Annotated in this window: 57 protein-coding genes and 3 pseudogenes (1 of these 60 cut by a window edge); 45 read left to right on the plus strand and 15 right to left on the minus strand. The window is 62.0% G+C overall.

Going from position 1 to position 57,094, the window contains the following annotated elements:
* On the minus strand, positions 1–351 hold a 351-nt coding region (locus tag DC522_RS19385; RefSeq protein ID WP_165820220.1), incomplete at its 3' end, for a leucine zipper domain-containing protein.
* A 476-nt stretch (positions 352–827) separates the two neighbouring features.
* Positions 828–1,334: a hypothetical protein gene (locus DC522_RS19390; RefSeq protein WP_133239318.1), complete on the minus strand. Its 507-nt coding sequence runs from the start codon at positions 1,332–1,334 to the stop codon at positions 828–830.
* A 63-nt stretch (positions 1,335–1,397) separates the two neighbouring features.
* Here DC522_RS19390 and DC522_RS19395 point away from each other — a divergent pair, with 63 nt between their 5' ends.
* Both DC522_RS19395 and DC522_RS19405 read left to right on the plus strand, forming a co-directional pair.
* Positions 1,398–1,715 (plus strand): hypothetical protein, encoded by a 318-nt coding sequence (locus tag DC522_RS19395; protein WP_116530310.1) that lies wholly within the window; start codon positions 1,398–1,400, stop codon positions 1,713–1,715.
* A gap of 1,180 nt (positions 1,716–2,895) precedes the next feature.
* Positions 2,896–3,246 (plus strand): hypothetical protein, encoded by a 351-nt coding sequence (locus DC522_RS19405; RefSeq protein WP_116530312.1) that lies wholly within the window; start codon positions 2,896–2,898, stop codon positions 3,244–3,246.
* 18 nt (positions 3,247–3,264) lie between these two features.
* Here DC522_RS19405 and DC522_RS19410 read toward each other — a convergent pair.
* The 5 genes from DC522_RS19410 to DC522_RS34310 all read right to left on the minus strand — a co-directional run bounded on the left by DC522_RS19410 (position 3,265) and on the right by DC522_RS34310 (position 9,798).
* Positions 3,265–4,429 (minus strand): IS3 family transposase gene (locus DC522_RS19410; protein WP_116530313.1). Its coding sequence is split into 2 segments (ribosomal slippage): positions 3,265–4,174 and positions 4,173–4,429, totalling 1,167 coding nucleotides; the frame shifts between segments, so codons are not numbered across the junction.
* A 513-nt stretch (positions 4,430–4,942) separates the two neighbouring features.
* Positions 4,943–5,830 (minus strand): hypothetical protein, encoded by an 888-nt coding sequence (locus DC522_RS19415; protein ID WP_116530314.1) that lies wholly within the window; start codon positions 5,828–5,830, stop codon positions 4,943–4,945.
* Between the two features lie 308 nt (positions 5,831–6,138).
* A complete protein-coding gene (locus tag DC522_RS19420; protein WP_116530315.1) occupies positions 6,139–7,215 on the minus strand; it encodes a UvrD-helicase domain-containing protein in 1,077 nt (358 codons plus the stop codon).
* Positions 7,202–8,797 (minus strand): ATP-dependent endonuclease, encoded by a 1,596-nt coding sequence (locus DC522_RS19425; RefSeq protein ID WP_116530316.1) that lies wholly within the window; start codon positions 8,795–8,797, stop codon positions 7,202–7,204. Before DC522_RS19425 ends, DC522_RS19420 begins: the two co-directional genes overlap by 14 nt.
* Before the next feature lie 821 nt (positions 8,798–9,618).
* Positions 9,619–9,798 carry a hypothetical protein gene (locus DC522_RS34310; RefSeq protein WP_133239319.1) on the minus strand — a complete coding sequence of 60 codons (180 nt, stop codon included), beginning with the start codon at positions 9,796–9,798 and terminating at the stop codon, positions 9,619–9,621.
* A 307-nt stretch (positions 9,799–10,105) separates the two neighbouring features.
* Here DC522_RS34310 and DC522_RS19435 point away from each other — a divergent pair, with 307 nt between their 5' ends.
* Positions 10,106–11,449, plus strand: coding sequence for a MobA/MobL family protein (locus DC522_RS19435; RefSeq protein ID WP_165820217.1), 1,344 nt, complete (start codon positions 10,106–10,108; stop codon positions 11,447–11,449).
* 120 nt (positions 11,450–11,569) lie between these two features.
* Here the strand turns inward: DC522_RS19435 and DC522_RS19440 are convergent, their stop codons facing one another.
* Positions 11,570–12,187, minus strand: a complete 618-nt coding sequence (locus DC522_RS19440) for a hypothetical protein (protein ID WP_245444324.1) — start codon at positions 12,185–12,187, stop codon at positions 11,570–11,572.
* A gap of 96 nt (positions 12,188–12,283) precedes the next feature.
* On the opposite strand from DC522_RS19440, the gene DC522_RS19445 reads away from it, so the two are divergent.
* Both DC522_RS19445 and DC522_RS37315 read left to right on the plus strand, forming a co-directional pair.
* Positions 12,284–13,879 carry an adenylosuccinate synthetase gene (locus DC522_RS19445; RefSeq protein ID WP_116530319.1) on the plus strand — a complete coding sequence of 532 codons (1,596 nt, stop codon included), beginning with the start codon at positions 12,284–12,286 and terminating at the stop codon, positions 13,877–13,879.
* The gene (locus DC522_RS37315; RefSeq protein ID WP_371680004.1) at positions 13,876–14,577 is read left to right on the plus strand and encodes a hypothetical protein; all 702 of its coding nucleotides are present in this window, start codon (positions 13,876–13,878) and stop codon (positions 14,575–14,577) included. Before DC522_RS19445 ends, DC522_RS37315 begins: the two co-directional genes overlap by 4 nt.
* A 21-nt stretch (positions 14,578–14,598) precedes the next feature.
* Here the strand turns inward: DC522_RS37315 and DC522_RS19455 are convergent, their stop codons facing one another.
* The 3 genes from DC522_RS19455 to DC522_RS19465 all read right to left on the minus strand — a co-directional run bounded on the left by DC522_RS19455 (position 14,599) and on the right by DC522_RS19465 (position 17,695).
* Positions 14,599–15,966 carry a hypothetical protein gene (locus DC522_RS19455; RefSeq protein WP_116530320.1) on the minus strand — a complete coding sequence of 456 codons (1,368 nt, stop codon included), beginning with the start codon at positions 15,964–15,966 and terminating at the stop codon, positions 14,599–14,601.
* Between the two features lie 702 nt (positions 15,967–16,668).
* A complete protein-coding gene (locus DC522_RS19460; protein WP_133239320.1) occupies positions 16,669–16,944 on the minus strand; it encodes a hypothetical protein in 276 nt (91 codons plus the stop codon).
* Between the two features lie 148 nt (positions 16,945–17,092).
* The gene (locus tag DC522_RS19465; RefSeq protein WP_116530322.1) at positions 17,093–17,695 is read right to left on the minus strand and encodes an IS630 family transposase; all 603 of its coding nucleotides are present in this window, start codon (positions 17,693–17,695) and stop codon (positions 17,093–17,095) included.
* A 321-nt stretch (positions 17,696–18,016) separates the two neighbouring features.
* Here DC522_RS19465 and DC522_RS36915 point away from each other — a divergent pair.
* From DC522_RS36915 to DC522_RS19515, 12 genes and pseudogenes are all read left to right on the plus strand, one after another.
* Positions 18,017–18,211 (plus strand): annotated as a pseudogene (locus DC522_RS36915) (leucine zipper domain-containing protein); the annotation flags it as partial.
* 426 nt (positions 18,212–18,637) lie between these two features.
* A pseudogene (locus tag DC522_RS36055) lies at positions 18,638–19,525 on the plus strand (IS701 family transposase); the annotation flags it as partial.
* A gap of 798 nt (positions 19,526–20,323) precedes the next feature.
* Complete coding sequence (locus DC522_RS19480; RefSeq protein WP_116530325.1) at positions 20,324–20,551, plus strand: hypothetical protein; 228 nt, start codon at positions 20,324–20,326, stop codon at positions 20,549–20,551.
* 187 nt (positions 20,552–20,738) lie between these two features.
* Positions 20,739–21,333, plus strand: a pseudogene (locus DC522_RS19485) (hemolysin III family protein).
* Positions 21,334–21,750: 417 nt separating this feature from the next.
* Positions 21,751–22,581, plus strand: a complete 831-nt coding sequence (locus DC522_RS19490; RefSeq protein ID WP_116530326.1) for a hypothetical protein — start codon at positions 21,751–21,753, stop codon at positions 22,579–22,581.
* Complete coding sequence (locus tag DC522_RS35440) at positions 22,575–22,970, plus strand: hypothetical protein (protein ID WP_205769693.1); 396 nt, start codon at positions 22,575–22,577, stop codon at positions 22,968–22,970. The genes DC522_RS19490 and DC522_RS35440 overlap by 7 nt, the downstream gene beginning before the upstream one ends.
* A gap of 49 nt (positions 22,971–23,019) precedes the next feature.
* Positions 23,020–23,376, plus strand: coding sequence for a hypothetical protein (locus DC522_RS35445; protein ID WP_205769695.1), 357 nt, complete (start codon positions 23,020–23,022; stop codon positions 23,374–23,376).
* A 190-nt stretch (positions 23,377–23,566) separates the two neighbouring features.
* Positions 23,567–24,526, plus strand: a complete 960-nt coding sequence (locus DC522_RS19500) for an ArdC family protein (protein WP_116530327.1) — start codon at positions 23,567–23,569, stop codon at positions 24,524–24,526.
* Positions 24,523–24,894, plus strand: a complete 372-nt coding sequence (locus DC522_RS19505; RefSeq protein ID WP_116530328.1) for a DUF2958 domain-containing protein — start codon at positions 24,523–24,525, stop codon at positions 24,892–24,894. Before DC522_RS19500 ends, DC522_RS19505 begins: the two co-directional genes overlap by 4 nt.
* Complete coding sequence (locus DC522_RS36920; protein ID WP_256369877.1) at positions 24,891–25,022, plus strand: hypothetical protein; 132 nt, start codon at positions 24,891–24,893, stop codon at positions 25,020–25,022. Before DC522_RS19505 ends, DC522_RS36920 begins: the two co-directional genes overlap by 4 nt.
* Complete coding sequence (locus DC522_RS19510) at positions 25,022–26,056, plus strand: toprim domain-containing protein (protein WP_116530329.1); 1,035 nt, start codon at positions 25,022–25,024, stop codon at positions 26,054–26,056. The genes DC522_RS36920 and DC522_RS19510 overlap by 1 nt, the downstream gene beginning before the upstream one ends.
* 346 nt (positions 26,057–26,402) lie before the next feature.
* A complete protein-coding gene (locus tag DC522_RS19515; protein WP_116530356.1) occupies positions 26,403–27,326 on the plus strand; it encodes a DUF2493 domain-containing protein in 924 nt (307 codons plus the stop codon).
* 13 nt (positions 27,327–27,339) lie between these two features.
* Here the strand turns inward: DC522_RS19515 and DC522_RS19520 are convergent, their stop codons facing one another.
* Positions 27,340–28,098: a hypothetical protein gene (locus DC522_RS19520; RefSeq protein ID WP_205769697.1), complete on the minus strand. Its 759-nt coding sequence runs from the start codon at positions 28,096–28,098 to the stop codon at positions 27,340–27,342.
* A 571-nt stretch (positions 28,099–28,669) separates the two neighbouring features.
* Here DC522_RS19520 and DC522_RS19525 point away from each other — a divergent pair.
* The 28 genes from DC522_RS19525 (at position 28,670) to DC522_RS19660 (ending at position 50,777) form a co-directional block, all read left to right on the plus strand.
* Positions 28,670–29,104, plus strand: coding sequence for a hypothetical protein (locus DC522_RS19525; RefSeq protein ID WP_116530330.1), 435 nt, complete (start codon positions 28,670–28,672; stop codon positions 29,102–29,104).
* 565 nt (positions 29,105–29,669) lie between these two features.
* Positions 29,670–29,996, plus strand: coding sequence for a DUF736 domain-containing protein (locus DC522_RS19535; protein WP_116530331.1), 327 nt, complete (start codon positions 29,670–29,672; stop codon positions 29,994–29,996).
* Between the two features lie 182 nt (positions 29,997–30,178).
* A complete protein-coding gene (locus DC522_RS19540) occupies positions 30,179–30,427 on the plus strand; it encodes a helix-turn-helix transcriptional regulator (RefSeq protein ID WP_116530332.1) in 249 nt (82 codons plus the stop codon).
* A gap of 120 nt (positions 30,428–30,547) precedes the next feature.
* Complete coding sequence (locus DC522_RS19545) at positions 30,548–30,808, plus strand: DNA -binding domain-containing protein (protein WP_116530333.1); 261 nt, start codon at positions 30,548–30,550, stop codon at positions 30,806–30,808.
* 124 nt (positions 30,809–30,932) lie between these two features.
* Positions 30,933–31,277 (plus strand): transcriptional regulator domain-containing protein, encoded by a 345-nt coding sequence (locus DC522_RS36065; RefSeq protein WP_245444326.1) that lies wholly within the window; start codon positions 30,933–30,935, stop codon positions 31,275–31,277.
* Positions 31,207–31,698: a DUF2285 domain-containing protein gene (locus tag DC522_RS19550; protein ID WP_371680012.1), complete on the plus strand. Its 492-nt coding sequence runs from the start codon at positions 31,207–31,209 to the stop codon at positions 31,696–31,698. Before DC522_RS36065 ends, DC522_RS19550 begins: the two co-directional genes overlap by 71 nt.
* Positions 31,699–31,839: 141 nt before the next feature.
* Entirely contained in the window at positions 31,840–32,121 is a 282-nt protein-coding gene (locus tag DC522_RS19555; protein WP_116530334.1) for an AlpA family transcriptional regulator, read from the plus strand.
* An 18-nt stretch (positions 32,122–32,139) separates the two neighbouring features.
* Positions 32,140–33,294 (plus strand): replication initiator protein A, encoded by a 1,155-nt coding sequence (locus DC522_RS19560; protein ID WP_116530335.1) that lies wholly within the window; start codon positions 32,140–32,142, stop codon positions 33,292–33,294.
* Positions 33,291–33,941, plus strand: a complete 651-nt coding sequence (gene parA, locus DC522_RS19565; RefSeq protein ID WP_116530336.1) for a ParA family partition ATPase — start codon at positions 33,291–33,293, stop codon at positions 33,939–33,941. Before DC522_RS19560 ends, parA begins: the two co-directional genes overlap by 4 nt.
* Positions 33,941–34,192 (plus strand): hypothetical protein, encoded by a 252-nt coding sequence (locus DC522_RS19570; RefSeq protein ID WP_116530337.1) that lies wholly within the window; start codon positions 33,941–33,943, stop codon positions 34,190–34,192. The genes parA and DC522_RS19570 overlap by 1 nt, the downstream gene beginning before the upstream one ends.
* Positions 34,189–34,710, plus strand: coding sequence for a DUF2840 domain-containing protein (locus tag DC522_RS19575; RefSeq protein ID WP_047190322.1), 522 nt, complete (start codon positions 34,189–34,191; stop codon positions 34,708–34,710). The genes DC522_RS19570 and DC522_RS19575 overlap by 4 nt, the downstream gene beginning before the upstream one ends.
* Positions 34,707–35,252: a conjugative transfer signal peptidase TraF gene (gene traF, locus DC522_RS19580; RefSeq protein WP_116530338.1), complete on the plus strand. Its 546-nt coding sequence runs from the start codon at positions 34,707–34,709 to the stop codon at positions 35,250–35,252. The genes DC522_RS19575 and traF overlap by 4 nt, the downstream gene beginning before the upstream one ends.
* Positions 35,253–35,297: 45 nt before the next feature.
* Positions 35,298–35,633, plus strand: a complete 336-nt coding sequence (locus tag DC522_RS19585) for a DUF736 domain-containing protein (protein WP_116530339.1) — start codon at positions 35,298–35,300, stop codon at positions 35,631–35,633.
* 4 nt (positions 35,634–35,637) lie between these two features.
* Positions 35,638–36,354: a lytic transglycosylase domain-containing protein gene (locus DC522_RS19590; RefSeq protein ID WP_116530340.1), complete on the plus strand. Its 717-nt coding sequence runs from the start codon at positions 35,638–35,640 to the stop codon at positions 36,352–36,354.
* Between the two features lie 243 nt (positions 36,355–36,597).
* Positions 36,598–38,337 (plus strand): VirD2 family relaxase/mobilization nuclease, encoded by a 1,740-nt coding sequence (locus DC522_RS19595; protein WP_116530341.1) that lies wholly within the window; start codon positions 36,598–36,600, stop codon positions 38,335–38,337.
* Positions 38,338–38,362: 25 nt separating this feature from the next.
* Complete coding sequence (locus tag DC522_RS19600; protein ID WP_116530342.1) at positions 38,363–40,348, plus strand: conjugal transfer protein TraG; 1,986 nt, start codon at positions 38,363–38,365, stop codon at positions 40,346–40,348.
* Between the two features lie 4 nt (positions 40,349–40,352).
* On the plus strand, positions 40,353–40,859 hold the full coding sequence (locus DC522_RS19605) for a CopG family transcriptional regulator (RefSeq protein ID WP_245444328.1): 507 nt from the start codon (positions 40,353–40,355) through the stop codon (positions 40,857–40,859).
* 334 nt (positions 40,860–41,193) lie between these two features.
* Positions 41,194–42,177, plus strand: coding sequence for a P-type conjugative transfer ATPase TrbB (gene trbB / locus DC522_RS19610; RefSeq protein ID WP_116530358.1), 984 nt, complete (start codon positions 41,194–41,196; stop codon positions 42,175–42,177).
* Positions 42,174–42,506, plus strand: a complete 333-nt coding sequence (locus DC522_RS19615; protein ID WP_047190328.1) for a TrbC/VirB2 family protein — start codon at positions 42,174–42,176, stop codon at positions 42,504–42,506. Before trbB ends, DC522_RS19615 begins: the two co-directional genes overlap by 4 nt.
* Complete coding sequence (locus DC522_RS19620; protein ID WP_116530343.1) at positions 42,506–42,787, plus strand: VirB3 family type IV secretion system protein; 282 nt, start codon at positions 42,506–42,508, stop codon at positions 42,785–42,787. Before DC522_RS19615 ends, DC522_RS19620 begins: the two co-directional genes overlap by 1 nt.
* 12 nt (positions 42,788–42,799) lie before the next feature.
* Complete coding sequence (gene trbE / locus DC522_RS19625; protein ID WP_116530344.1) at positions 42,800–45,256, plus strand: conjugal transfer protein TrbE; 2,457 nt, start codon at positions 42,800–42,802, stop codon at positions 45,254–45,256.
* Positions 45,253–46,017, plus strand: coding sequence for a P-type conjugative transfer protein TrbJ (gene trbJ, locus DC522_RS19630; RefSeq protein WP_116530345.1), 765 nt, complete (start codon positions 45,253–45,255; stop codon positions 46,015–46,017). The genes trbE and trbJ overlap by 4 nt, the downstream gene beginning before the upstream one ends.
* 11 nt (positions 46,018–46,028) lie before the next feature.
* Entirely contained in the window at positions 46,029–46,316 is a 288-nt protein-coding gene (gene trbK-alt / locus DC522_RS19635) for a putative entry exclusion protein TrbK-alt (RefSeq protein ID WP_047190332.1), read from the plus strand.
* 3 nt (positions 46,317–46,319) lie between these two features.
* Positions 46,320–47,687 (plus strand): P-type conjugative transfer protein TrbL, encoded by a 1,368-nt coding sequence (gene trbL, locus DC522_RS19640; protein WP_116530346.1) that lies wholly within the window; start codon positions 46,320–46,322, stop codon positions 47,685–47,687.
* Complete coding sequence (trbF, locus tag DC522_RS19645) at positions 47,684–48,373, plus strand: conjugal transfer protein TrbF (RefSeq protein ID WP_116530347.1); 690 nt, start codon at positions 47,684–47,686, stop codon at positions 48,371–48,373. The genes trbL and trbF overlap by 4 nt, the downstream gene beginning before the upstream one ends.
* The gene (gene trbG, locus DC522_RS19650; RefSeq protein WP_116530348.1) at positions 48,370–49,350 is read left to right on the plus strand and encodes a P-type conjugative transfer protein TrbG; all 981 of its coding nucleotides are present in this window, start codon (positions 48,370–48,372) and stop codon (positions 49,348–49,350) included. The genes trbF and trbG overlap by 4 nt, the downstream gene beginning before the upstream one ends.
* A 62-nt stretch (positions 49,351–49,412) precedes the next feature.
* A complete protein-coding gene (locus DC522_RS19655) occupies positions 49,413–50,525 on the plus strand; it encodes a TrbI/VirB10 family protein (protein WP_116530359.1) in 1,113 nt (370 codons plus the stop codon).
* A gap of 3 nt (positions 50,526–50,528) precedes the next feature.
* A complete protein-coding gene (locus DC522_RS19660) occupies positions 50,529–50,777 on the plus strand; it encodes a DUF2274 domain-containing protein (protein WP_047190337.1) in 249 nt (82 codons plus the stop codon).
* Here the strand turns inward: DC522_RS19660 and DC522_RS19665 are convergent.
* From DC522_RS19665 to DC522_RS19675, 3 genes are all read right to left on the minus strand, one after another.
* On the minus strand, positions 50,774–51,691 hold the full coding sequence (locus DC522_RS19665; RefSeq protein ID WP_116530349.1) for a LysR family transcriptional regulator: 918 nt from the start codon (positions 51,689–51,691) through the stop codon (positions 50,774–50,776). The two genes, DC522_RS19660 and DC522_RS19665, sit on opposite strands and share 4 nt — an antisense overlap.
* Positions 51,692–51,838: 147 nt before the next feature.
* A complete protein-coding gene (locus tag DC522_RS19670) occupies positions 51,839–53,056 on the minus strand; it encodes an MFS transporter (protein WP_205769699.1) in 1,218 nt (405 codons plus the stop codon).
* 339 nt (positions 53,057–53,395) lie between these two features.
* Positions 53,396–57,094, minus strand: partial view of an amino acid adenylation domain-containing protein gene (locus DC522_RS19675; RefSeq protein ID WP_245444333.1) — the 3' portion only. Its footprint extends 129 nt past the window's final position; only the last 3,699 of its 3,828 coding nucleotides appear in the window; its start codon lies off the right edge, out of view; its stop codon occupies positions 53,396–53,398.

A 57,094-nucleotide genomic window follows, 5' to 3' on the forward strand; every position in this document is an offset into this window, starting at 1 on the left:
TTCATCGACAACGGCGGCGACATGAAGATCTTTATGCGTGTCGACGCCGCCAACGACGGGACGTGGTGCAACCTCCTTAGCCGTGAGCCGGTACTCCCGCCGGAGCATCTCAATCACGCCAATCCAGTACTCGGCCGTGCGATTTGCAATGGCTTTCGGGCACGACGAGCGGTTGTCCAATCCGCTTGCACCTTCCGCCCTGTAGCGGGCCAGCCACTTGCGGGCGGTGCGCTCGCTGATGCCAAAGCCTCTGGCCACCTCGCGAACAGGCTGGTCGTCTTCGAGGATGCGGCGGATCATTTCCGCTCGACCCAGACGGGTCGTGCGGGCATTCTGATGCGGGTTGTTCATTCCTCAGGTCCATCAGGGGTTCGTGTCGCAACGACCACCTTCAGGCCCTCAGACGGGATGAACAACCTCCTCAGATCGCACAGCTACTCGGCGTCTCTTCGAGCGTCGCGCACGGTAGAGAGGATTCGACAGGCCATTGCCGCTGCCGAGGCAGAAGGGGAACCGATCACCAAGGCAGCCATCGCCCGGAGAACCGGGCTCGAGCGCAAGACCGTTATTCGGAACTGGACTGCGGCAACAGCCTCCTCGACCTGATACCCAAATCCCGGGAACAGCTCTTATGTCACTGGATCGGTCCCGCACTCCGGTGTGTCATTCAGTGTATAGATAAAAAGCAACCCGGCCCCCGGCCCGGGCAAGATAATTCCTGCACCGTACCGGAGAACCGCATTGGATTATCGGATAGTCCCGTTAGGAAAGAGGACCAGTCACTGACGAAAGAGGCTGGAGTGGTGGATGCTTGTAGCCCTTGGCCATCACGTCTCCGCCACCTCTTCATGCAGAACACCGGGAGTCGGATTGACCGATGCATCCAGGGCCGCCGTGAGCGCAATGGATTCGGTGCTCGTGGCGGACACGGCAACCCCACCCTCCCGATCGTTGTGGTGATCGTCAGCTTCTTCAGCGGAATCTCCGGTCTCGATCCCGGTGGCTCCGATCCCCAGACGATCCATCTCACGGACGAACGCAGGCGGGAGATCTTGGTCCTCCCCGTCCATGGCCGAGGTGCGTCCCAGCGCCCATTCCATTGCCGGAAGGACCTCCCCGCGCAACTCCTTCACCAGCTCCTCAACTTTGCGGGACTCGCAGTAGCTGAGTGTGTTCAGGGCATCGTCGACGTCCTTACAAGGGCCTTCCGGCCATTGCGGCCGCTCCGTCCACGGCTTGCCGATGTACTCGCCCGCTTTGTTCCAGTAGCCGTAGCCGGACATGCGTTCCAGCTCGCTCTGAAGCCAGCGCGCTTCCCAAGTGACCGCAGTCACGAAGTCTCCCTTCCTGAATCGCTTGCCCGCCTTCTCGTCTGGCATCGCAGCCACGACAGTTGAGTGGAGCGCAGTCAGGCGCTCCACCCATTCATCAACGCTCGCTCGCAGGCGACTAGAAAGCACGGTAACCAGTCCCTTTCGCCCTGGCGCCTGATCGGACCCAGCCTGTTGACTGCGCTCTTCCTTAGAAGGGCGGCCCTCACGGATGATCTGCTCGACGTCACGACCAATGAGAGCCTCTCCGGCTTCCAGTCGAGCGAAAACTTCGTCGACCACCTCATCCAGCGCGGTCGCAAGCCTGATCAGGGTCGTTGGTTTCACCCCGAGGTCGGCGATGGTGTCGCGCCGGGAACCGAACCGCTGGAAAACCCGGTGTAATTCCCGGCCGTCTTGGGTGTCATTTGACACTCCCGGGATACCCACTTCTCGAAGGCACGGGGTACCAGGCCCTTGGCCCGATTGAGGACTGCGCCAAGCTCCAGAATCTGAAGATTGGTCTTCCGGGCGATGACAGCGATAGCTGAGGCGCAGTCGCGCAAAGCCTCCTTCTCTGAAATGGAAACTTGCCCGTAGTCGAAGGACTTGGGATGGTGACGTCGTGAGGTCAAAGAGGACTCCTGTGGTCTTGACCCCCACATGAGGTCGAGATTTTCAGGAAAGTTCCCTGCGGATGAAGAAAATTTTACGAAGCCTTTCGGTGATGTGGCTTACCCTCCGCACCCTCTTCGTTTCGCTCATGCCAGGTGGAGGCAAGCACACTACCTGCGACTATATATCGATGCTCCGGCTTCTGGTCCGAAAAGCAGATCTCGATATCCGCGAGATCCGGGCAAGTCCGACAGGCATCCACCTCAAGCTCAAAGATTCAAGACAAGTTGCCCAAGTCGCGGAGATAGCTAATAGCAGATCTTGGATCGTAACGCGGCGGACGGATCAGGAACTCGCGATTGAGCCGCGGTACACACCTAGCGTTCTAATCGGAGCGGGAACGAAACTCTACCATGTGAGCGACAAACGAAATCGCGACAGCATTTGCGCGAATGGCCTAAGGCCTCTTGACGGCGGGAACACGACATTCAACCGAGAATACCCCCGCGCGTACATCTCTGCTACAGGCTTGGTGGCGCGCTGGCTTTCATACATCACCAGACTACCGCTCAAGCGTCACGAACTTTCGATTCTACTTCAGGAACCACAGCAGCGGCAGGGAAGGTGGAAGGGCCGCGGACGCTGGATGACATCGACGTCTATGCTATCGCCGATCCGCCCAGTGGCGAATTCTACCAAGACAGCCATTTCGCGGACGGTGGCATTTGGACAGAAATGCCCATTCCAAAGGAACGGCTCCGCCTCATGTCGCCAGAGGAATGGCAACCAACCTATTCGCAGCTCTATCCGGAGCCGCTGCCCCTTGAGGATGCGATCCGTCATTTAATAATCTCTGATGTCGCGCCAAGTCCCTCGTCTGCTCTATCTCCAGGACACAGCGCCAGCGACGATTTACAGAAAGGTCGCTGACAGGTAACCGAAATGCAAAGGCTTTGTCCGAGATGTTGATGTGACAGAAGAAGATCTTGCGATCATGAGGGCGGTGGAACGTTTCGCGGCAACCGTGACAATTCCAGTCTTGCACGAGCCAAAACGGGACTTGGTGGACCAAGTTGGGACGGGGACACTTTTCGATCATGGTGGCCGCCTGCTTCTGATCACTGCACGGCACATTTTCGACGAGATCAACCCTGAGGATTTGGTCATTCCAAGTACACAATCTAGGGAGCTTCATGGGATTGGACCCTATGAACTCCATCGCGCCGATAACAAAGATATAGACATCGCTATTGTCGAACTGCGGCATCCCCCCACCATTGAAAGGGCCCGCGCAGGCTGGCGTGTGCTGACACTGACGTGAGCCCTGAGTTTCCTCCGCTCAGAGCTGGAGTCCGCTGGTTGATTGATGCCCGTTGTTGGCGGTCAAAGCAACTGGAAGGGTCGCTCCTTCCGATTGCAGTCTTCTGGTGGTGTGCTTAGCAAAGTCGGTCGGGGTCATTCCTTTCAAGGCTGAGTGCGGTCGGATGGTGTTGTAATCCCTTCGCCACGCGTCAAGAACCTGCCGGGCGTGCCTCAACGAGGTGAACAGGGTCTCGTTGAGGCATTCATCACGCAGGCGGCCATTGAAACTCTCGATGAAGGCGTTCTGCTGCGGCTTTCCCGGCGCGATATACTGCCATTCCACGCCCGTGGCCTGACACCACCGCAGCACGGCCGAAGAGGTCAGTTCGGTGCCGTTGTCCGAAACACAGCTCATTGGCCGGCCACGGCAGGCCATGATGGCATCCAGCTCTCGCGTGACCCGCAGGCCTGAGAGCGAGGTATCGGCCACAAGCCCGAGGCACTCCCGGGTAAAGTCATCAACCACCGCCAGAACACGAAAGCGGCGCCCGTCGGCAAAGGCATCGCTGAGGAAATCCAGGCTCCAGCGCTGGTTGGGCCCGCCGGGCAGCAGGATGGGAGAGCGCGTACCCAGTGCCCGCTTGCGACCACCCCGGCGCCTCACCTGCAGTCGCTCCTCCCGATAGAGGCGCCGGAACTTCTTGTGGTTCATGGCCAGCCCCTCCCGGGCCAGCATGATCTGCAGGCGCCGATAGCCGAAGCGCCGGCGCACCGCCGCCACAGCTCGCATGCGTTCACGCACCACAGCATCGTCAGGTCGGGTGGAGCGATACCGGACCGACGAGCGGTCGATCGTCAGAATGGAGCATGCCCGCCGCTCGCTCACGCCATGGGCTTGCATGGCATGAGCCACGGCCCGGCGCTTGGCAGCGGGCGTTACCATTTTTTGACGCGAGATCCTTCAGGACAGCATTGTCCAGCATCTGCTCGGCCAGAAGCTTCTTGAGCTTGGCGTTCTCTTCCTCCAGGGCCTTCAGCCGCCGGGCGTCAGAGACCTCCAGGCCGCTGTACTTGGCCTTATAGTTGTAGAAGGTTGCCTCCGAAATCCCGTGCTTGCGGCAGATCTCCGCTGTCTTCGTCCCGGCCTCATGCTCCTTGAGCATGCCGATGATCTGCTCTTCCGTGAACCGTGAGCGCTTCATTCGTCCGGCTCCAGGTCGGACGGACTCTAACCTCATCTGGAGGAGTTCGCAGGGCTCACGTCAACACTCGCCAGCACAGACGAGCCATCGCAAGATGGGCACTTCATTTTGACGGGCTATCCGAGCAAACGTTCGGCTCGTGCGGGCGGCCTCCTAGGAGGAAGTCTGCTCACGCTCCACACCGAACGCATCCCTGCGACGCCCAAAGTGCCGCCGAGCCGATCGCGTCTGATCTGGACCTCTTCTTTCGGTACAAGCGCCAGGCCATGATGATTGATGGCTCTATGGGAGCGGTGCCTGAACCTCCTGGGTGCAGCGGCGCTTCGATATGGGAGTATCGAGAGCCAGCGGACATGCTGTTCTGGAATCCCGAGCAGTGCCTCCGGGTTGTGGGCGTTCAGTCCTCCTATCTTGCCTCGGGAGGCTATTTCCGCGCGAAACGATGGTCGTATGTGCGTGAGATGATCAGTCGCCTGTAGGCGGAACCGCCAAATCGCCGGCTAGGATTGGCTCTCAATCTGGGAAGAACGGGCGCCGAGGTGCTGGCCAGCCACCCGTCTCCATTTGCGAAGCGAGATCGCGATGACTGAACCGACGCACAGTGGATGCTGCGAGAAACTGGACGGCCACCGCAAGCCGCACCACCTGAAGACGCCTCAGACCGATGGGGGAATACCGACTTTGTACGTACGGCGGTAGCCGCAGTACGATTTCACGCGCCGCGGCATCGTCACGGTGCGGGATCTCCAACGCAAGCCGATCCATCAGCTTAAGGAGATTGTGGCCATCCTTGCCTTTGAAGCTGCTTGGATCGGCTCCATTGTGGATCAGCGCACCTTTCAACGACAACTCCGCCGTCATGCAGATAGGTTGGAGAACGGAATCCACGCTGAACCCCGTTGGCAGGATGTTCGCCACATCCTCAAGATTGGATACGGCCATCTTCCACAGCGTGAACTCCGGTCCAGCAGCCCCGCGAAGGTCATCCAAGCCATAAGTGAGATCGTACAGGTCAGCAAAGGCAAAACTGGTCCTTGCCGCGAAATCATGGTCCTCTCGGCACCACTTCCACCAAGCTTCCTTCGTTGGGAAGCCAAGGCCTCGCCAAACCTCTAACCTCTGTGGCCCACCCATAACAATGGGCACGATAACGCGCCGAACTTGGTCGACGACCGCAGCTAAGCCGATCCCGACGCCCGGCCAAGAGCTGCGCACCTCGGGGATCATCTCAGCATAGGCAGCCATGATCCGCTGGGCCTCAGGATTACCACCAACACCAATGGAGAAGCTGATCCCCAGAATGTCGAGGGCGGCACGGAAAGGGCGCTGATGAAGGTGTAGTCCTTCCTCGGCATATTTGATGTCGAGTGCGCGAAGCGTCTCGAAGGTCCAGGTCTGCATGGGAGCAAAATAAGTCGTAACCCGCGTATTGTCAGGCTAGCATATGTCCATCTTGTTAGCAGATCCGTCAGCGTAACGAAACTGGCAAGCGGTCCATGAAGCCGGTACGCCCAATGTTCGCCTCCAATGCGCTTTCCGGAGTGCAGGACTGGATTGGGCGCAAGAAGGGCTTGATCAGGATAAACTCTGAAGTCCACTCTTGGCATGCCTTAGACCTAAGACTAGGGCAGTAATCCTCACCTAACCAGAATCCCGAAAGGATCGGAGATGTCAGAGTTTTGCTGGGAAGGAGTGAGGGCAAACTCTTGCTACTGAGAATAGGCCTGTGCGCGTGGTATGGACGCGGCACCGTCGAATACGAAGGCGAGGCTGAACTTGGCGCGGGTCACTCCGACGTACATCTTGGCCAATAGTTTCTCAACGTGGGTCAGATCCCCCGTGCCAAGCCATTTCTTCCCTAGTCCGTGCGGGAAGATCAGCACACGGTCGAATGTCAGTCCTTTGGACTCTCCGAAATTCATCGCGGGAAAATCTTCGCATATCGTTCTCTTATCGAGCCGCAGAACCTGCGGCGCGAACCGAGTCACATATGCCGTGACCTGCGAGGACGACACAATGAACACGCCGTCGTGGCCTGTTACGGTGGTGTTTAACGATTTGGTGGGCGGCTCATTCGGAAAGAAGCTGTCTCCAAGATCCGCAATGTCTTGATGGCAGCGGTGGGTATGTTGCTCATAGGAGAGCACAGCAAGGCCTGCCCTGTGCCACTCGTCGAACTTTTTTATGATGTTGATTCCGGAATATGCCGAATTCTTCTTCGCGAAGTTGGTGCGAAGCGTCGCCTGACGATGATCGCCAACCAGCCTGAGCCTGATACCGGCCTTTAGGATCAGTTCCAGCACGTCCAGGTCGTAGCCCGCCATGTCCTGAACTTCATCCACGAATATATGATCGAAACGCCGAGCCAGCCGCCGCATTACGGCCCCGTCGGTCAGCCGGTCACATTCGCAAATGAATTTCGAGATTTTATCAGAGTAGATGAATTGACTGCCAGCGAAGTAATGCGCCGCCGTGTTGGATTCAGGGACATATGGGACTGATCGGCCTTCGGCCCAGTGGAAGCCGTCAATCCGCTCATTGTGCAGCACTCGTCGATATGGTCGAGCCAGCTCTCGTAGAAGAAAAGTGAACCATGTCATCACCTCAATGCGCGATGGGATTGCCGCCGCATGCCCGTAGAACTTCCGCTCGATCTCCTTCGCGTTGCTCTGAGTATAGGTCACCAGGGCGGCTCGCGATGTCGTCTCAGACATTGCCTGACTGACGATCCGGGTGGTCTTCCCGCCGCCCGCAGCGCATAGGACGATTTGGCTAGCTGATGGCATCTACGATATAGCCAGGAGCGGTCCAGGCTTCCTGTGTCGTGAAGAACTTAAGCGCGGCGTCCGCCTTGTTGGTCTGCATGTGCCTCAAGAGTTCGGCATCGCCTTCGAACGTCCTGCCCAAGATGCGCTCGATCGCAGGGCGTCCGTTTGCCTTCAGTAACTGAGGCTCGAGCGTCCGATAGTTTTCATCGGCATCGTAATGAATGCCGACTTTCGGATTACCGAAATAGTCCTGGTACTTGCGTTCGACGGCCGCGACGTCCCCATCGTTGTCCGTTACCACGGCAACGGTGAGATCGAGGAGCACGGCGATCTCAAGGAAACGCTTGAATGCAAGCGAATTTACCGAGATCACGTCGACTCCGGCCTCAAGCGGCATCTTTCCGTGCAGGTTCCTATAGGCAGCCTGAACAATCAGCTCGTCGGACGGACCTTCAACGAGAATGGCACGCTTTGCCAGGATTAGCCTAAGAGTATCGTGCCCGGGGAGACGCATGAAGTAGTCTTGGGTATCTTTCTTCAAATCCTTGAGCGTGATCGCCGAACCCCGATGGAACAGGATCACCGAATCCACTCCGAGCTTGTTGAGCACAAAGCTGCTGTGTGTGGTGATCACAAGTTGCCGTTCCCCGCGCCGCTCCGCGATATGGTTAATGAGTGCGTTAAGGTTTGAAAACGAGAGATGATTTTCAGCCTCCTCGATCAGGATAAGATGCGAATCCGCAGAGGACTCCAATGCAAGTTTGATCTTGATCGAGTTCTGCTCGCCCTTGCCGACGAGCATGAGTGGTACGTCATCCAAGTGAGGTATCACACCCACTTCCCAGCTCGCGCGGGATGTCGTGTCGAGAGAGACCGATAGCGCCTTCTCGGTGATCTCGCCCTTCTTCATGGCGAGGGCTTCGTTCACGGCTCTAACTTTTTCGTTATTAAGGAACTCATCCTTCATCATGCGGTAGGACAACGCCAGGTCGACCTTTTGCCCCTTGCTGAGGCTATCCTTCATGAGATCGACGACATAGCGGCTGGCAGCAGCGTTATTGCGGATCGTACTCGCGTCAATAAAGCTCGGCTTGATGGGGATGGTTCGAGAGCTTGTGATTGGGTTTTCCGCAAAGCTCCTCCACGAGACTTTGTAGTATTCGATGGGCAGGGTGCGGATGAGCGATGGGTTCGCGACATAGCTCGCGAGCTCATCGCCAAATTCCGGATTGAACTCAATCGAGAGCGCCACACCTGGCAGATCCACTTTCGCGGTGTTGTTGATGCCTTTGAGTTTCGTCAGCGCCGAATTATCCTCAAAATACAACTCGATGAGAATTGCCGGCGGTGCGACAGGGGTCTTTGCGATCAACGCATTGATGTAGGTGGCCACGGCCTCGGAGTTGAACAGGTGGGGATGTAGCTCGGTTTGAATCGGGCGCCCATTCAACTGTCCGGTTAATGCAAGATCAATCGCTTCCAGTAGGGTCGACTTACCGCACTCGTTGTTTCCGACAACGATGTTAAGCCCCGGGTTTAGCTCTATGTCGGCTGTCTTCAGGCAGCGATAATTGTTCACGATGACCCGTGAAATGTACAACAGGCGCCCCCATACCTTGCCCGTTGCTTGATTTAGCAGAATTATGCCCTAGCGCGACAGAACTGCGGGTGCCATCCACAGATAAAGCCAAGCTAGGTGCTGTGAGGTGTTCCTGCGTCTCCGATAAATCCAGTACAGGGCTTGGCGAGCTTGAATCGGTCTTGGTCATCTCCAACTCGGCAAGTAGGCTCCGCCCTCGATCAGCCCAGGCATCAGCCAGTGTCGCCACCTTTACCAGATATTCCCGATTAAGGTCTCTCTCGGATGGATCCGGGGTACGCACGCAGGACACATGTGTGCGCCGGATCTCATTGCGAAGGTCGCCCCAGCGGGAGCGATCATCAACTTCCCGAAAGTAGACTGCTAGGGGCAACGATACCTGTTCAACGACTTGCCATCGTCGATCTGCCACTGGCCCTTGGCTGCCTCTGTTCCGGATCAGGAAGTCGAGTGCCCGGGCAAGCTCCAGGTCACCCGTGGATAGCGGCGGCAGGTGGTCTCGCGGAGTTTGCTCGCGAGTAATTCCTGCCGTCTCATCCACTCCGGGAGAGCCATTGAAGCCTACGGGTCGGGGTGACTGCTCGCCGCCTTCGAACCCAATTCGAGGTGGCGACGGCCGCATGTTCAAGTCAAGAATGGTGAGAAAGACCGCTTTGGCGAGTAAGCCTGCAAGGACAGTTAGGAAGACGACCTCTGGCAAGCATGGAATCCGTGGTGCCCGCTCCTTCGCCCTACTAGCGCGACGCATGATTACCGGAATACAGGCACCAATCTGTCGTCGAGAAGATCGCAATCCATGACGGTTCTTCTGGCGGTTTGAGTCATGCCGCGTCATGGGCCGACCTCCGATGGCTTGGATCAAAGATCGTACCGACAAGGATCGCTCGATCTTGATCACGGGACAGGTACACATCGAGCCAGCGCCGGAAGGCGTCCACCATCGCATCGCCGCGACCGGATTCTGCAAGAGCGAGCATCGCGGCGCCGAGGGTGAATTTCACTTGATTCGCGGTCCGGCGATTGGAGCGATCGAGAGAGCGACGTAGGCGTGCAACTCGCGCCCGGGCATTCCCTTCCCTCACACGTGCCAGCTCCAGCCTTCGTTCGAGCGAGTCCATCATCCTGTCCCCCTTCGCCGTGTGCAACAGGAGTAAGAGTAACCGGCGCTTTGCCTGGCACGAGAGCGGGTTCAAGCTGGCCAACACGGGGAGAGGAAACCGAGCAGGCAGGTTCGCCTATACATTGCTGCCGCAACGTGGCTCGAAAAGATCTTTACGGCGGTCCCCGTTTCCGCCGGCGGAGATGATCATGACGGGGTTCTTTCGTGTTCAGCTCGGTGTTGTCAGCCGATCGGAAGGCCACTCCGCCGTGAAGCGGTCCGCGTACCAATCCTGCGGTCGCCTCGTTGACCATGAGGGCCGGCGGTTCGATTACTCTCGGAAGGGAGCGGAGCATGCCTTGACTGTCATGCTGTGCCCCGACGGGGCACCGGAATGGACGCGCGATCCTGGCGAACTCTGGAGGCGGGCTGCCGCGACGGAGAAGCGGGTAGACGCCCAAGAGGCGCGGATCATTGATCTGTCGATGCCGCGACAGGTTCCCCATTCGCTCTGGGAGGCTTGTATCCGGTATGTCTATGAGCCCTTCCGTGAACGAGGAATGGTCCTCCAGATCGATGTTCACGACAGCCCGGCCAGCGACGGTGGACGCAACGTTAACATCCATGGGCTTGCGACACTCCGCCGGATCGAGGGCGACGACTTCGCGAAACGGAAGGAGCGTTCATGGAATGACTGGCTTCGCGAACGGGATGGACGCACCATCCGGAAAATGGTGGCTGAACGCCTAACGGCCTTCTGCCGAGATCACAACATCGACTATGCTGCGGACGCCCGCTCAAATGCCGAACGAGACTGGCCTGGCCCGGAACCGGAGTTGCCCCGGTGGAACTGGGAGGCTGCGAAGCGCACCGGGGCTCCGACTGAAGCCTTGACTGCCCTCCATCACCATCGCCGCCTCCGTAAGGAGTGGGAGGATGCCAAGGCGGAGCTGGACGCCATCAACATCGAGGTCGCAGTGATCGAGCGCGCCCAGCGGAGCCGTCGGGCCCCGCGCTTGAACCCGGCCCGGGCAGCAGAGAAGGCTGCGGCTCGCCGAGACCGACGCGCAGCGGTGCTCCGAGCTTGGTATGGTGGGACTTGGATTGAGGCTGCGGAGGTCGCCGAGATCGCCAAGGCTCGTTACGATGAGGGCCGTGAATGTCTCTGGCTAAACCTCCGGGACGGCAGCTCGCTGATCGACACTGGCGAAGCCATTCATTTCCGAGGGCGGATTACCGCAACTGCCGCAATGGAGACAGCCGCCGCCGCGGAACGCCATGGTTGGCGGGAGGTCGAAGTTTGGGGCGATCGTGCCTACAAGGACGAGGTGACAATCGCCTGCCTGCTTCGCGGGATCACGGTGACGAACCACCACTTGTCACCACAGGCCCAAGCTCGGCCGATAAGCTGCTGTTGGAACGGGCAGCATCCTCAACAGGGACGCCTCTGGATAGAGGCTGTGCATCACCAGCGCCAGTATCAAGCTTGGATGTGTACCGACGTCTTCTTACCAATCGTAGAGAATATCTCAAAGAAGCAGAGTCGGAGGTAATGGGGAGTGACTTGGCCGAGCCAGCGCCTGCATATCGCCCTAGGCCTGACCCCGTGCAGGAACGAAACAGCTCAAACCGGAAATAATTTCTGGTTTGAGCAAATTTCGGATGGTGAAACTCTACCGATGCTGATGCCCCGGTCGGCAGACGAACGCAGGCGCGTACTGCGCGGTAGATGTCGGCGCATGAGCTCGCAGATCCATAAAGCGCCTCAGGAAAGCCTGTCGGGATTCGTCTGGGCTCAAATAAGATATCTTTATCGGCGCTGGTATAACCCTCGTCAGCACAGCCCAGTCATCTGTCCCGGGAGGCATCACTTGGGACTGTTCAGCGGCCAGCACGCGGAGGTCGGCAGCCTTAACTATCTCTTTTGATTCAGGATCAAGGCCGAACCGCTCATAAATAGCGGCTTCAACGTTCTTTTCGATCCGTTTGTAATCCGGGAGCAACTGCTTAAGAGGCCTTGTAATATCCCCAAGAAAAGCCTCAGCGGCGTCGTGAAGAAGCGCCTCAAGCTCATAAGACTCGACAGTGCAACTCACGTAGAGACTGTGTTCTGCTACCGAATAGAACCGCCTGCATTGGCCGGCATAACGACATATGTTGCCTAGGCCGTGCGCGATGTCCTCAATTGTGAACTCACTGTTCTGAGGATCCAGCAGGTCAAACCAGCGACCGCTGGCGAGCATGATCTGAGGTCCCTTCCCCATTCTGACAGCGACTGTCCGTTCTCGCATCGCACAATCCTCCCCTGTTCATATTGACTAACTGGGACTTTAACCTCCGCCAACCGAACATTATCTTTGCCGAGCCTTGTCCCCAGGAGTTTAATCATGCCGACAATTGTCGTCCTTTCCGGCCCTGTGGGCGCAGGAAAGTCTGCCTTCGCGGAAGCCCTAAAGAAACGCGGCTCAGTTCATAGTGTTTCAACGCGGCGCTTCCTAATAGCGAGAACCGGTGCTCCAGAGGAACGCGCTGCGCTCCAAGAAGCTGGAGACGCCTTGGATCGTGAGACTAGCGGGGCATGGGTCGCGGATGCTGCCGCCGAAGCCATGGAGGCGAATCCTGGGTCAGAGTTTCTCTTGATTGACTCCGCTAGGATTCCCGGACAGGTGGAAAGGCTTCGTGATCGCTTTGGCCGTGTACGCGTCCTCCACGTCCATTTAACAGCCCCGGATGAAGTCCTTGAACAGCGATATCTCGCCCGTCATAAGGAGGTGCAGGAATTTGAGACCTATGCAGAGGTCAAACTCAGCAAGACGGAGTCTCAGATAGAAAGGCTGGCCGCTATCGCTGATGTTCAGTTGGATACTACCAGCGGGGGCCCAGTTCATCTCGCCGCACGCGCATTGACGGGACGGTTTCCCACTGTTCCGGATCAGAAGCGCCTCGTCGACGTGATAATTGGCGGTCAGTACGGGAGCGAGGGAAAGGGCAATATCTGCGCGTACATTGCACGCGATTACGACGTTCTTGTACGGGTTGGTGGCCCGAACGCAGGCCACAAAGTCGCAGAGCCGCCATACAAGTTTATCCAGCTCCCATCCGGCACAGGGGCCAACAAAGAGGCTCAGATTCTCATCGCAGCCGGATCAACGATCTGGCTCCCACAAATGATGCTTGAAATTCTGGACCATCCGCATCTTGGTCCCGGACGCCTCATCATCGATAAGCAGGCCATGATCATTGATGATGAGGATCGCCGGATTGAGGCTGCCGCGCTTGAATCGATCTCCTCTACAAAACAAGGCGTAGGCTCCGCCAGCGCACGCAAAATCATGAACCGCGGTGATAAGCCAGGGTTTGGCCCGCCCGTGAGACTCGCCAAGGACGTCCCGGAACTCAAGCGATATGTTGGCGATACGAAGGCTGAACTCGACAAAGCGTACGCCGCCGGACATCGAGTTTTGGTCGAAGGAACCCAAGGCACAGGCTTGAGCATCCATCATGGAACTTATCCACATGTGACGTCCCGTGAGACATCGGCAGCAGGATGTTTGGCCGATGCAGGGATCGCACCAACGCGGGTTCGAAAAGTCATCATGGTGATGAGAACCTATCCCATTCGTGTCGGCGGGGATTCCGGTCCAATGGGTGTAGAGATTGATTGGGAGACGGTATCTGATCGTTCAGGGATTTCGCTGGAGACCCTGCTTGATACAGAGAAGGGAACAGTGTCCGGTCGCAAGCGCAGGGTAGCGGAATTTGATTTGGAGCAAGTCCGTCGATCCGCAGCGCTGAATGGCGCAACAGAGATCGCGCTCACCTTCGCGGATTATTTATCAGCCTCCAATGCGAGCGCCCGCGCCTATGATGAGCTTGATCCAAAAACTAGGTCATTCATAGAAGAGGTTGAGCAGGCAACCGGCATCTCGGTGACACTCGTGTCTTCCGGCTTTGGTCCAGCTCATATGACCGACAGAAGGTGATCCAATTGCAAGTAGATGAACTTGTTGAGCATTATCCGCGGCTCTGGCACATGGCCCATCAGGATAGTTGGGCGGCAATACGTGAGCATGGCCTTCAGAGCACATCCGCAATCCTTGACCAATATGGGGTCGAAGGCGAAGCAAGAAAGCGTCTTGAGGAAATGCGCAGGCCTGAATCCGTCCCGCTCCAAAGAGCTGGGCTCCCCGGAGCGGTAATTCGCGACCAAAAGCCGATAAAAGAGTCAGCTTTAGCGGGATGCCTACAAGATGGCCTTCAGCCTAGTGATTGGTATCGGATCCTCAATGCGCACTCATTCTTTTGGCTTCATCGAGATCGAGTTCGGGGCCTCCTAAAAGCCCGAGCGTACAGAAATTTGGAACAGACGGTACTCACAGTCGATACCGGAAGTCTTGTCGCCTCACATAAAGATCGAATCCTGCTCAGCCCAATTAATAGTGGAGCGACCATCTATACGCCCACACCTCGTGGTAAGAACACATTTCTGAGAATTGAAGACTTCCCATTTAAGGAGAGGCGCCGGACGCGCCCGCTCTCCGGTACGGTAGTAGAGTTGCTGGTTAAGTATTCCGTTCCAGATATTGCCGATCATGTTCTTGCAGTGCATCGCGTTCGAGGCAGCGACATCATCGAAACCATCTGGCGCAGCGATAGGGCCACTGATGACGACTGTCCATGATGAATACGTAGCCGGTTATTTCTAGTCGGCCAAGTTATGTTCCAACCGCGCAGGCCGACGTGCTTTTCGGAGCAGGTCGGCCACATGACTGGTAAGACCTACCTCTCCGACGACCGTCACACCAACACCGTTGTCAAGGCGGGAAAGTAAGTTGCGGAGGCTTTCAATTCCGGCCGAAACCTCAAAACGAACCCACTTATCCGCATCCCCGGGCACAATAACTTGCTCACTTGTACCCGTACCTCCCCGGTGCAATTGTACTATCCATGCCTGCTCACCATCATGCACCCACTCGAAACGGATAGCACCAAGTCGATCAGAGAGTTGGCTATGTAGCGTGCGAACACTCTCAAGGATTTCCGCGGGGAGCTTCTCTGGTGCGTCTAGCCCTAGCATGAATCGGTCGCCCTCCCCCTGACGCCCCTCGACGAGCAACCGCCCCTCTGCACCTACAACAGCAGCTCCAGAATAGCGTGCGCGAACAGCCGCCTGGCAGAGAACTGATGCAAGTACATTCCCCTCTGGATCTTCACGTGAAAGAAGGCGGTAGGGATCGACCCAGCCCTTTACTGTTGTGAAAAGTCCAGGCTGAGGCTCGGCGGGACACGTCCGCGTCCACACCTCGAGCGATCCTGTTTCCTGCCCGAATGAAAATGGCGCCACCCGACGCCCTATAACCAGTGTCTTCGGGACTGGAGCACCAAGCAGATGTGCCATAAGAAGGCCATAGGCCTTATCACCGAGATGGCGACTGAATCTATTTGGCCATGCCAACGTCGCGGCAGGCGGGATGGGCACGTTCAGCTCTCTTTCCCAGACCAGCGTATGTGTGCCCCGGTGTCCCCTCGGCCGGGGGTGTAGACTGAATTCCAGTCGAGCGCCGTCACCCGCACGGATTTGAGGTTCAAAGCCATAGACGATTTGGAACATCCGAAGTGCCATCTCAAGGGGCAGCGACGCGACGCCTGGCTTCTCGACGCACCGCGGGGTGTCATCTGGAGCGAACTCAACCGTCTCTCCTTGGACAACACCCGATACGCCGCCGTCGGCAACATCAATCGTCTCATTCACAATCAGATGGAGGCCTTCGCTGCTTAACCTTTCCAGTACCTCCATCACCCCGTCGACTGTTTCGATACCATAAACGAACTCCCTGCTACGCGGGCTTTCTGGGGCGTAGCTGCGGACGTTTACTTTACGGTCGGCTGCGGCAGCAAGGACTGCCGCTACGGCACCTTCCGGGGCATCGAACCTCATATTGGCAGGATAGCCAGAGATCCGGCAGAATCCTTGCTGAAGTCGCCCCTCTATTGGTCTGAAGCTCACGAACTGGGCGACATTCCCGATCTCCGCCAAAGCGTCGAGGGTTTCGTCCTTGTAATGTGCCATTCGTGCCTCGATAGTTATTAAATTGGGCTTACCACCCCGCGAGGGTTGAGTAGCGGATTGCGTGCCCGCCCGTAAGGCCTCAGAGCGGTCAAGAACAGCCCAAAAGCTACCGCGAGGTACCTGGGGCCATCCTACGACACAGATGTTCACACTTCTTGGCTAACAAAACCTCTACGGGGTTTCCATTCTTGAATGTTCGGGTCGTCGCCCTGAGACTCAATAAGCCTATATGAAATGACATATCAGTTTATGACCAATTGCTGCAAACATGTCCCGTTTCGCACCGAAGCCTTCCGTGCTTGAATCCACGTATCGGCTGAAGTACAGGGAAACGTATCGTTGGCCCTGTGCGCCGGGCCCGAATGCCTTGGATTCCTTGAGAAACGGCGGAAATTGGCGAAGAGTCTCCCCCTCTCCGCCATTTAACCCTTTGATCCACAAGGATCTCTGAGGTTCAGGCCGAGGACCGCCAGAGCGTCCGAACCAGCCCAACAGATCAGTCCGTCACACTGGTGTCACAACGACGGACAAAAGACTATGGCGACTATCCGCAAGCGCGGTTCTTCCTGGCAGGCTCAAGTGCGCCGTCAGGGCTTCCCTCTCCTCACAAAGACCTTCTCCTCAAAGGCCGATGCAGCCGCCTGGGCAAGAGAGCAGGAGCGTGCAGTGGATCGGGGCGAACTGCCCATCAACCACCGAGAACTAAAGAGCGTCACTGTTCGCGATCTCCTCAACCGATATGAGCGGGAGGTCACGATCAGAAAGCGCGGAGCCGACCGGGAGCAGTTCAAGCTCCGTGTGATCAGCGCCCACAGCATCGCCAAGGCAACTGTGGATGAAGTAACGGGAGCGATGGTTGCTCGATATCGGGATGATCGTCTCAAGATCGTCACCAGCGGAACTGTGCGGCGAGAGCTGGCAATTCTCCAGCACTGCTTCGAAGTAGCGCGCCGGGAATGGGATCTTCCGATCAGCCACAACCCTGTCCGTCAAATCACCCTACCTGAACCGAGCAGATCTCGTCAGCGCCGTTTGGCTCCAGAGGAGATTGAGAGCTTCTGGGCAGCGGCGGATCGCGCACGGGCTTGGTACGTCAAGCCACTGGTCCTCTTAGAGCCTCGGATATTTAATCGGACGCGTATCCTGCGTGCTTCAGATAGTTCCAGCATTCGCTCGGCTCAAAGAGATTGCAGATGTCACCCAAGACTCGCCACAGCGCGTCAAAGGTTCGGGCTTCCGCTTTACGTAGATGCGCTTTGATCTTGGCGAAGGCCTGCTCGATCGGGTTCGAATCGGGCGAATAAGCGGGCAGGAACAGGAACCAGGCCCCTCGTTGCTTCAGGCATTCGGCCGCCCTTTCACTTTTATGGACCGCCAGGTTGTCGAGGATCACCACGTCGCCTTTGCGCAGCGTTGGAGCCAACTGCGTCGCGATGTAGGTATCAAAGGCCGAGCGGGTGATGGGACCGTCGATGATCCAAGGGGCGCTCAGCTCATGACAGCGGAGCGCGGCCAGGAAAGTATGGGTCTTCCAAGGGCCAAACGGAGCGCTTGCGCGTAACCGCTGGCCCTTGCGGCTACGCCCGCGCAGGCGGGTCATCTTGGTGTTGACGTACGTTTCATCCAAGAACAGCAAGCGATCCGGTTGCTGGCGCATGCGCGGCTGACGCTGGCCGGTCCAGACGCGGCGGTCCTCACGAATGGCGGCGCGTGCGCATTCCGCGGCCATCTGCGATTTTTTTAGATGTGACCCCGGATCGGCACAGCAGGCGCGAGAGCATCGCGGGGGCGGCCACCACCCCGTGCTGCTCCAAGAGACGAGCCGCGAGTTCGGGCATAGTGATGGCGGGCTCGGCCTCCACCGTCTGCACCAGAAAGCTCTCGTAGGGCGCGAGCTTGCCTTGTCCTCGCGGCCGGCCCTGGCGAGCCGGCGCAGGGGACCCGGACTGCGCCTGGCGCCGGGCTAGCTGTGAGATCTGAAGAGGTTGTTCATCCCGTCTGAGGGCCTGAAGGTGGTCGTTGCGACACGAACCCCTGATGGACCTGAGGAATGAACAACCCGCATCAGAATGCCCGCACGACCCGTCTGGGTCGAGCGGAAATGATCCGCCGCATCCTCGAGGACGGCCAGCCTGTTCGAGAGGTGGCCAGAGGCTTCGGCATCAGCGAGCGTACCACTCGCAAGTGGTTGGCCCGCTATAGGGCGCAAGGCCTTGGCGGATTGGAGAACCGCTCCTCCTGCCCGAAGACCGTTGCAAACCGCACGGCGGAGTACTGGATTGGCGTGATCGAAATGCTCCGGCGGGAGTACCGGCTCACCGCCGAGGAGATCGCTGGCAAGCTGAAACTGGCTCGCTCGACGGTGGCGGCTTGGCTCACCCGGCGTGGCTTGGGTCGCTTGGCCGCCCTGGAGCCGAAAGAGCCGCCGCGGCGTTATCAGCGTCAGCATCCTGGCGAACTAATCCACCTGGACATCAAGAAGCTGGCTCGCTTCGAGCGAATAGGCCATCGCATCACGGGTGACCGGCGCAACCCCAGTACAGGGGTGGGCTACGACTGCTTTCATGTGGCCATCGATGACGCCACCCGGCTAGCACTACTTTGGCAGGTTTGGGGAACAGAGCGAGCGCTGCCGACGTCTCCACTGAAGGATTGTCCGCGGGAGGTCGTCATGAGCACCTCAGTGGCGTGGGAACATGAACTTCAGTCCTGGCTCGAACCCTTCCTCAAACCCCTTCGTCATCCGGCGCGTCGGCGCATGTGCCCGCTCTATGTGGCTGGGCTGATCGGCCCGGGCGCGCGCAAGAGCCTGCAGCCCATCGCTGCTCGGGTGGCACCTGCCGACTATGACCAGCTGCATCACTTTGTGGCGGTCAGCCCCTGGGACGATGCACCGCTCGCGGCTGAACTCCTCGCCCAAGCCAACCGGCTTGTCGGCGGACCTGACGCCATTCTGGTGATCGACGACACGGCCCTGCCCAAGAAAGGCACGCATTCGGTGGGTGTCGGCCCGCAATATGCCGGGGCTCTGGGCAAAAAGGCGAACTGCCAGAGCCTAGTCTCGCTGACGCTCGCCAAGGGCGAGGTGCCGATCCCGATCGTCTTGCGGCTGTTCCTGCCGGACACCTGGATCAACGATCCTGACCGCCTGCAGCACGCCGGTGTGCCTGAAGCGGTTCGGGTGGCCCGCTCAAAGCCGGAGATCGCACTGACCGAGCTCCAGCGGGTGATGCGCGCTGGCGTGAGTTTCGGGGCGGTGCTGGCCGATGCCGGCTACGGCATCAGCGCACCCTTCCGGCAGGCGCTCTCGGCTCTCGGGTTGCTCTGGGCGGTGGGCACGGTGCGCATTCAGAAAGTCTATCCGGCCGACGTGCGGATGGTCACCTCCACCACCACACGTGGACGACCCCGCAAGACGCTGGTTCCGGATGCGGAAGCGGTTTCGGCCGAGGCCATGCTGGCCAAGGCGTCATGGCGCCGGATCACGTGGCGGCGTGGCACCAAGGGGCCGTTGCAAGCGCGGTTTGCCGCCATGCGTGTACGGATAGCCGATGGGCCGGCGGTTCAGTTGCGTGGACTAGTCTGAAGTTGGACATGCCACCTCATGTCCGAGTCCTGATGTGGTATCTTGAGCAACTACCGGCAACCTAGAGCTAATTCAGTCGGGAAAATTACTGGGAGGGCGAAGGCTTCTATAGCATCCCTAAACTGCTGACGCAGTGGTCCCTCTGAATATCGTCCAATGGTCATCCCGGTGCGCTTATGACCAACCAAAGCCTCAATGAAGTGGACTGGCTGCCGTGCCTGCTCGGCCTTCGTGACAAACCAGCGACGGGAGCTGTGGAAGTTCACGTGGGGCTGCCTCGCACTTTCGGACCCTTACCCAGGGTTCGCCTGCACGTCTTAAACTTGAAGGGCGGCGCTGCCAGTACATCTGTGGTCAGCTCCGCTCTGATATTGCCCGCCGGTTTTCGACGGGGCAATCTTAGTGCTATGTCGCCGGCCGCGCAGATCCACAGAGAGTTGCCGCGGTCTCGAACATGAATGAGGTCGCTTCCTCGGGCCCGAAGCCTCGATGGAGCATGTCCTCAAACAGCCTGGTGATCTCCTCGGGCGTGGGTGGAGCGGGTTCAAAGACTTCGCCGTCGATAATTGGGAGTAATGGTTCCGCCACTTCGCTCAAGCCTGTCTCCACGACCTGTTTTGTCTGGTCAGTATGGGAATGCGAGCGTGCGAAACCACACGGTCTGGGAAGCTTCCAACTCGCACATCTCATAGGAGGGGGAAGCTTTCCAATCACTTCATGAGACCGCATACTCGCCTGCGGTACTGGCCCCTATTCAGGAGCGTCAGGACGATGATTGAGAGCTATCAGCGTATCGACGAGCAAACGATGTCCCTGGTGCGGGAATTTGCTCAACAGTACCGATGCCCCGACGAGGTCGCGCTGAAGTTCCTACTCAAAATCGGAAAGTACCCTCAGGAGGCCGGTGAGGACGATGAGGCCTATGCAGCGCGGCTCGATCGGCTGCCGGATCCGGACGTGAAGGTCTATCGAGGCATTCAGGCAGCGAATGACGTGTGAGGCGCCACGGCAAAAGTTCGGCGCGAGCGAAAATTTTTAAGCGACCGGGCGGCGCCTCCGGGTTTGCGGTTCCGAGTGTACCAGAGGGCGGGTGGGGTCGGCTGCCAGATGCCACCGCACCGCTGTCCGGCCCATATGCTTCCTCAATCGACTGGTAGATCCGGTAAGAAACTGCAGGGGAACGGGCTTGCATAGACCGGCCGCCGGACGCTTCGAGTATGGTCGTGCTGAACTCTGGGCCGATGGTATTGTCCATGGGCTTGGCATCGCTCTAGGGCTTATTGCCGTTGCGGTGCTCGTGATCTCAATCATGCCGGACCCCTCCCCTTCGGAGCTGATCCCGGCCCTGATCTATTGTATCGCGATGATGGCGGTGCTGATGATTTCTGCGGCCTACAACATGTGGCCGATCTCACCGGTGAAGTGGTGGCTACGCCGCTTCGATCATGCGGCAATTTATGTCCTGATTGCGGGCACCTATACGCCGTTCCTGACGCGTATGGGCAGCGCGCTCATGCCGCAAATTCTTCTGGTTGTCGTCTGGGCAGCGTCCTTAGTCGGGGTCATGTTCAAGATCGCGCTACCCGGACGCTTCGACAGGCTGTCGATTGGGTTGTACCTTCTGATCGGCTGGAGCGCTGTTCTACACGACTGGTGTCATCTTCCACGTTTGGGAGGGGCTGCGCTTCCAAAACGCCATTTGGCATGCGTTCGTTCTGTTGGAGACAGGTTTCCATTATGGCGCCGTGGTATCCTTCTTTGCCATAACCGAGACCGCATAACGAACAGAATCCGGCTTCCGGTTCAGTTTAAGTGTGACCAAAACGGACCGGAACAATGACGGTCCCTACGATCGCCTGCCCATTACTCTCATCCCAGCGGGCAAGGTAGCCACAATCGTTAAGCGCATGCCCAAGCTCGCCTTGCACTCCTAGCCGGCACGCCTGTTCATGTGGCACCGGCCCTGAAAAGGTCACTAACATTGATATTACATAATAACACTAACGATGTTAGTGTCCGCCGCAATGTTAGTGAAGCAGCATATCACCCCGAGGGATCGTTCGCCGAGGCGCTGGGACGCTATCTCGGAGACACCCTTCATGACCGCATTCGAGTTATTAAATTTGAGGCGCACGCGGCCTTCCTTCATTTCTCGGGCGAACCTACACCCTCTATGACGCCTGGATTGCCGGAGGACAGTGCGTCTTTCTTGCGGCCTTAAACAGCGCCGCCAACCTTCCGACATCGCCAAGCACATCGGCCCGGTCCGCAACTCTGTTGATGCAATCGTCGTCTTCGCAACGCCGTCGCTGAGCGCGCACAACCGGTCACGCCTGATCGGTCAGGGTGTGCCGTTCGTCGTCCCAGGCAACCAGCTCTATATCCCCGACCTCACCATGGATCTGCGCGAGCATTTTCGCGCGCTCAAACAACGGCGTGCGGGCGGCCTATCGCCGGCGGCTCAAGCCGTTTTGTTCAATCACCTTTTGCGGCACGACGAGAATACTACGATCCCGTCGCTCATCGCGGCGCGACTCCGCTACTCGGCGATGTCGATCGGCCGCGCCTTCGACGATCTTGTTGCATCGGGCGTCGCGCACACGGAAAAGCACGGCAAGGAAAGACATATCCAGTTCAAGGCAGAAGGACGCCAGCTATTCGAGGCGGCGCGCGATCTCCTCCGCAGCCCGGTACGCTCTGTGAAGTTCGTCCGAGGCGATCACTTCCGAGTGCCGCTCAAGCAGGCGGGAGAATCAGCGCTTGCCGAGCTGACGGATTTGGCCCGGCCGTCGATACGCACATTCGCCATCGCCGCCAGCGGTTGGAAGGCGATCGCACAGACCTCCGGCCTTGCCAAAACCAGCCGGGATCAAGCCGATTTCATCATCGAGACATGGTCCTACGACCCTGCCGCCTTGTCTGACACCAATACCGTGGACCCTCTGTCGCTTTACGCGCAGTTCCGGGATCATCGTGACGAGCGTGTTGCCATGGCGGCAGAACAACTCTTGGAGAACATCCCATGGTAGCCGGCATCGACAAATTCCGTGAGCATTTCGCAGGGCATGAGGATCACTATGCGATCATCGGCGGTGCCGCCTGTGACTTGCTGTTCGATGCGGCCGGTCTTCCATTCAGAGCGACCAAGGATATCGACATGGTGCTTTGCGTCGAAGTGGTCGATCCCGCATTTGGAATGGCTTTCAAAGCATTTCTCGATGCAGGCGGATATCAGGCCCGCGAGCGAAGCGATGGCAAAAAGGAGTTCTATCGCTTCCATCGGCCATCCGACAAAAGCTTCCCTTTCATGATCGAGCTCTTTTCGCACAAACCAGCGGCGCTCGACCTCCCGGAAGAGGCGGGCCTGGCGCCCATCCCTGTGGAAGAGGATATCAGCCTCTCGGCGATCCCTCGATGAGGGCTGCTACGACGCGCTGCAGGCAGCGAAACGTAAACTGGACGGCGTCATGGTCATAGACGAAACCCTGCTTATTCCCTTCGAGGCCCGAGCCCTCCTCGATTTGACCGCCCGCTCGGACGCAGGCGAAACGATCAATAGCAAGACCATCAGGAAACATCGCAATGTTGTGTTCCGCTTGGCGCAGCTGCTGGCACCGGATATCTCAATTAAGCTCGCCGATCCGATCCGCGAGGATCTCCGAAAGTTCCTCGAATTGGCTCAAGCTGACGAGACCCTCGACCCCAAGGCGTTCGACGTGTCCCTCACACGCGACGAAGCCATCGACCTTCTTCGTTCAGCCTATGGACTGCACGGCTCAAGCGGGTTGACGGGACCGGTAAGACGAAAAATACGTCGAGACTGATTTCCGGAAAATCGGCTTTACGTCTCTGAGGGGGAAAGCCTTCCCCTGCGGCCGAGCCTTCTCGTCTCGGCCGACCCCTTCTGCGGGGAGACCCCGCAACGCCCCCGTAGAGTGAGAGTGCGGACCGGCTTTGCCGTGACGGGTTGAGGGCTGGGAGAGAGGCTCCCGGCGCCCGTCGCGGAGACCCACGGTGTCCAGAAAGATCGCACCCGCTCGCGCCGGCCAGGATCGGACGAGCCTCTATGACGAAATCACCGGCAAGACCATCGCCGAGCTGGAGGCCGGCCGCGTGCCCTGGGTCCAGCCGTGGGGGACAGCCGCCGCGAAGGCGCCGCTCGCCATGCCGAGAAACGCCGCCACGGGCCGCCCCTATTCCGGGATCAATGTGCTGATCCTCTGGGGCGCCGTGATCGAGCACAGTTTTCCCGGCCAGAGCTGGCTCACCTTCCGCCAGGCACTCGCGCTGGGCGGCAATGTCCGCAAGGGCGAGCGCGGCACGACCGTCGTCTATGCCGACCGCTTCGTGCCCGAGGACGAGAAGCGGCGCGCCCGCGAGACCGGCGAAGACGCCCAGGCGATCCCGTTCCTGAAGCGCTTCACCGTCTTCAACGCCGCACAATGCGAAAACCTGCCGGAGGACATCACGATCGTCGCACCGCCTCCGCCTCCGGGCCTGATCGAGCCTAAGGTCGAGGCGCTGATCCGTGCGACGGGGATCGACTTCCGCATCGGCGGCAACCAGGCCTTCTATGTTCCGGCGCTCGACTACGTCCAGGTCCCACCGCCCCAGGCTTATTTCGAACCGATCAACTGGCACCGCTCGGCGCTGCACGAGATGGGTCACGCCACCGGTCATTCGTCTCGTCTCGGCCGTGACATAACAGGCAGTTTCGGCACCAAGAAGTACGCCTTCGAGGAGCTCGTCGCCGAGATGAGCGCCGCCTTCTGCTGCGCGTCGCTCAGCATCGTGCCGACCGTCCGGCATGCGGACTACATCGGCTCGTGGCTGGAAGTGCTGCGCGAGGACAATCGCGCGATCGTCCGCGCTGCATCGCAGGCGAGCAAGGCGGCTGACTGGCTCCTCGGCTTCCTGCCGGCGGACGAGGCGGGCCTGCAGGCCGAACCCTCCATCGGCAGGAGGGCGGCATGATCCTTCTCACGCCCGAGTTGCGCGAGCGGCTGCTCGCCAACGGCCGCGAATGCGATGTCGACCATGTTCCCGTGGTCAAGTTCTTCAACCCCCTCGGCGCAGGCGTCTGGCTCGCCACGGAACTCGACGAGGACGGCGACACCTTGTTCGGCCTGGCCGATCTCGGCGAGCCCGAGCTGGGCTCGTTCAGCCTCGCCGAGATGACCGCTGTCCGCCTGCCGCTCGGGCTCGGCATTGAGCGCGACATCCTGTTCGAAGGCCTGTTTCCAATCTCAGTCTGGGCCGAGGCGGCCCATCGAACCGGCAGCATCCGCGAGGCCGAGCGCGTGCTCTACGCTGCCCATCGCGCCCAGCGGGAGGATGTGTGATGCGCTTCCGTCGCTGGCCACGGCCGATCGCATATCGGGACACGCCACGCAAACGCGCGGCGTTCCTTCGTCAGCAGCGCCTCGAACGGGAGGCGCTGCCGCTCTTCTCCGAGCGGGAGGCCGCGTGATGGCCTGTCATGACGCCTCCGATCTCGCGCACCGTCTCGGCCGACAGGCCGAGGCAGTCTGTCGTCATTACCTGTCCAACGGACGCCGCGAGGGCCGCTACTGGCTGGTGGGCGACGTGCGCAACACACCCGGCCGCTCGATGTACGTCCGGCTCAAGGACTCAGCCAGGGGCCCGGCCGGGAAATGGACCGACGCCGCCACCGGCGAACATGGCGACCTCCTCGACGTGATCCGGGAGAGCTGCGGCCTCGTCGACTTCAAGGACGTCGCCGACGAGGCGCGGACCTTCCTCAGCATGCCGCCACCCGAGCCGATGCAGCCCGCCGTACGCCAAGCTCCGGCGCCGCTTGGTTCACCCGGGGCGGCCCGCCGCCTCTTCGGCATGTCGCGGCCGATCACGGGCACGCTCGTACAATCGTATCTATGCGAACGCGGCATTACGGATTTGCGTGGAACCGGAAGCCTGCGCTTCCACCCACGCTGCTACTATCGGCCCGACGAGCATTCGCCGACTGAAGTTTGGCCGGCCATGATCGCAGCCGTCACCGACCTCGACGGCAAGATGACTGGCGCGCACCGCACCTGGCTCGATCCGCGACGCCGGGACAAGGCGCCTCTCGACACGCCACGCCGGGCAATGGGCGACCTGCTCGGCAATGCGGTCCGCTTTGGCATCGGCGGCGACGTGATGGCGGCCGGCGAAGGCATCGAGACCGTCCTCTCGATCCGCCAGGTTCTCCCCGACATGCCAATGCTGGCGGCGCTCTCGGCAGCCCATCTCGCTGCCATCCTGTTCCCTGACACGCTGCGGCGGCTCTACATCCTCCGCGACAACGATCCGGCGGGGAATAGCGCGCGTGATGGCCTGGTCGAACGAGCGAGCGCGGCCGGGTTCGAGGCGATCGTCATCTCGCCCCGGCTCGGCGACTTCAACGAGGATCTCCGCACCCTCGGAATCGATGCACTCCGCAGCCAGACGCGGATGCAGATCGCGCCGCAGGACGTCGCGCGCTTTATGGCGCTGAAGGCATAGCCGGCAACGAGGAGCGGGGTGACGCTGCCGCCATGCTTGCCTGGATGCGGGGGACGTCGGAGAGGACCGCGTCTTACGCCTTCGAGAGGGCGATCGGCCCACAAGCTGGCCGTCCCGGCAATGGCGGCGGCCAGCTATTTTCCGGCGGCCCTTTCCACCCCTCGCGGCAGGCCGCGCGGGGATCCCGGTTCGGGCCTTTCCATCGCGAGGCAAAATAGCCGGCCTTCGCCCTCCTCCGCTGTCGCTTCGGCCCTCTCGCTTGCGCTCCGGGTGCCGGGCCGGCCCACCCGTGGGCTTCGTCGCCATGAAGGCCGCGACGGTCGCGGTCCAGCCGACGGAGCATCCCATGAGCGAGCACGACGACTTCGAACCCCACCACGCTTCCTCACCGACCGACCACGCCCTGACCGAGCTGCAGCTTTACGGCTACCGCCCCTTCGCCGACGAGCCCGATCAGCGGCTTCTGCCGGACGGCAATGAGGTCGCGGGCGCAGTCGCCGACATCTTCGACGCCCTGATCGGAACGCTGGGTGACACCCGCCTCGAACCCGACCTCGACGATCTCCTCTGGTCGACCGTCAACATCTTCCACCGGGCCGCCGAGCGGATCGCCCGCGAGCTCGACGACAACGAGCAGGCCCAGAAGCGCTCGCAGCGGGAACAGGACGGCAGCGAGGTGAAGTCGGTCGAGCTCGAGCGCCTGATCGCCGAGGGCAAGACGCTGATCGAACGCCAGAACGCCTTCGAGCTGATGCGCGACCAGGCCGCCGAACACTACGAACGCCACGTCGGCAAGCCCTGGTTCCCGCGCAGCGGATCGAAGGTCAACCACCGCAATTTCACCGCGGCGATGATCGACAGCCGCGACTTCCTCATGGCGAAGAAGCGGGCCGAGCAAGAGGTGCTTCTGCCTCCCGGCCCGAAGATCGTCGTCACCGGGGGGCTCGACTTCAACGATCACCAGCTGATCTGGGCCAGGCTCGACCAGGTGCATGACAAGCACCCGGACATGGTGCTGGTCCACGGCAAGTCGCCGAAGGGCGCCGAGAAGATCGCGTCGCTCTGGGCGAAGAACCGCAACGTGCCGCAGATCGGCTTCGCGCCCGACTGGACGAAGCACGGCCGGGCCGCGCCCTTCAAGCGCAACGACGAGATCCTGGAGATCGTGCCGAAGGGCGTGATGCACTTCCCCGGCACGGGCATCAACGACAACCTCGCCGACAAGGCGAAGAAGCTCGGCATCCCGGTCTGGAAGTTCGGCGGCGCGTGAGCGCCGCCCTTCGTTATCCCACGTTCTCCTTCGCGAGATCTGTCAGGTAATCTTCGGCGAAATCCACCTTAAAGGCCGACCAAAGCACGAGGTGATCTGACATCTGGTACGTTTTCCACTCCTTGTATTTCGGCGGCTTGCCAGATTTGGCCGGCTTGATCAGAGGCGCATAAAGCGGCTCGTCTTCCGCGCGAAAGACGGCATTGTAAAAATCGAGAACGCCGCCACGTGGCGTCTCACCGAAGCGCTTCCCACGCCAGATTGCGATCTGATCGTAGAACTTGTCCTTTCCCATGTTGCTGCCGCTGCGATCGGTCAGCACCTTCGGGATCACGAAGCCAGCATCCGTGATCGCCTTGAGCGTCGCATCGCCCGTGTTGAAGATGTTGAAATCCCCGAGCAGGACGAGGGTATCGGGTTCGGGAGGTCGCACCTTAGGCTCTGTGCCTGTCGATGGTGCCGGTTGAGCCGCTTTCTTCGCACGCTTCGCCAGAAAGTCAGCAAGATTGCGGATTTCGGCAAGCCTCCGATTGTCGAGCGGCTTGCTGTCACCATAGTAGATGTGCACCGTGCACAGATCGATCTTGGCCCAGCCCGACCGAAAACCGCAGACGAAGGGCGTCCGGGCAAATTGGAGAACCTCCGCATCCACTTTCGAGGGCGGCAGGACGATCTCGCCGGCCAAACCGCCGAAGGTGACCTTCCGGCTGTCGTACAGAAACGCCATGCGCTCGTCATTGCCGCCCAATCCGCGATCGGTGACATCGGTCACAACGTATTTCCACCAGCTTCCCAGCAGGCTCTGGACTCGCTCGAGAGCGTATAAGTCTCCTCGGACTTCCTGAAGGGCGATCAAATCAAAATGGCTCAATATTTCGGCAATGTAATAGAACGCGTCCGTCAGCCGACCGCCAAATTTCTTGCTATCGAACTCGCGAATGTTCCAGCTTGCGATCAGAACGTCTCCCGCAACGGTCCGCGTCGGCACGCCTTGATCGGCGATTGACTTGCGCAGACGCAGCAAACCGGAGGAGATCCGTTGTCTAGTCTGCGGATCTTCTCTTCTCAGTGCGGCGTAGTATGGCATTCGCAGGTCCCCCACAGCGATTGGCAGTTCCGACATCACCTATACTTATATTCTCAGACGTGGGCGGCGCATGTCCAGGTTGTTCGACGACTCGCACCTTGCCGCTCTCGCCGCTCGGATGCGGATTTGGTGCTGCCGTGAGTTGTGATCTCCTGATTTCCGCTCCCGCCGCAGTCGCTTTTCCGCTATGGTGCGGTCGCGCCGTGGTGGTGGTGGCAGGCGCAACCGTCAGAGCTTTTGCACGGAGGCCACCATCATGATCATCCTCGCATCCCTCGCGGCCATCGGTGTGCTGTGCTGGCTGCTGTTCACGCTGGCCGTCTTCGCATTGCCGGCGTTCGTCGGCGTGAGCGCGGGCGCTTGGGCGCACGGGACCGGCGCCAGCGTCCTCGGTGCGATCCTGGTCGGTGTCGTCGCCGCTGCCGCGACCTTCGCGATCATCCAGTTCCTGGTCACCTTCGCTCGACCGATATGGCTGAAGCTGGTTGCCGCGATCGTCTTCGTCGCGCCGGCCGCCATCGCCGGATTCCATGCCACCCATGGCATCGTAAAGCACATCATGCCCTCGGACGCGTGGCAGATTGCGTTCTCCGTCATCGGGGCAGTTGCCGTCGGCGTCACCGCCTTTGTGCGGGTCGCGGGAATGGTGGCGGCCAATGGCCCCACCGGCCGGGACCTCGCACGGGCCTGACGTCACGCATCCTCTCCGGCGGGCCAGGGCAGCGACCACAGCAGGCCATCCCGCCGGTGAGAGCCGTTGCTTGCGCGGCGTGTCACCGCCGGATCGACACGCGGCCCGAAGGGCAACCGACATCGGAGCGCTGAAGGGAGCATCGTCGTCAACGCGAGCGCCGAGATCCGTTGCATGCGGGATCATCCCGGAAGGCAGGTCGGGTCAAGATGCAGCGATCCCGCCCGGACAAGGGCCGGAGGAAGCCGGTGCGCCTGATGCGATGCCACCTTGCGGCTGCGAAGGGCCACCATCGCTCCGTTTCTGACCAGACCTCGACCGCTCCAAACGGCCTCTTCTATGGCCTGATCTGGCCGAAGGTCGGCTGACGCCTCGATCGCCTCTGACGCAACAGCGGCGTCAGACTTTCTTCCCCTGGCGGCTCAAGCCGCCATTCCTCGCGAGGCAAGAAAGTCCTCCTTAGCTGTCAGGCCCCTTCGGGGTGCGCCGTCGATCGCCTCCGGCCTGCCGATCGCCATCGAGGCCGCAATGGTGCGGGCTCGAAAACAGAAAATGGAGACCTACCATGGCGACCATCGGCACCTTCAAGAAGACCGGCTCGAACGAGTTCACCGGCGAAATCGTCACCCTCAGCGTCCAGGCCAAGAACGTGCGCATCGTCCCCGACCTGCGCGCCGCCGGCGAGAACGCCCCCAGCCACCGGGTCCTGGTCGGCCGCGTGGAGATCGGCGCCGCCTGGTCCAAGCGCTCCAACGAGGGCCGCGACTATCTGGGCCTCAAGCTCGATGATCCGAGCTTCAACGCCCCGATCTACGCCAACCTCTTCGAGGAAGAGGACGGTGAAGGCTTCTCGCTGATCTGGTCCCGCTCCAATGGGCGGCGCGGCGACTGAGCCACGCGAGGCCCCGGACCGACAGTCCGGGGCCTCCTGCCTTCCCGGCGACCGAATCAGTTCGCGCCAAGGCAGGCAAGATGCGGTTCAAAAGGCACTTCCAGCTGGTCTGGACACGCAAGGACGACTATTATAGTCGTAGTTTTGGCGCGCGCGTAGCTCCGCGTGGGAGGTGATCATGCATGATCACCGCCCGACAGTCGCGGGCCGCGCGCGCGTTGCTGGGTTGGACACAGGAGACGCTCGCTGACAAGGCTCGGGTATCATTGACCGCGCTCAAGCGCCTCGAATCCGAAAGCGGGCTTGAGGTGTATGAAAGCACGCGCGATCAGGTACGACGCGCCCTCGAGGCAGCCGGCATTGTCTTTCTGTCCACCGAGCGCGGCCGAGGAGTTCTGCTCGTCAATGACCATGGTGATAAGAGGCGCTGATCGACTGTCCACGCAAAGCCCAATTCCCTCCAGGGTCGGCCGCGCACCTTCGCCGAGTCGTCACCTTCCTTTTGGAAGACAATGCCCCGAACGCATCGTGGGACGAACTGACGGCCGCTCATGATCGAGCCCTTTGACGATGCCGCCCCGACGGTGAGTGAACTCACCGACTATGATCGGGCCCACATCAAGCTCTATATGCGCCTGCTTGACGCGGCCGCTGACGGCGCGGACTGGCAGGAAGCCGTCGCGGTGCTGTTCGGGATCGATCCCGCGCGCGAGCCTGACCGCGCTCGGCGTGTCCATGAGAGCCACTTGGCTCGCGCGCGGTGGATGACCCATACCGGGTACCGTCATCTCTTGCGCCGCTCCGCCAACTGATTGTCCAGCGCCGTTCGTGATGCCGCTCCAGCATCGCGCGATGTCGGCGGCCGGGCTTCCAATCCTCCATTGGCGCAGGAATGAATTCTCGCCCGACCGCTCGAGTCGTGCGAGGAGCTGATGAATGAAGCCGGATACTTCGCGTTGGCGAGACCGTGAAAGCTACGACTTCTTCGATGACTTGCCCGTCGAGGGGCTCGCCTGGGAATGCCTTCGACGTCACGAGCCCTATCAGCAGCACTATCAGACCCTTGTGACCGCAGGGAGCGAGACATTGCCGCTGTCACAGGAGGAGCAGCATCAGTGGGGTCTGCGATTTCCCGGCAAGGCCGGACCTGTCCGCCCTGGAGCAGGAGATATTCTGGTCCCCGGCTGTCGCCCCATCCGTTCTCACCCTTGTGCATCCGCCGGACTTCCTGCCCGTCAGATCGCATCAGCCACTGACCGAGCTCGGCACGGCTCGGCATAGCCCGGAAGGAACCCACGCAATCAGTGTCGGTGATGTAGGGACACAGATCGTTCTCCTCCCCGGTAGTGATCCCTCACAGCCGCTCGCTGCGCTCATCCCGCTGGATTCCGACACGCTTGGCCGTGTCGAGGCCCTCACCAGATTCTGGCGCAGCCGGCACGGTCGCAAGGTGCCCGCCGATACCCGCATGACCATCCAGCAGCGCCGACGCCTGCGCCTCATGCTTCAGGCGGTCGACGGCCGAACCAACGGCGCGAGTTATCGCGAGATCGCCGCCGCCCTCTACGGCCCAGAGCGCGTCGGCTCCGAACCGTGGAAGACCTCGCCTCTGCGCGACACCGTCATCGGCCTTGTCGAAGGTGGCCGCAGCATGATCCGCGGCGGCTATCTCCAGCTCCTGCGCCACCGCCGTCGATCCTAGCCGCTCCGAGGGCAACCAAGGGGTGGGGATTTTAGATCCCCTTAAGTTCCCCCTCCCCCCTGACGATCTCCCTCCGCCACCGTGGTCGCCGTCCGCCGCTGAACCTCAGCGGCCGCCCGAAACCCCACGGAGGCCCGCTCCATGCGACCTGATCTCGCCGTCTTGCCGCCGCGCTTCCTGCGCACCAAGGAAGCCGCTGTGTTCCTCAGCCTGTCCGCCCGTACGCTCGAAAAGCACCGGACCTACGGGACTGGTCCGGCGTACAGGAAACTCGGCGGCCGCGTTGTTTATTCGATCGCCGATCTCGAAGCCTGGGCTGCGCGCGGCGCTGTCATCTCGACCTCCGATCCGCGTGGCCAGGTGCTGCCAGCAAAGCGCCAGACGGGGCCCGCCGCCCCGCAGCCCGGCCGCTACGCACGCTGATCGCGAGCGGCTCCCTTCATGGCGGCGCGACGTCAACCCCTCTCGGAGCGCGGACAGCTCGACCTGTTTCGGGCGCTCCCGGGCGACTTCGCGCCACGAGACGCGCAGGATCTCATGGCGTATCCCTTCTTCTCCCTCTCCAAGACTCCTCGCGTCGCGCCGATCGACTTCTCTGCCGGCGATGTCTCGATCCGGGTCGAAGCCGTGCCCGATCACGGCATGGCGACCATCTGGGACGCCGACATCCTGATTTGGGCGGCGAGCCAGATCATCGAGGCGCGCGACGCTGGGCTTCGCACCTCGCGCCTGATGGTCGCCACTCCCTTTGAGATCCTGAAGTTCATCAGACGCGGCACGAGCCTGCGCGATTATCAGCGGCTCAAGGCCGCGCTCGACCGCCTCCAGTCCACAACCGTCAGCACATCGATCCGACAACCCACTGAAGGCCGGCGGCACCGCTTCTCATGGATCAACGAATGGAAGGAGCGAACCGATCGCGCCGGCAAGCCCGACGGCATCGAGATGATCGTGCCGGACTGGTTCTATCAGGCCGTTCTCGACAACGCGCTCGTACTCACCATCGACCGCGCCTATTTCGACCTGACCGGCGGGTTGGAGCGCTGGCTGTACCGGATCGTGCGCAAGCATGGCGGCCGCCAGCGCAATGGCTGGCGCTTCGACGTCCGCCATCTGCACCAGAAGTCCGGAGCCCTGTCGCCGTTCAAGCGCTTCGCCTTCGAGCTGCGCGACATCATCCGGCGCCAGCCGCTACCCGGCTATAGGCTCTTCCTCGAAGTCGAGATCGGCGGACGGATGCTGCTCGCCTTCGAGCCGACGCCGCCCTGTGGGCAGGCTGTGAATTCCGTCGTGCCATCGGGAACCCAGGGACCCGTGCCATCAGGAACCGGCCCCTCGTGCCATCAGGAACCGAAACAGCCTCTAACCCACGGAAACAGAACCGGAAACCGCACCCCTAACTTAGACTCTAACAGAGAATCTAACCTTGAAGAGCGCGCACGCGATGTGGAAAACCTCATCCAGGAGACGGCCAACAGCCTCGGCGTGACCAAGAAGACATGGGGCAGCACATCGGCTTTTGGCAGCGCAGCCAAACACGACGTGTCGGACGCGCCGCGGCTCCCTCTCATTGATGATTCGGGTGGCGCGCGATGATCGTGGCTCTGCTCAACCAGAAGGGCGGCGTCGGTAAGACGACGCTGGCGCTGAACCTTGCCGGCGAATGGGCGCGGCACGGAAAGCGCGTCACGCTCATCGATGCCGACCCACAAGGTTCGGCGCTCGATTGGTCGCAGCAGCGCAGCCGCGAGGGCCTCCCGCGCCTGTTCGGCGTCGTCGGCCTGGCGCGCGACACGCTACACCGAGAAGCGCCCGAGCTCGCGCGCGACGCCGATCATGTCGTTATCGACGGGCCGCCACGTGTCGCCGGACTGATGCGCTCGGCGCTGCTCGCCGCCGACCTGGTGCTGATCCCCGTCCAGCCTTCGCCGCTTGACGGCTGGGCCTCGGCCGAGATGCTGGCGCTCGTTACCGAGGCGCGCATCTACCGGCCGGACCTGGTCGCGCGCTTCGTCCTCAACCGCTGCGGCGCCCGGACCGTGCTGGCCCGTGAAACGGCCGAGGCTTTGGCCGATCACGATCCGCCGGTCCTCGCGAGCACGATCGGCCAGCGCATCGGTTTCGCGGTTGCCGCACAGTCGGGGCGGCTCGTCTTGGAGCTTGACGACGCCACCCCTGCAACCCGCGAGATCGCGGCGCTGGCGGACGAGATCGATCGGCTCGGCATTGGGAGGACAACGTGATGAGCGAACATCCGAACCGTCGCTCCTTCGCTGCCCGGCCCGCCAACCCCGAACATTGGATCAAAGCCGCCGACGCTCCGCGGCCAAGCAGCGACGCCTCCGGCTTCACTGCGCGGCTGACCATAGACGTCACGCCCGAGTTGCGCGGCCGGATCAAGATCGCCGCATTCCGGCGCGGTATCACCGTTGCCGACATGTTGCGAGAGCTGCTCGCGCGCGAATTCCCCAAAGTCCAAGGAGACCCATCATGACCCGCAACGCGGCCCCCCGCGTGCGCGGCGGCCCCCTGCCGATCGCGCATCCTTCCGACAACCTGACCCATGTCGAACTGACCTGGGTGGAGAAGCGCATCGAAAATTGGATCAGGTTTGGCCGAGAGACGGGCGAACAGATCCTCGATCACAGGCGACGTGTTCTCTCTTTCCAATCCGGCAGCATCTTCGCCTTTGTTCGTTGGGCATCGAACGACTTCGGCACGATCCTCTCATGCATCGACATCGTGCGCGCGGTGAAGCCCGGCGAGGCGTACCAGACGCTCCCCTACGTGCGCCCCGGCGGTGACATTCTCTTGAAGATCGAGGGCTGGCCCAAGGTTGAACAGGTGCTCCGCCACATCGATGCGGTGGAGGCTGCGGGCATCGACGTCTGCGACGTCTCCCCCGATCACTGGCGGCACATCGCCAACCGAATGACCGCCGGCCACGACCCGCGCGCCTACACGATGGAGCGCCATCAGGCCTGGCTCAAGCGGCGGGAGTGCGAGCAATGACCCGCTTCGGCTATGTCATGGTGACGTCCTTCTCAGTGATGGGCATTGCCATCGCCTCGTTCATCCCGACCCCGCTGCACCTCGTCTGGAACGCCTCGGCCAGCGTGCCGATCGGCCTCTACGACCTCGCCCCGCCGCACCACCTGGAAGTTGGCGATCTCGTCGCTGTCATGCCGGACAAACCGCTGGCCGACTTCGTGGTGGAGCGCGGCTATATCGGTCGCGACGTGCCGCTGATCAAGCACGTCATGGGTCTTCCCGGGCAACAGGTCTGCCGCACCGGCACCGCTGTCACCGTCGATGCCGTGCTGCTCGGCGACGCGCTCGCTCGCGACCGGCGCGGACGCGAACTTCCCGTTTGGCAGGGCTGCCGGCGCATCGCGGACGGTCAGGTTTTCCTCATGAACCCCGACGTCCCCGACAGCTTGGATAGCCGCTACTTCGGCCCGATCCCGGCGCGCACCGTCATCGGTCGGGCCACGCCGATCTACACCGACGAGGGCGGCGACGGCCACTTCGTCTGGCATGCCGCGACACGCTGAACGCTTGCCAAATTCCCGACCCGCAGCAAACCCAAGGAGGTTTCCATGCCGCAGATTGGTACGTTCGCGCCCAAGACGACAGGATTCGTCGGACGCATCCACACACTCACCCTCGACCGCGAAATCGCACTCGTTCCGGCTGACCCATCCGATGCCGAAAACGCGCCGGACTACCGGGTCCACCACGGCAATGGCGAAGGCCCGGAAATTGGTGCCGGCTGGAAGCGGACTGGTGAGCGCGCTGGCGAATTCATTGCGCTGGTCATCGATGATCCAGCACTGCCGCGGCCGATCCGCGCCAATCTGTTTCGTGACGATGAAGCCGGCGCGTCATGGTCTCTGCACTGGACCCGCCCGCAAATGCGCAACGGGCAGGACTAACGCCATGCCGCGTACTGTCCTCCGTCTCCTTTCCGGCCTGTCCTTGGCCTGCGTGCTGTCGTGTTCGACCTTTGCGGAATCGTCGACCATCGCCAAACCCTCGCCGCGCGATCCCTACGGCGGGCACATCGCCGAAGCGGCGCAGCGCTTCGAGCTTCCCACAGCCTGGATTCGCGCTGTCCTCAAGGCCGAAAGCAACGGCGATCCACGCGCCATCTCGCCCAAAGGCGCGATGGGCCTCATGCAGATCATGCCCGAGACCTGGGCAGAGCTCCGCGTGCGCCACCGGCTCAACAGCGATCCCTATGACCCGCACGACAACATCATTGCGGGCGCGGCGTACATCCGCATGCTGCTCGACCGCTATGGATCACCCGGCTGGATCGCGGCCTACAACGCCGGTCCAGGCCGCTACGAGGCGTCGCTGAAGGGCCGCCCGCTTCCGGCTGAGACCCGCGCCTATGTTACCGCCGTTGCATCTGTCATCGAGGGCAGTGACACCGCCAGCCGTGTCGTGATTGTCGCCGCCGATCCGCTGGCATGGACCCGCGCGCCGCTCTTCGTCATGCAACGGAAAAGCGATTCGGCTGCCGATCCTGTGCAGGCCGAGCGCTCGGCGAGCGATGCTCCGGCTGCGACCGCCATACGCGATGTTTCCGCCATCGTGCCGCAGTCGGGCGGCCTCTTCGTCGCCTCCGCCACAGCAGGGACCTTGCGATGAGCGTCCTGGTTCCCGATCGCACGATGGCAGGCTCTGGCGCGCCATGGAGTGCGGGAGGGTGGAGCACCGGCAACACGACCGGACGATGGCAGGATAAAAGAGCGCACATTGTGCTTCGGTTGGGCGGTTGTTTTTGCTGGATTTTCCCGCGCATTCCGCACCTTGTCGCACGTTCGCGCAATGTGCGACGAACCCTCAAACCGTTGAATCTTCGTGGTCTTCCACACATTGCAGAGCCGCGCCATGTCCGATGAGCGCGAGTTTCGCATCCGGCCGGGCCGCATCCGATCAACCCGTGCGCAAGCTGCGCGGCCCTTCATCGCACAAGCGCTTGCCGCCGCGAAGAAAGCCGGCGGTGGTGTGTCCCGCTCCGGACGCATCGTCTCCGGCAATCGCTCCCGCTTCGGCCGCGGCCAGCGCGCCAGCATCCAGGCCAATCGGCTCATTACTTCCCGTTCACGCGGCGCCGTCATCAAGGCACGCGTCGTACGGCATTCCGCGCGCGCCGCGCCGCTTGGCACCCATCTCAACTACCTGCGCCGCGATGGTGTGACCCGGGATGGGGAGAAGGCCCGCCTCTTTGGGCCCGGTACAGAGGACGCGGACGGCCGCACCTTCGCCGAGCGCTGCGAGGACGATCGGCATCACTTCCGGTTCATCATCTCGCCCGATGACGCGCCCGAGATGTCCGACCTCAAGTCCTTCACGCGCGATCTCGTCAGCCAGATGGAGAATGATCTCGGCACCAGGCTCGACTGGGTGGCCATCGATCACTGGAACACCGAGCACCCGCATGTCCATCTGATCGTGCGCGGCGTCCGCGACGACGGCCAGGACCTCGTCATCTCGCGCGACTACATCAAGGAGGGCATGCGCGATCGGGCGCGCGATCTCATCACTCAGGAGCTGGGGCCGCGCACCGACCTCGACATTCGCCGCACGCTCTTGCGCCAGATCGAGGTCGAACGCTGGACGCAGCTCGACCGGCAACTGCTCCGCGATGCGCGCAACACCGGCGTCATCGACCTTGCGCCGCATGCTGATCGTCAGCCGGATGAGTTTCATGTCCAGAAGATCGGTCGCCTTCGCAAGCTGGAGACCCTTGGCCTTGCCGAACAGATCGGTCCTGGCCAATGGATGATCAACGACAAGGCCGAGGCGACGCTCCGGGAGCTCGGCGAGCGCGGTGACATCATCAAGCGCATGCATCGCGCTCTGACCGAACACGGTATTGAGCGCGGCTCGGCAAATTATGTGCTCGCCGCCGAAAGCCTCTACACGCCCATCACCGGCCGCCTTGTGGCTCGCGGACTCGATGACGAGCTGAAAGGCACGGCTTATGCCGTGGTCGATGGCATTGATGGTCGAACACACCACATCAAGCTCGCCGATCTCGATGCCGCCGGAGACAGTCCGCCCGGCTCGATCGTCGAGCTGCGGACGTTCGATGACGCGCGAGGCCAACATCGCGTTGCGCTCGCCGTCCGCTCCGATCTCGACATCCACGCGCAGGTCACGGCATCGGGCGGGACCTGGCTCGACCGACAGGCCATGGCACGCGAGCCGGCAGCCTTGTCTGAGGGCGGCTTTGGCGCTGAGGTGCGTCAGGCGATGGAACAACGGGCCGACCATCTGGTCGTGGAAGGTCTTGCACAGCGGCAGGGCCGGCGCGTCGTCTTCACCCGCAGGCTGATCGAGACGCTTCGTCGCCGGGAACTCGATGCGCTCGGCGACAGGCTCGCCGCCGAGACCGGAACGCCGTTCAAGCGCGCCAATGGCGGCGAGTCTGTCGCCGGCACCTACCGGCAGCGTTTCACGCTCGCCTCCGGCCGCTTCGCCATGATCGATGATGGCCTTGGCTTCCAGCTCGTCCCCTGGTCGCCTTCCCTCGACAAGCAACTCGGCCGCCACGTCTCGGGCGTCGCCCGCGGCGACGGCGGGATCGACTGGAGCTTCGGTCGCAAGCGCGGACTCGGACTCTGACCATCAAGAAGAAGAAAGGATTGTCATGTCGGCCACGAAGATCCTCTGGGGTCAGATCCTCACCGTTTTCCTGGTTATTCTCATGACGACATGGGCGGCGACCCAATATGTGGCCTGGAGCCTCGGGTTTCAGGCGCAACTTGGAAAGCCATGGTTCGAACTGGCCGGCTGGCCGGTCTACTACCCGCCGGCGATCTTCTGGTGGTGGTACTTTTATGACGCCTATGCGCCGGAGGTCTTCGCCAAGGGCGGGATCATCGCCGCATCCGGCGGCTTCATCGCCATTGCAGTCGCCATCGGAATGTCTGTGTGGCGCGCGCGGGAAGCACAGAACGTCGCCACTTACGGCTCCGCCCGCTGGGCAGAGACAGCCGAAGTCAGGAACGCCGGCCTGCTTGGTCCCGATGGTGTTGTGCTCGGTCGCTATGAGCGCGACTACCTGCGCCATGATGGACCCGAGCATGTGTTGTGCTTCGCGCCGACGCGATCGGGCAAGGGCGTCGGCCTTGTGGTGCCATCGCTGCTGACCTGGCCGGCCTCGGCGATCGTTCACGACATCAAAGGGGAGAATTGGCATCTCACCGCAGGCTTTCGCGCCCGGCACGGTCGCGTGCTGCTCTTCGATCCAACAAATCCCAAATCGTCGGCCTATAATCCGCTGCTGGAGGTCCGCCGCGGGGAATGGGAGGTCCGCGATGTCCAGAACATCGCCGACATCCTCGTGGACCCCGAAGGCTCGCTGGATAAGCGGAACCACTGGGAGAAGACCAGCCACGCCCTGCTCGTCGGCGCGATCCTTCATGTCCTCTATGCGGAGTCGGATAAGACCCTCGCCGGCGTCGCCGCCTTCCTCTCGGATCCGAAACGGCCCATTGAGTCGACGCTCGCTGCGATGATGAAGACAGCGCACCTCGGCGAAGCCGGACCGCACCCGGTCATCGCGAGCGCGGCGCGCGAGCTGCTGAACAAGTCGGACAATGAGCGCAGCGGTGTGCTCAGCACCGCCATGTCGTTCCTCGGCCTGTACCGCGACCCGGTCGTTGCCGAGGTGACACGGCGCTGCGACTGGCGGATCACCGATATCGTCGGTGGCGAGCGGCCGACAACGCTCTACCTCGTCGTGCCGCCATCCGACATCAACCGCACCAAACCGCTGATCCGCCTGATCCTCAACCAGGTCGGCCGCCGCCTGACGGAGGACCTTCAGATGAAGGTCCGGCGGCATCGGCTGTTGCTCATGCTCGACGAATTTCCCGCGTTGGGTCGGCTCGACTTCTTCGAGAGCGCCTTGGCGTTTATGGCCGGCTACGGGCTGAAGAGCTTCCTGATCGCGCAATCGCTGAACCAGATCGAGAAGGCCTACGGCCCGAACAACTCGATCCTGGACAACTGCCATGTCCGCGTCAGCTTTGCCACCAACGACGAGCGCACGGCAAAGCGCGTGTCTGACGCGCTCGGCACCGCAACCGAGATGAAGGCCATGAAGAACTACGCCGGGCACCGGCTGTCACCCTGGCTCGGCCATCTGATGGTCTCGCGGTCGGAGACGGCTCGCCCCTTGCTGACGCCCGGCGAGGTGATGCAACTCCCGCCGACCGACGAGATCGTCATGGTCGCGGGCACGCCGCCGATCCGGGCGAAGAAAGCGCGCTATTACGACGATGCCCGCTTCAAGGAACGCATCCTGCCCCCGCCGGCGCTGACGCAGCCCGAGGCCGCGCGCCCGGATGATTGGAGTACCTTGCCGATACCGGCCCGACCGCAAGCCGTGCAAGCCGAGTTGGAGAGGGCCGGCCAGGATGAAGATCCGACCGAGTCCGAGCGCCGTCACCAGCCTGAACTCAGCCGCGTGAAGCCCATCGAAAAGAAGGCGCCGATCGAGAACGAGTTCGAGATCGATCCGGCGGACGATACGGACCAGGAGGCCACCCGTAACAGACGTCTCACGCGCCTCATGCAGGGCGTTGCGCGCCAAGTCTCGCTCGATTCCAATGACGGCATGGAGCTGTAAGCGCATGGCAGGCCGCAAGAAGAAGACGCAGATCTCCGTCTATCTCGACCCTGACGTCATGGCGATGCTCGCGGACTATGCCGCACGCCGGGAGCAGTCGCTCTCCCTGATCGCCGAGGCAGCCATCGCGTCATTTCTGTCGCCGGATGACGCCGAACGGCGCGAGGCCGTGATCGCCAAGCGGCTCGACCAGCTCGACCGACGAATGACGCGGCTGGAGCGCGATGTCGGCATCTCGGTGGAAACCTTGGCTGTATTCATCCGCTTCTGGCTCGCCACCACGCCGGCGCTGCCTGAACCCGCGGCCCAGGCCGCACGCGCCAAGGCCAGAGAGCGCTATGAGGCATTCGTCACTGCCCTCGGTCGAAGGTTAGCCAAGGGGCCGAAGCTGAGACAGGAGGTTTCAGAGGATATCGCCTCTGAGCACGGTGCAGGCTCGATGGAGACCTCCAGTGGTCGCTCCCGACCCGGAGACGCCGTCCGCGACAACTGCGACGAACGGCTCGACTGATCTCAGAGCCCAATCTGGTAGCGACAACGTCGGGGCTTTGGCAAACCGTCTGCGACGCTTCGATCAGTGGTCGGTTGCGTTCTCGCTTTCAAACATGGCCTGCGGCTTTGTCATCGTCGCCTGCGTGTTCCTCTGGGCAAAAAGGAAGGAGGAGACGCGATAATCCCTACACTGCTAGCTGCACTCCTTTCCGTCGGAGCACCGCCGTTTTCCTGTATTTGCACGCCACGCTCCTGCGACGCCCGAATCTTGTTGAATCGGCCTGATTTCGGGATCTCTTAATGATCCCCAATCGGGGACCGTCTGTCGTGTCCCCGTGACGATTGGGGACGAAATGACCACACAGCACCAGAAACCGGAGGCGATCCTGCGCGGCGCGCGCATGCTGCGCACTGCGCTTGGGTCGGCCATCGCCCGGTTTCTGGAAGATCCGGCCGTCGTCGAAGTCATGCTCAATCCAGACGGACGGCTCTGGGTCGACCGTCTGTCGGAGGGCCTGGCCGACACGGGAGAAAGGCTGTCCGCCGCCGACGGCGAGCGCATCGTGCGCCTGGTCGCCCATCATGTCGGCGCCGAGGTGCATCCGCGCAGCCCGCGCGTCTCGGCCGAGCTGCCTGAGACGGGAGAGCGGTTCGAGGGACTTCTGCCGCCAGTCGTCGCAGCTCCAGCCTTTGCTATCCGTAAGCCCGCCGCCGCGGTTTTCAGCCTCGATGATTATGTGGCGGCCGGGATCATGTCGACTGACCAGGCCGCGATCCTCCGCGCGGCCGTCGCGGCACGCGCCAACATCCTCGTCGCTGGCGGCACCTCGACCGGCAAGACCACGCTGACCAATGCGCTGCTGGCTGAAGTCGCCAAGGGCGAGGAGCGCGTCGTCATCATCGAGGACACGCGCGAGCTTCAGTGTGCTGCGCCGAACCTCGTCGCCATGAGGACCAAGGATGGCGTGGCGACGCTCTCAGATCTGGTCCGATCCTCGCTGCGCCTGCGGCCTGATCGCATCCCCATCGGCGAGGTGCGCGGTTCCGAAGCTCTCGACCTGCTCAAGGCATGGGGCACCGGTCATCCCGGCGGCATCGGCACCATCCATGCCGGTTCCGGCATCGGCGCGCTGCGCCGCCTCGAGCAGCTCATCCAGGAAGCCGCCGTCACTGTCCCGCGCGCACTGATCGCCGAGACGATCGATCTCGTTGCGGTTCTCTCCGGTCGCGGTTCTTCGCGCCGCTTGGCCGAACTCGCCCGCGTCGAGGGGCTCGACGCCCATGGCGACTACCGCGTCCTCCCCACCACCACCATCAACACAGGAGTCCCTTCATGATCCGCACGGTCTCTCGCGGCTGCCGCACTCTAGCGACCGCCGCCCCTGCCCTGTCCATCAGCCTCATGCTGGCGCCGGCCGCTCACGCCTCCGGCTCGTCCATGCCCTGGGAGCAGCCGCTTCAACAGATCCTCCAGTCGATCGAAGGGCCGGTCGCCAAGATCATCGCGGTGATCATCATCATCATGACCGGCCTGACGCTGGCTTTCGGCGACACGTCGGGCGGCTTTCGCAGGCTCATCCAGGTCGTCTTCGGCCTCTCGATCGCCTTCGCGGCCAGCTCCTTCTTCCTGTCGTTCTTCTCGTTCGGCGGCGGGGCGCTCATCTGATGGTGAGCCTTCTCGAGCAACCGGCCGAGGTGCCGGGATACACCGCCCCCGTTCATAGGGCACTGACCGAGCACATCCTGCTCGGCGGCGCCCCGCGCTCCATCGCCATCATGAACGGAACGCTCGCCGGAGCCATCGGCCTCGGCCTGCGCCTCTGGCTGGTTGGCCTCGCGATCTGGACGCTCGGCCACTTCATGGCCGTCTGGGCCGCGAAGCGCGATCCGCTCTTCGTCGAGGTCGGGCGGCGGCATCTGCGTATCCCCGGCCACCTGTCCGTTTGAGGAAACGCGCGGATGATGAACCTCGCCGAATACCGGCGTACTGCGGCGCGGCTCGCCGACTATTTGCCCTGGGCCGCTCTGGTCGCCGACGGGATCGTCCTAAACAAGGACGGCTCGTTCCAGCGGACGGCGCGCTTTCGCGGCCCCGATCTCGATTCCGCTGTCGCGGCCGAACTGGTTGCGATCGCCGGTCGGCTCAACAACGCCTTCCGCCGTCTCGGCTCGGGATGGGCGATTTTCGTCGAGGCGCGGCGCCATGGGGCCGCGACCTATCCCGCGAGCCAATTCCCTGATGCCGCCTCGGCGCTGCTCGACGCTGAACGCAAGGCCGATTTCGAGGAAGCCGGCGCACATTTCGTGTCCAGCTATTTCCTCACCATCGCCTATCTGCCGCCGGCTGAGGACGCGGCACGTACCGAAGCTTGGTTCTATGAGGGGCGTGAACGCTTCGGCGTCGATCCTCAAGAGATCCTGCGCGGCTTTGTTGATCGCACCGATCGCGTGCTCGCCCTGCTCGACGGCTTCATGCCGGAATGCGTCTGGCTCGATAGCCCGGAAACCCTGACCTACCTGCACTCGACTATATCGACGAAGCGCCAGCGCGTCCGTGTCCCCGAAACCCCGATTTATCTTGACGCGCTGCTCGCCGACCAGCCGCTGACCGGCGGCCTCGAGCCGCGTCTCGGCAACGCGCATCTGCGCATCCTGACCATCGTCGGTTTCCCGACAGCAACCACGCCCGGAATCCTCGACGACCTGAACCGGCTCGCCTTTCCCTATCGCTGGTCGACGCGCGCGATCCTGCTCGACAAGACCGACGCGACCAAGCTGATGACCAGGATCAGGCGGCAGTGGTTTGCCAAGCGCAAGTCGATCGCCGCGATCTTGAAAGAGGTGATGACCAATGAGGCGTCCGTCCTCGTGGACACCGACGCCGCGAACAAGGCCGCCGATGCCGATCTCGCCCTGCAGGAGCTCGGCGCCGACTATGCCGGCATGGCCTATGTCACGGCGACCGTCACCGTCTGGGACGATGACCCACGCATCTCAAACGAGAAACTGCGGCTGGTCGAGAAGGTCATCCAGGGCCGCGACTTCACCTGCATGGCCGAGACCATCAACGCCGTCGATGCCTGGCTGGGCTCGCTGCCCGGACATCTCTACGCCAACGTGCGTCAGCCGCCCATCTCGACGCTCAATCTCGCTCACATCATTCCGCTTTCGGCGGTGTGGGCGGGGCCGGAACGGGACGAGCATTTCGCTGCACCCCCTCTGCTCTTCGGCAAGACCGAAGGCTCGACCCCGTTCCGGTTTTCCCTTCACGTCGGCGACGTCGGTCACACGCTGGTCGTCGGCCCGACCGGCGCCGGCAAGTCGGTGCTGCTCGCTGTCATGGCCTTGCAGTTCCGCCGCTACGAGCGCTCCCAGGTCTTCGCCTTCGATTTCGGTGGCTCGATCCGCGCAGCCGTGCTCGCCATGGGCGGCGACTGGCACGATCTCGGCGGCGACCTGACCGAAGGCGCGGAAAACTCCGTCTCCCTTCAGCCGCTCGCGCGCATTCACGATACGCCAGAGCGTGCCTGGGCCGCCGACTGGCTCGCCGCCATCCTGATGCGCGAGGACGTGCCGGTCACGCCCGACGTCAAGGAGCATCTGTGGTCCGCGCTCACCTCGCTGGCTTCAGCGCCCATCGAGGAGCGCACCATCACCGGCCTGGCATTGCTGCTGCAGTCCAGCGACCTCAAGCAAGCCCTGCGACCTTACTGCGTCGGCGGTCCCCACGGCCGTCTGCTCGATGCGGAAGCCGATTATCTGGGTCAAGCGTCCGTTCAGGCCTTCGAGATCGAGGGCTTGGTCGGCACTGGCGCAGCGCCGGCGGTGCTCTCCTATCTCTTCCATCGGATCGGCGATCGCCTCGACGGCTCGCCGACGCTGCTCATCATCGACGAGGGTTGGCTCGCGCTCGATGATGCTGCTTTCGCGGGCCAGCTCCGCGAATGGATGAAGACACTGCGCAAGAAGAACGCCAGCGTCATCTTCGCCACGCAGTCGCTATCCGATATCGACCGCAGCAGCATCGCACCCGCGATTGTCGAGAGCTGCCCGACGCGGCTGCTCCTGCCGAACGAACGCGCGATCGAGCCCCAGATTATGGCGATCTATCGCCGGTTTGGTTTGAACGATCGTCAGATCGAGATCCTCGCACGGGCTACGCCCAAGCGAGATTATTACTGCCAATCCGGCCGCGGCAATCGCCTCTTCGAGCTCGGCCTGTCCGACGTCGGATTAGCCCTCGCGGCAGCATCATCGAAAACCGATCAGTCCCTGATTGCACGCACCTACGCCGAACACGGGCGCGAGGGCTTCCTCGCCGCCTGGCTACGCCTGCGCGGCGTCGATTGGGCCGCCGACCTGATCCCTGATCTTACCAATCTCACCTGCAACCCTGACAAGGAACGCCAGTCATGAGGACCTATCATCGCCGCTCGCACGCGATTCTGCTCGCAGTGTCCATTCTGTCTGTGCCGCTCGTGGTGTCGGCAACGCTGACGACGCCCGCATACGCCCTCATTGTCTTTGATCCATCCAATTACGCGCAGAATGTCATCCAGGCAGCGCGCGCGCTCGAGCAGATCACTCATCAGATCACAAGCCTTCAAAACGAAGCACAGATGCTCATCAACCAGGCCCGCAACCTTGCGAGCTTGCCGTATTCGTCACTCCAACAGATTCAGCAGAGTGTCCAGCGCACCCAGCAACTCCTGCAACAGGCGCAGAACATCGCGTTCAACGTCCAGGACATCGACCAGATGTTTCAGCAGCAGTACGGCACGATCTCGCTGTCGGCGACCGACCAGCAGCTTGTCGCCGGTGCGCGATCCCGCTGGCACAACACAGTGGGCGGCCTGCAGGATGCGTTGCGCGTCCAAGCCGGCGTGGTCGGCAACATCGACACGAACCGTTCCGAAATGGCCGCGCTCATTGGCCAGAGCCAAGGCGCCACGGGTGCGCTGCAGGCGACGCAGGCCGGCAATCAGCTGCTGGCGCTCCAGTCGCAGCAGCTCTCCGATCTGATCGCACTGATCTCCGCCAATGGCCGCGCCGGGGCGCTCACCGAGGCCGAGCGCGCGGCCGCCGCCGAACAGGGACGCGAACAGCGCCGGCGCTTCCTGACGCCCAGCACCGGCTATCAGCCGGGCAACGCGCGGATGTTCAACAACGGTAACTGATGGAGGCTGGCATGGACGGCAAGCTGCTGGCCCGGCTGGGCGCGATCGTCTTCGTCGCCATCGCGATCACCGCAACGGCGATCGAGATGACCCGGGAAGAGGAAGCGCCGGCCGCTCAGGACGCGCGCCAGGTTCAGCCCGAGCGCGATCCGCTGCGCGAGGGCCAGCACCGGTGCCAGCAGCTTGGGCAGAGGGCCGCCAGCGACTCCGAATGCCTGCGTGTCTGGGCGCAAACCCGCGATCGCTTTCTCGGCCGTCCAGCAGCGCCCATCGCCCCGCAAGCCCGCGAAAGGCAGTGAGCCATGGGCGGTTCCGGCGTCATCGACAATTTCCTCACCGTCTTCACCCGCTACATCGACTCCGGCTTCGGACTCCTCGGTGGTGAAGTCGCCTTCATTGCCACCACCCTGATCGTCATCGACGTGACGCTGGCTGCGCTGTTCTGGAGCTGGGGCGCCGATGACGACGTCATTGCTCGGCTCGTGAAGAAGACGCTGTTCGTCGGCGTATTCGCCTATCTGATCGGCAATTGGAACAATCTCGCGAAGATCGTCTTCGATTCCTTCGCTGGCCTCGGTCTGAAAGGCTCTGGCACGAGCTTCACCGCGCAGGATTTGATGCGCCCCGGCAAGGTGGCGCAGACCGGGCTCGATGCCGCGCGACCCTTGCTGGAATCCATCTCCGACCTGATGGGCTGGGTCTCGTTTTTCGAGAACTTCATCCAGATCGCCTGCCTCCTGTTCGCTTGGGCGCTGGTGCTGCTCGCCTTCTTCATTCTCGCCGTCCAACTCTTCGTCACCCTGATTGAATTCAAGCTCACCACCTTAGCCGGCTTCGTGCTGATCCCGTTTGGCCTGTTCGGCAAGACCGCTTTCATGGCCGAAAGGGTGTTGGGCAACGTCATCTCGTCGGGCATCAAGGTTCTCGTTCTGGCGGTCATCATCGGCATCGGATCGACGCTGTTCAGCCAGTTCACACAGGGATTTGGTGGCCAGATGCCGACCATCGATGATGCCATGACCGTCGTGCTGGCCGCGCTCTCGCTGCTCGGCCTCGGCATCTTCGGTCCCGGCGTTGCCGCCGGCCTGGTGCAGGGCGGTCCGCAGCTTGGCCCGGGCGCGGCGGTCGGCGCGGGTCTCGTGGCGGGTGGCACAGCACTTGCCGCCGGTGGGGCGGCAGGGCTCACCGCGAAGGGAGGCGGCGCCGCGTTGTCGGGTGGAGCCGCCGCCACCAGAAGTGGTGCCGCAGCTGTGGGTGGCGCGACGGCCGCTTACAGCCTCGGCTCCCTCGGTCAGTCGGGCGCTGCTGGCGTTGCTGCCGGCCTCGGCGGTGTTGCGCGGGCTGCAGGTGCGGCGGCACCATCACCGCTCAAACGTGCGGCCACACGCGCCGAGAGCATCAAATCCAGATTCTCCGAGGGCACCAGAGCCGGTCTCAGTGCCACCGGCGGCTCCTCCACCATGGGAACCATGGGAGGTCGCGCCGATGCCGGGAACGAGGCCGCGGACGCGACCGCGCCATCTCGCGACGGGCCGCCAGACTGGGCGAAGCGCATGACACGCAGCCAAGCCCTCAGCCACGGCGCAACCGCCGCCGCACACGCCGTCCGCTCTGGCGACAGTCACAGTGGCGGCTCTTCCGTCAGCCTTCAGACAAGCGACCGCTCATGAGCTTCTTCAAACGACCCGCGACCCATTATGGCAAGACGCCCGAACCCGTCACCCCTTACCAGAAGGCCGCGCAGGTCTGGGACGAACGTATCGGCTCCGCCCGCGTGCAGGCGAAGAACTGGCGCACCATCGCCTTCGGTTCTTTGTTCCTGTCAGCGGGCTTTGCCACCGTGCTCGTCTGGCAGTCGGCGCGTGGGACCGTCGTGCCCTGGGTGGTGCAGGTTGACCGGCTCGGTCAGGCACAGGCGATCGCTCAGGCCACGGCCGACTATCGCCCGACCGATCCACAGGTGGCGTGGCATCTCGCACGCTTCATCGAGCAGGTCAGGAGCATTCCGGCTGACGCGATCATCGTCCGCCAGAACTGGCTTCGCGCCTATGAGTGGACGACCGACCGCGGTGCTGCCGCGCTCAACGACTACGCCCGCGCCAATGACCCGTTTAACCGCGTCGGTCGCCAGCAGGTCGCAGTGGACGTATCGAGCGTCATCCGCGCCTCGCCGGATTCCTTCCGCGTCGCCTGGGTCGAGCGCCGCTACGAGAACGGCCAGCTCGAAGCGACCGAGCGCTGGACCGCGATCCTGACCATCGTGATCCAAGTGCCACGCGACGCCGAGCGTCTGCGCGCCAATCCGCTCGGCATCTACGTCAACGCCATCAACTGGTCGCGGGAGTTGGGCCAATGAGGATGTCACTCCGCAAGCCCGGCTTCCCGGCATTCCGTAGACCCGCGCTTGCGCTTCTTCTGCTTTCGGCAACTGTGCTTGCCGGCTGCGCGACCAACAAGCCGCCGGAGATCAGCTATGACAGCGATGTTCCGCCATTGCCTGCCGTCCCGGCTGCCGTCACCGACTTAAGTCCGCGTCCGCTGCATATTCCACCGGCCTGGACGCCCGCGCGCGGTGGAAACGCGGCAAGCACGCCCACCAGCCGCGTGCAAAACGCCAACGCCGCCGCCCGCGTCGAGCCGCGTCGTGAGGGCTATTACAATGCGATCCAGATCTATCCCTGGAGCGACGGCGCCCTCTATCAGGTCTATGCCGCGCCGGGTCAGATCACCAACATCGCGCTCGAGCCCGGCGAAAGCCTGACCGGCTCCGGCGCGATCGCCGCAGGCGACACAGCGCGCTGGATCATTGGTGATACCGCGAGCGGGAGCGGTGTGACGCGCCGCGTCCATGTCCTCGTCAAGCCCACGCGCACGGACATCTCGACCAATCTCATCATCACGACCGATCGGCGCCTCTACATGCTCGAGCTGCGCGCAGGCGAGAGCCCTTATATGCCGGCGGTCGCCTGGGCCTATCCGCAGCCTCCGGCCTCGCACCGCCAGAGCATGCCGGCGACGCCCGTCATTCCCGACGGAGGAGCGCGCAACTATCGCTACGCCCTGAGCGGCGACACGCCGCCCTGGCGTCCGGTCTCCGTCTACGACGACGGGCGCCGGGTCTATGTTGAGTTCCCGCGTGGCATCGTCCAGGGCGAGATGCCGCCGATCTTCGTCATTGGCCCGGACGGCGAGGCGCAGATCGTCAACAGCCGCATCTATCGGAACATCCTGATTGTCGACCGACTCTTCGGCGCGGCCGAGCTGCGCCTCGGTAGCGGTCAGCGCCAGCAGACCGTCAGGATCGTTCGGACCGACGAAAGGCCCGCATCGTGAGCGAGAACAACCCCGCAAGCAACGGATCGCCATCGGCCTCGGCCCCCGATTTCGCCGCCTCGATGCGATTGCGCGCCGAACCGCCGCGCGTCACCCGCCTGTCAAGGAAGGTTCTGGCGGGCGCCGGTCTCGTGGTCAGCGTCGGTATCGGGACGGCCCTGATCTATGCCCTGCATACCCGTACCAGCGGCATCGGGAACGAAGAACTCTATTCGACCGAGAACCGACCGACCGCCGATGGTCTCGCCGGCCTGCCGCGCGACTACACCGGCCCGGTTCTGGGGCCGCCGTTGCCCGGCGATCTCGGGCGGCCGATCCTCGACGCCCAGAACCGCGGGCAACCGGTCGCGCCGCCCGCCATGGCAACGCCGCAGGTCGATCCGGAGGAACAGCGCCGCCTCGCGGAACAGGAGGCCGCCCGCACCAGCCGGGTCTTCTTTCAGACTGGTCCGGGCACCGCAGCAACGTCCCTCGGCATCGCAGCACCGAACCCCACCGCGATGGGCTTACCCGGCCAGTCGGGAATCCCGACCGCGCAGGATCGGCAACTCGCCTTCCTCAACGCTGCCGTCGACCGCCGCACCGTTGTGGCCGATCGCGTCATGGCCCCGCCATCACCCTATGTCCTCCAGGCGGGCGCTGTCATCCCGGCCGCTCTCATCACCGGCATTCGCTCCGATTTGCCCGGCCAGATCACCGCGCAGGTGACGGAAAACATCTACGACAGCCCGACCGGGCGTATCCTGATCGTCCCGCAGGGCACCAGGATCATCGGCGAATACAGCAACGATGTCGGCTTCGGTCAGCGCCGAGTGCTGCTGGTCTGGAACCGGCTGATCTTCCCGAACGGCCGTTCGATCGTGCTCGAGCGTCAGCCGGGCGCCGATACCCAAGGCTATGCCGGTCTTGAGGACGGCGTTGACTATCATTGGTGGGATCTCGCCAAAGCCGCTGGCCTCTCGACGCTGCTCGCTATTGGTGCGGAGCTCGCCGTCGATGACGAGGATCGATTGCTCCGCGCCATTCGCAATGGCGCGCAGGACACCATCACCGATGCCGGTCAACAGATCATCCGCCGCCAGCTCAATGTCGCGCCGACGCTGACCATCCGGCCGGGCTTCCCCGTCCGCGTCATCGTCACCCGCGATCTCGTGTTCGAACCCTATCGAGGCTGACCCATGACGAAGCTGAAACTCGGTCCCATCGCGGACGACAAGCCGGTCAAGGTCACCGTGGAACTGCCCGCCGCGCTCCACCGCGATCTGACCGCCTACGCCGAGGTGCTGGCCCGCGAGACCGGACAATCAGTTGCTGATCCCGTGAAGTTGATCGTGCCGATGCTGGAGCGGTTCATCGCCACGGATCGCGGCTTTGCGAAGGCGCGGCGGACCAAGCCTGCCGGACCCGAACCGCGCAACCCCGGCTAATCATTGATTGGGGGCGATGCTCTCGCCATCGATTTCGCGATGGAAAGCAGACGCCGCAGAGCAGGATTGTCATTGTTCGGAGACCATACGGCGTTGAAGGGAAGGATCTCCCCAGCGATCGGCCGATAGCAGATGCCGGGAAATTGCGCGGCCGTCATCGCCTCGCTGGTCAGCGTCAGTCCACGTCCGAGCGCAACGAGAGAGAGCAGATTGTCTCGGCTCACATGGTGCGGCTGAATTTCGGGATGGTGGCCCAGATCCGCCAGCCGCTGCACCAGATAATCATGAATCTCCTGGCCGGGTGCGACCTCGCTGACGATGAAATGCTCATCAGCAAGTTCGTGCCATTGCAGTTCGCCCTTCCCGGCCAGAACATGCGAGTCCGGCAGCACAGCGATGACCCGCTCCGACCACAGTTGCGCCGCATCGCATCCGGGCCATCCGCGCGTACCCGTCAGGAAGGCGACGTCGAGCTGAAGCTGGTTGATGGCGGCGACATGCTCGGCCGGGTTGCCGTCGACGAGTTCGATCTGCACCTTCGTGTGCTGGCGATCGTAGGCGCGGAGAAGTCGCGGAATAAAGCCCGATGCGAGAGAGGAGTAGATGCCTATTCTGACGCGCCCTTCCTCCGAGCGCCCGACAGTGGCTGCGGCCTTGGAACTATCCCGGACGTGCCTGAGGATTCTCTGAGCATGGCGAAAATACCGCTCGCCCGCCTCCGTCAGGCGGACGCCCCCGCTATGGCGATGAAAGAGCGACACTCCGATCCGATCCTCAAGATCGCGGACACGGCGGCTGATCGTTGATTCCTGTATTGCAAGAGCAGCGGCCGCCTTGCGGAAACTTCCGTACTCGGATGCGGCTAGGAAGTAGCGCAGATGGCGAAACTCTATTGGACTAATGGACTTCCCCATACGCTAACCCGGCTCCCGGTCATCAATGCAAGCTGGCAAAGACAGTGCGAGAAATGAGGCCGCGACGAATGAAAGCAGTTTCTGACGCATGATGCGGTTTCCGATGCGTGGTGGGCGGATGACCCGGCGTGACGATGTTGATGAAATCTAAGCTCTCATGCGCTCCAGCTCCCTTCGGGCGGCCCGCGGCGCGGGTCGAAGATGGAGAGCGTTCCGAAATCGAACATAACTGTCCGGAGAGAAGCGCGCGGCGACGGCGATCATGACGATGCTGCCGATGGCCATCAGGGTCCAGACATGCGTGAGGTCGGCGAAGACGTCATGGAACCCGCCTGCGATCAGCGGCACGAAGCTTGCGAGGATGTAGCCGCCGCCTTGGACGATGGCTGTGAAATTGCCCGCGATCGTTGGGTCATCGATATGGTCGATTGCAACGATGATCGATAACGGGAACAGAATGCCGATGCCCATCCCCAGCATCACCATCGCGGGAATGGCCAACGCAATCGGCGACATGGTGAGGACGGCAAACCCGGTGGCCACCGTGATGAGGGAGAAAGTCAGCGGTCCGCGCCGGTCCGGGAGGTGATGAACAAAAGCAGCAACGCCGAGTGCCGTGGCAGCCTCGACAACAGTCAGAATCGACAGCAACAGGCCGGCTCTTTCGGCAGGCTGCTGAAGGCCGAGGTAGAACGGAGGGATCCAGGCCATCGCCAGCATGAAGGCGCCCGTTCCGACCCCGAAGAAGATCATCAGCGACCAACAGCGCAGGTTGCTCCACAAGTGCGGGGAGTGGGAGGCACTGACCGACGCCACCATGTCGATGCCGCCTTCGCTTCTCGCATCACGGGACGCGAGAAGCCAGACGACTGTGGCGCTCAGCGCCGGCAGTGACCAGGCCGCCAATGTTCCTTGCCAGCCGAGGCGGCTTGCGAGGTGGGCCGCCACTCCTGCGGCGACGGCGCCGCCGACCACGATGCCGGTAGAATAGACGCCGATCACGCGACCTATTCCGGCCCTGTAATTGCGCTTGGCGAAGCTTGAGGTCAAAGCTCGGATGATCGCGATTCCGATCCCCGCTCCGCTGGCGGTGAGGATCAGGCCGGCGGCGCCATCGAACCAGTACCGCAGAAGGCAGGAAGCCGCGATGATGAGGCCGCCGACTGCGACGTCCCGCCTTTCGCCCAGCACCGCTCGGATCTGCCGGACATAAATCGCACCGAGCCCGATCAAAAAGACAGGAATCGTCGTCAACAATCCAAGACCGAGCGAACCGATCGGGGTCGTCCCGAGTATCGGCGCGGCAAGGGATCCAATGGCGGCGACGGCCGGGCGCAGGTTCAGTGAAAGCAGGAAGATAGCCAACAAAAGCAGCCTGCGATTCTTCGTTTCATCTCCTGTCAACATAGGTTTTGCTCCGAAGGATTCCGGGTTAAGCCGCGTTCAAGCGTTAGATGACCGACTTTGATCATCGGGCGATTTGAGCAGGTGGCCGATATGCGGCTGGATGTCCGGTTCGTAGACCGCTTCGTGCCATCGATCCGGAGGAATGCCCTCCAGGGTAATCGAAATGGCGCCGGGATTGCGGCGAAACGCACCTTGAGCCGCTTCGGCGACGGCACTTTTCAGTCTCGCACGCGCCGCCGATCGAGGTTTGCCGAAAATGCTTGATGATGACGTGAGGCACAGTCGATCTCCTTCCAATCAGGCCGCTATCCGTGCCGGCCCGTCGTCCAGCTCGCTTCTGCTCGCTGCAACTGTCTTCAGGGCGGCGATCACATGCGGCAGTCCCGCAGGTTTCAGTACCGTGTAATGATCCGGCTCCAGATCGACGATCCGCACCACGTTGGAAATGCTGACCGATGCCGATTCGACGAAGGACCGGCTGTCTCCTCGCGCCCGCAGAATCGTTGCCGGTGCCTTCAATGGCCGCGTGCGCGGTTCCGGGCCGTAGGTCGGCCCGTAAATCGCCGTTACAAGCCGCACGATGCGTTCGATCAATCCCCTGTCGAGCGCCGGATAGGAGGCCGCTACATGCTCGATGAAGCTGGCCTCGTCCTTGGCCGTCTGCACGCATGCCTCGACAAGCTGGGGGTCTATCGAATGGGTGAACACGGAATACAGAATGGTGAGGAAAGAGCGATCGCGGAAAAGCGTATTGCTATCGCCCCGAACGGGCTGCCCGCTTTCGAGTTCCGGAGAACCCGGGGCCAGGAAAACCAGTTCCTGCACCGTCTCACCGGCCTCTTCGAGCTGAGCGGCGACTTCGTACGCGACACGGGCACCGAATGAATACCCCCAGAGGCTGTAGGGGCCTTGCGGCTGGATACTGCGAAGGACCGCGACATCCGCAGCGGCCATCTCTTCGATCGAACCGGAAATCTCCTCGCTGGGATTGATCCCTGATGCCTGCACACCCATCACCGGCCGTTTCGTCTCCAGGGCCTGGGCGAGAGGCCGGAGGTTCAACGGATAGCCGCCGAGACCGGGCCACAGGAAAATAGGCTGGTCGATTCCGGCCCGAAGCGTGACCGCCCGGGCAGTGCCGTGCTGGCGTCCCTTGGTGATGCGCCGAGCAAGCTTTTCGATTGTGGCGTCCTCGAACAATACCTGGATGGGCAGGTTCGCTCCCAGCGTCTGGTTGATTTCCAGTACGACCGTGACCGCTTGCAGCGAATCTCCGCCGATTTCGAAAAAGTCGTCCCGTATGGAAACATCATCGAGGTTCATTTCCCGCCGCCAGATCGTGCTGATCGCCTCTTCGATGGCGGTGCGGGCTGGCACGAACTCCCGTTCGGAATGCTGTTCGTCGAAGATATTCGATTGCTTGAGCGCGACGACATCCACCTTGCCGGATGCGCTGTAGGGGAGCTGGTCGATTACCACGATGCGGCTCGGGACCATATAGTCGGGCAGGATGTTATGAAGATCCTTGCGCACGAGTTCGGCGGGCCCATGCATGTGAACCGCATCCTCCCGCATGCCCTCATGGGAGATCTGGTCGGTGCTGATCTTACCCGCCAGAGCGAAGTAGACCGCCGGCTCCGGCTGGCCCGGTTCGCGCAGGATATCGAATATCCGCCGGGCGGCGACCAGATCCTTGCCGGTTTTCGAACTGTATCCCGACGACATCAGGCCGATCTGGATGTCGTTCATCTGCAGGGTTTGAAGGCCCCGCCCAAGATCGATATAGCGACGCCATGCCTCGGCCGTTCGGTTAACGAATGTGACACCCGCACTCGACCGCTCATAGACCTGCTGGTTGATAGCGATGACATGTTTCTGTTGAACCACATGCTTTGAAAATGGCTCAAATCTTCCATCCCGGTACCGGTAGGTTCCGGAAGGCAGGCCGTCGACCTTATCTCCATGGGCTTGAACGTAGATTTCGAGCGCTTCGGTATCTTCGCGTTCTGAAAACGGGACTATGTCGAATGACCCCAGATAGGCATGGTCCTCATCCAGGCGAAGCAACTCACCAACTTCGTTCACAAACGCGCCGCGTCCGAGCGCCAGGCCATATTCCGGGAGAACGGCATCGAGCAGACCAAGGATATGCCCCGTCTCCATCTCAAGAACTTCAAGGATGTTGTTCTTATAGACGGGGCGGATGGCCGCGACGTTGCCGATGAAGTGCAGTGTCGCGGAAGGGCCCGAGTCTTCTTCGCGCTCTGCCCGGATCAGGACAAGGCGATGGTCTGCAGGATGATAATAGTAATGTCCGGACGGAATATCCGCTATGTTGCGAAGTTCGATATGAACTTGCGTCGCGTAGAGTGCGCCCGGCGAAGCATAGGCATATTTTGGCAGAAGCCGTTCATGGCTCCTGAACTGCCCAAGGTTTCGCATCAATGCGCCGAGGGTCTTCAGATCCAGGGCCGAAAGGCTTGACGACGGGCCTGTAACCACTGGGCGTTCCAGCAAATTGAGGAGGTCGGTTGACGACAGCCGGCCGCCGTCAAAGAAGCGGTAGGTTTTCCGCGCAAAGGCCCGCCGACGTTGAACCACCGTTTCCTCCCGGCCAGGAAGATCGACCGACGAACGGCCGACGAGGTCGCTGGCCCGCCTCAAACCGCCATCGGAAAGCTGCGCCCTCACTTGCAGGCGGCTTTTCTTGCTCTGGTGGTGCGCTCCGTGATCGCCCTGATCCATGACCGATGCATCTCGGGGATTGAGCTCGACTCCTGCAAGCAGGACGGGCTGGCCCGTCCGGGCATCCGATTTGACAAAGACTGCCGCCGATTTCACCCAGTCATGGTTTTCAATCGCCATGCGGATCTCGTCCAATTCGATCCGGTAGCCTCTGAATTTGACCTGATTATCCGCACGGCCCACGAAGTGCAGGGTGCCGTCCGGGTTGAGCCTGACAAGATCGCCGGATTTGTACATGCGGACCGGATCCTGGCCGGGCGCCGGCGGCAGTTTGACAAACCGCTCGCTTGTCTGTTCGGGCCGGTTCAAATACCCCTCGGCGACCTGGACTCCGGAAATATAAAGTTCTCCGGTCTCTCCTGGCGGCACGGGCCTGTGCTCGTCATCCAGGATATGCAACCCCGTCCTGGCCGCTGCGAAGCCGAGCGGAACGGTCTCCTCGAGATGCTCCAAACCTTCACGCGTTACGGTAAACGAAGTGGCATTGATCGTGCATTCGGTCGGACCGTAGAGGTTGACCAGCGTGACATCCGGCTTGACATTGAGAATGCGCGAAGCGAGCTTCCGGCTCAGTGCTTCACCGCCGCTGTAGATGCTTTTCAAGGTGGACGTTTGGGCGAACTCCGGATCGTCCACCAAGGCCTGCAGCAATGTCGGCACGGCCTGCAGCATCGTGACGTCATGGGCCTTGATCATCTGAACGATGCCGGCGGGATCGCGGTGGATGCTCGGATATCCCATCACCACCGTGGCGCCGCAGCAGACCGCCAGCAACTCCCATTGCGCGGCATCGAAACTGATCGGCGTCTTCTGCAAGATCTTCTGGCCGCTGACGAGGTGATGCTCCGTTTGCAGCCATGTGAGTTGACTGACGATGGCCCGGTGCGATATCGCCACGCCCTTCGGTGCTCCCGTCGTTCCCGAGGTGAAAATCACGTAAGCGAGGTCGCTGTCCGTCAGGTCGTTCAAGCCGAGATCGAGGTCCGTCACCTTGATCGATGATTTGTCGCCGACGGACTCGACGTCGATAACCTCGACGCCGGGCAGTAGGAAATTCGAGAGAGCAGCATGGCCTTTGGCATGACTGACGATGACAGAGACGCCGCCGTCCCGCGTCATGTGCGCCAGACGCTCTTCAGGATAGTCGGTTGCGAGCGGGAGATATGCGCCGCCGGCCAGAAGCACCGACCAGACCCCCACCAGGAGATCCACGGAGGACTCGATGAAAACCCCTACCCTGTCGCTTGGGCC

Source organism: Microvirga sp. KLBC 81 (assembly GCF_003075415.1).
Taxonomy (GTDB): domain Bacteria; phylum Pseudomonadota; class Alphaproteobacteria; order Rhizobiales; family Beijerinckiaceae; genus Microvirga.

What these genes read in the sequence shown, in the direction of transcription:
- DC522_RS19415 (WP_116530314.1), bottom strand. Translation starts at nt 5,830, where the DNA reads ATGCAGACCTGGACCTTCGAGACGCTTCGCGCACTCGACATCAAATAT.
- DC522_RS19420 (WP_116530315.1), bottom strand. Translation starts at nt 7,215, where the DNA reads ATGCCATCAGCTAGCCAAATCGTCCTATGCGCTGCGGGCGGCGGGAAG.
- DC522_RS19435 (WP_165820217.1), top strand. Translation starts at nt 10,106, where the DNA reads ATGACGGGGTTCTTTCGTGTTCAGCTCGGTGTTGTCAGCCGATCGGAA.
- DC522_RS19440 (WP_245444324.1), bottom strand. Translation starts at nt 12,187, where the DNA reads ATGCGAGAACGGACAGTCGCTGTCAGAATGGGGAAGGGACCTCAGATC.
- DC522_RS19445 (WP_116530319.1), top strand. Translation starts at nt 12,284, where the DNA reads ATGCCGACAATTGTCGTCCTTTCCGGCCCTGTGGGCGCAGGAAAGTCT.
- DC522_RS19455 (WP_116530320.1), bottom strand. Translation starts at nt 15,966, where the DNA reads ATGGCACATTACAAGGACGAAACCCTCGACGCTTTGGCGGAGATCGGG.
- DC522_RS19465 (WP_116530322.1), bottom strand. Translation starts at nt 17,695, where the DNA reads ATGGCCGCGGAATGCGCACGCGCCGCCATTCGTGAGGACCGCCGCGTC.
- DC522_RS19480 (WP_116530325.1), top strand. Translation starts at nt 20,324, where the DNA reads ATGATTGAGAGCTATCAGCGTATCGACGAGCAAACGATGTCCCTGGTG.
- DC522_RS35440 (WP_205769693.1), top strand. Translation starts at nt 22,575, where the DNA reads ATGGTAGCCGGCATCGACAAATTCCGTGAGCATTTCGCAGGGCATGAG.
- DC522_RS35445 (WP_205769695.1), top strand. Translation starts at nt 23,020, where the DNA reads ATGGTCATAGACGAAACCCTGCTTATTCCCTTCGAGGCCCGAGCCCTC.
- DC522_RS19505 (WP_116530328.1), top strand. Translation starts at nt 24,523, where the DNA reads ATGATCCTTCTCACGCCCGAGTTGCGCGAGCGGCTGCTCGCCAACGGC.
- DC522_RS19510 (WP_116530329.1), top strand. Translation starts at nt 25,022, where the DNA reads ATGGCCTGTCATGACGCCTCCGATCTCGCGCACCGTCTCGGCCGACAG.
- DC522_RS19515 (WP_116530356.1), top strand. Translation starts at nt 26,403, where the DNA reads ATGAGCGAGCACGACGACTTCGAACCCCACCACGCTTCCTCACCGACC.
- DC522_RS19525 (WP_116530330.1), top strand. Translation starts at nt 28,670, where the DNA reads ATGATCATCCTCGCATCCCTCGCGGCCATCGGTGTGCTGTGCTGGCTG.
- DC522_RS19535 (WP_116530331.1), top strand. Translation starts at nt 29,670, where the DNA reads ATGGCGACCATCGGCACCTTCAAGAAGACCGGCTCGAACGAGTTCACC.
- DC522_RS19540 (WP_116530332.1), top strand. Translation starts at nt 30,179, where the DNA reads ATGATCACCGCCCGACAGTCGCGGGCCGCGCGCGCGTTGCTGGGTTGG.
- DC522_RS19545 (WP_116530333.1), top strand. Translation starts at nt 30,548, where the DNA reads ATGATCGAGCCCTTTGACGATGCCGCCCCGACGGTGAGTGAACTCACC.
- DC522_RS36065 (WP_245444326.1), top strand. Translation starts at nt 30,933, where the DNA reads ATGAAGCCGGATACTTCGCGTTGGCGAGACCGTGAAAGCTACGACTTC.
- DC522_RS19555 (WP_116530334.1), top strand. Translation starts at nt 31,840, where the DNA reads ATGCGACCTGATCTCGCCGTCTTGCCGCCGCGCTTCCTGCGCACCAAG.
- DC522_RS19560 (WP_116530335.1), top strand. Translation starts at nt 32,140, where the DNA reads ATGGCGGCGCGACGTCAACCCCTCTCGGAGCGCGGACAGCTCGACCTG.
- parA (WP_116530336.1), top strand. Translation starts at nt 33,291, where the DNA reads ATGATCGTGGCTCTGCTCAACCAGAAGGGCGGCGTCGGTAAGACGACG.
- DC522_RS19570 (WP_116530337.1), top strand. Translation starts at nt 33,941, where the DNA reads ATGAGCGAACATCCGAACCGTCGCTCCTTCGCTGCCCGGCCCGCCAAC.
- DC522_RS19575 (WP_047190322.1), top strand. Translation starts at nt 34,189, where the DNA reads ATGACCCGCAACGCGGCCCCCCGCGTGCGCGGCGGCCCCCTGCCGATC.
- traF (WP_116530338.1), top strand. Translation starts at nt 34,707, where the DNA reads ATGACCCGCTTCGGCTATGTCATGGTGACGTCCTTCTCAGTGATGGGC.
- DC522_RS19585 (WP_116530339.1), top strand. Translation starts at nt 35,298, where the DNA reads ATGCCGCAGATTGGTACGTTCGCGCCCAAGACGACAGGATTCGTCGGA.
- DC522_RS19590 (WP_116530340.1), top strand. Translation starts at nt 35,638, where the DNA reads ATGCCGCGTACTGTCCTCCGTCTCCTTTCCGGCCTGTCCTTGGCCTGC.
- DC522_RS19595 (WP_116530341.1), top strand. Translation starts at nt 36,598, where the DNA reads ATGTCCGATGAGCGCGAGTTTCGCATCCGGCCGGGCCGCATCCGATCA.
- DC522_RS19600 (WP_116530342.1), top strand. Translation starts at nt 38,363, where the DNA reads ATGTCGGCCACGAAGATCCTCTGGGGTCAGATCCTCACCGTTTTCCTG.
- DC522_RS19605 (WP_245444328.1), top strand. Translation starts at nt 40,353, where the DNA reads ATGGCAGGCCGCAAGAAGAAGACGCAGATCTCCGTCTATCTCGACCCT.
- trbB (WP_116530358.1), top strand. Translation starts at nt 41,194, where the DNA reads ATGACCACACAGCACCAGAAACCGGAGGCGATCCTGCGCGGCGCGCGC.
- DC522_RS19615 (WP_047190328.1), top strand. Translation starts at nt 42,174, where the DNA reads ATGATCCGCACGGTCTCTCGCGGCTGCCGCACTCTAGCGACCGCCGCC.
- DC522_RS19620 (WP_116530343.1), top strand. Translation starts at nt 42,506, where the DNA reads ATGGTGAGCCTTCTCGAGCAACCGGCCGAGGTGCCGGGATACACCGCC.
- trbE (WP_116530344.1), top strand. Translation starts at nt 42,800, where the DNA reads ATGATGAACCTCGCCGAATACCGGCGTACTGCGGCGCGGCTCGCCGAC.
- trbJ (WP_116530345.1), top strand. Translation starts at nt 45,253, where the DNA reads ATGAGGACCTATCATCGCCGCTCGCACGCGATTCTGCTCGCAGTGTCC.
- trbK-alt (WP_047190332.1), top strand. Translation starts at nt 46,029, where the DNA reads ATGGACGGCAAGCTGCTGGCCCGGCTGGGCGCGATCGTCTTCGTCGCC.
- trbL (WP_116530346.1), top strand. Translation starts at nt 46,320, where the DNA reads ATGGGCGGTTCCGGCGTCATCGACAATTTCCTCACCGTCTTCACCCGC.
- trbF (WP_116530347.1), top strand. Translation starts at nt 47,684, where the DNA reads ATGAGCTTCTTCAAACGACCCGCGACCCATTATGGCAAGACGCCCGAA.
- trbG (WP_116530348.1), top strand. Translation starts at nt 48,370, where the DNA reads ATGAGGATGTCACTCCGCAAGCCCGGCTTCCCGGCATTCCGTAGACCC.
- DC522_RS19655 (WP_116530359.1), top strand. Translation starts at nt 49,413, where the DNA reads ATGCGATTGCGCGCCGAACCGCCGCGCGTCACCCGCCTGTCAAGGAAG.
- DC522_RS19660 (WP_047190337.1), top strand. Translation starts at nt 50,529, where the DNA reads ATGACGAAGCTGAAACTCGGTCCCATCGCGGACGACAAGCCGGTCAAG.
- DC522_RS19665 (WP_116530349.1), bottom strand. Translation starts at nt 51,691, where the DNA reads ATGGGGAAGTCCATTAGTCCAATAGAGTTTCGCCATCTGCGCTACTTC.